Annotated in this window: 49 protein-coding genes (1 of these 49 running past the window's edge); 16 read left to right on the top strand and 33 right to left on the bottom strand. The window is 40.5% G+C overall.

The genetic code is table 11. The features are described from left to right. From H5200_RS11820 to H5200_RS11755, 14 genes are all read right to left on the bottom strand, one after another. Positions 1–1,570, bottom strand: partial view of a ligand-binding sensor domain-containing diguanylate cyclase gene (locus tag H5200_RS11820; protein WP_182739779.1) — the 5' portion only. 1,517 nt of this gene lie to the left of the window's left edge; only the first 1,570 of its 3,087 coding nucleotides appear in the window; the start codon lies at positions 1,568–1,570; its stop codon lies off the left edge, out of view. A 29-nt stretch (positions 1,571–1,599) separates the two neighbouring features. After that, complete coding sequence (locus tag H5200_RS11815; protein WP_182761547.1) at positions 1,600–2,085, bottom strand: phosphatidylglycerophosphatase A; 486 nt, start codon at positions 2,083–2,085, stop codon at positions 1,600–1,602. Then, positions 2,082–3,056: a thiamine-phosphate kinase gene (gene thiL, locus H5200_RS11810; protein ID WP_182739780.1), complete on the bottom strand. Its 975-nt coding sequence runs from the start codon at positions 3,054–3,056 to the stop codon at positions 2,082–2,084. Before thiL ends, H5200_RS11815 begins: the two co-directional genes overlap by 4 nt. Positions 3,057–3,100: 44 nt before the next feature. After that, positions 3,101–3,511 (bottom strand): transcription antitermination factor NusB, encoded by a 411-nt coding sequence (nusB, locus tag H5200_RS11805; protein WP_145241131.1) that lies wholly within the window; start codon positions 3,509–3,511, stop codon positions 3,101–3,103. A 15-nt stretch (positions 3,512–3,526) separates the two neighbouring features. After that, positions 3,527–3,991 carry a 6,7-dimethyl-8-ribityllumazine synthase gene (gene ribE / locus H5200_RS11800; RefSeq protein WP_145241133.1) on the bottom strand — a complete coding sequence of 155 codons (465 nt, stop codon included), beginning with the start codon at positions 3,989–3,991 and terminating at the stop codon, positions 3,527–3,529. Between the two features lie 101 nt (positions 3,992–4,092). Then, entirely contained in the window at positions 4,093–5,205 is a 1,113-nt protein-coding gene (gene ribBA / locus H5200_RS11795) for a bifunctional 3,4-dihydroxy-2-butanone-4-phosphate synthase/GTP cyclohydrolase II (protein WP_145241135.1), read from the bottom strand. 29 nt (positions 5,206–5,234) lie between these two features. Beyond that, a complete protein-coding gene (locus H5200_RS11790) occupies positions 5,235–5,888 on the bottom strand; it encodes a riboflavin synthase (protein WP_182761546.1) in 654 nt (217 codons plus the stop codon). Between the two features lie 12 nt (positions 5,889–5,900). After that, complete coding sequence (ribD, locus tag H5200_RS11785; protein ID WP_182761545.1) at positions 5,901–7,043, bottom strand: bifunctional diaminohydroxyphosphoribosylaminopyrimidine deaminase/5-amino-6-(5-phosphoribosylamino)uracil reductase RibD; 1,143 nt, start codon at positions 7,041–7,043, stop codon at positions 5,901–5,903. 1 nt (position 7,044) lies between these two features. Further along, positions 7,045–7,494: a transcriptional regulator NrdR gene (nrdR, locus tag H5200_RS11780; RefSeq protein ID WP_016708083.1), complete on the bottom strand. Its 450-nt coding sequence runs from the start codon at positions 7,492–7,494 to the stop codon at positions 7,045–7,047. Between the two features lie 102 nt (positions 7,495–7,596). Then, complete coding sequence (gene glyA / locus H5200_RS11775) at positions 7,597–8,853, bottom strand: serine hydroxymethyltransferase (protein ID WP_145241140.1); 1,257 nt, start codon at positions 8,851–8,853, stop codon at positions 7,597–7,599. Positions 8,854–9,588: 735 nt separating this feature from the next. Continuing rightward, the gene (thrC, locus tag H5200_RS11770; RefSeq protein ID WP_182761544.1) at positions 9,589–10,872 is read right to left on the bottom strand and encodes a threonine synthase; all 1,284 of its coding nucleotides are present in this window, start codon (positions 10,870–10,872) and stop codon (positions 9,589–9,591) included. Positions 10,873–10,890: 18 nt separating this feature from the next. Next, positions 10,891–11,817 carry a homoserine kinase gene (gene thrB, locus H5200_RS11765; protein ID WP_182718313.1) on the bottom strand — a complete coding sequence of 309 codons (927 nt, stop codon included), beginning with the start codon at positions 11,815–11,817 and terminating at the stop codon, positions 10,891–10,893. Positions 11,818–11,826: 9 nt separating this feature from the next. Beyond that, positions 11,827–14,244, bottom strand: coding sequence for a bifunctional aspartate kinase/homoserine dehydrogenase I (gene thrA / locus H5200_RS11760; RefSeq protein WP_182761543.1), 2,418 nt, complete (start codon positions 14,242–14,244; stop codon positions 11,827–11,829). Between the two features lie 230 nt (positions 14,245–14,474). Beyond that, positions 14,475–14,840 carry a response regulator gene (locus H5200_RS11755; protein ID WP_179959161.1) on the bottom strand — a complete coding sequence of 122 codons (366 nt, stop codon included), beginning with the start codon at positions 14,838–14,840 and terminating at the stop codon, positions 14,475–14,477. Between the two features lie 281 nt (positions 14,841–15,121). Between H5200_RS11755 and H5200_RS11750 the strand changes: the two genes are divergently transcribed. Both H5200_RS11750 and rdgC read left to right on the top strand, forming a co-directional pair. Further along, positions 15,122–16,885, top strand: a complete 1,764-nt coding sequence (locus tag H5200_RS11750) for a HAMP domain-containing sensor histidine kinase (RefSeq protein WP_182761542.1) — start codon at positions 15,122–15,124, stop codon at positions 16,883–16,885. A gap of 121 nt (positions 16,886–17,006) precedes the next feature. Continuing rightward, positions 17,007–17,918, top strand: coding sequence for a recombination-associated protein RdgC (rdgC, locus tag H5200_RS11745; protein ID WP_145241151.1), 912 nt, complete (start codon positions 17,007–17,009; stop codon positions 17,916–17,918). 66 nt (positions 17,919–17,984) lie between these two features. Here rdgC and H5200_RS11740 read toward each other — a convergent pair whose 3' ends face one another. Further along, a complete protein-coding gene (locus tag H5200_RS11740; RefSeq protein ID WP_149981203.1) occupies positions 17,985–18,824 on the bottom strand; it encodes an HDOD domain-containing protein in 840 nt (279 codons plus the stop codon). A 283-nt stretch (positions 18,825–19,107) separates the two neighbouring features. On the opposite strand from H5200_RS11740, the gene H5200_RS11735 reads away from it, so the two are divergent. Next, on the top strand, positions 19,108–20,808 hold the full coding sequence (locus H5200_RS11735) for a dipeptidyl-peptidase 3 family protein (protein WP_182739785.1): 1,701 nt from the start codon (positions 19,108–19,110) through the stop codon (positions 20,806–20,808). Between the two features lie 67 nt (positions 20,809–20,875). Here H5200_RS11735 and H5200_RS11730 read toward each other — a convergent pair whose 3' ends face one another. Together H5200_RS11730 and H5200_RS11725 are read right to left on the bottom strand one after the other, a co-directional pair. Beyond that, a complete protein-coding gene (locus H5200_RS11730; RefSeq protein WP_182761541.1) occupies positions 20,876–21,619 on the bottom strand; it encodes an ABC transporter substrate-binding protein in 744 nt (247 codons plus the stop codon). Positions 21,620–21,754: 135 nt separating this feature from the next. After that, positions 21,755–22,150 carry an HIT domain-containing protein gene (locus H5200_RS11725; RefSeq protein ID WP_182718309.1) on the bottom strand — a complete coding sequence of 132 codons (396 nt, stop codon included), beginning with the start codon at positions 22,148–22,150 and terminating at the stop codon, positions 21,755–21,757. 116 nt (positions 22,151–22,266) lie between these two features. Between H5200_RS11725 and H5200_RS11720 the strand changes: the two genes are divergently transcribed. Beyond that, entirely contained in the window at positions 22,267–24,492 is a 2,226-nt protein-coding gene (locus tag H5200_RS11720) for a S9 family peptidase (RefSeq protein ID WP_182761540.1), read from the top strand. 188 nt (positions 24,493–24,680) lie between these two features. Further along, positions 24,681–26,318 carry a methyl-accepting chemotaxis protein gene (locus tag H5200_RS11715; protein ID WP_182718307.1) on the top strand — a complete coding sequence of 546 codons (1,638 nt, stop codon included), beginning with the start codon at positions 24,681–24,683 and terminating at the stop codon, positions 26,316–26,318. Positions 26,319–26,388: 70 nt separating this feature from the next. Here the strand turns inward: H5200_RS11715 and H5200_RS11710 are convergent, their stop codons facing one another. The 3 genes from H5200_RS11710 to H5200_RS11700 form a co-directional block, all read right to left on the bottom strand. Continuing rightward, the gene (locus H5200_RS11710) at positions 26,389–27,912 is read right to left on the bottom strand and encodes a leucyl aminopeptidase family protein (RefSeq protein WP_182718306.1); all 1,524 of its coding nucleotides are present in this window, start codon (positions 27,910–27,912) and stop codon (positions 26,389–26,391) included. Positions 27,913–28,087: 175 nt separating this feature from the next. Then, on the bottom strand, positions 28,088–29,140 hold the full coding sequence (dinB, locus tag H5200_RS11705) for a DNA polymerase IV (protein ID WP_182718305.1): 1,053 nt from the start codon (positions 29,138–29,140) through the stop codon (positions 28,088–28,090). A gap of 66 nt (positions 29,141–29,206) precedes the next feature. Continuing rightward, positions 29,207–29,410 carry a hypothetical protein gene (locus H5200_RS11700; RefSeq protein WP_259398497.1) on the bottom strand — a complete coding sequence of 68 codons (204 nt, stop codon included), beginning with the start codon at positions 29,408–29,410 and terminating at the stop codon, positions 29,207–29,209. 146 nt (positions 29,411–29,556) lie between these two features. Between H5200_RS11700 and H5200_RS11695 the strand changes: the two genes are divergently transcribed. From H5200_RS11695 to H5200_RS11685, 3 genes are all read left to right on the top strand, one after another. Next, complete coding sequence (locus H5200_RS11695; RefSeq protein ID WP_182718304.1) at positions 29,557–29,988, top strand: thioesterase family protein; 432 nt, start codon at positions 29,557–29,559, stop codon at positions 29,986–29,988. 15 nt (positions 29,989–30,003) lie between these two features. Continuing rightward, entirely contained in the window at positions 30,004–31,056 is a 1,053-nt protein-coding gene (locus tag H5200_RS11690) for an aldo/keto reductase (protein ID WP_149981211.1), read from the top strand. Positions 31,057–31,265: 209 nt separating this feature from the next. After that, positions 31,266–32,207, top strand: coding sequence for an ABC transporter substrate-binding protein (locus H5200_RS11685; RefSeq protein ID WP_182761539.1), 942 nt, complete (start codon positions 31,266–31,268; stop codon positions 32,205–32,207). On the opposite strand, the gene H5200_RS11680 is transcribed toward H5200_RS11685, so the two are convergent. The 3 genes from H5200_RS11680 to H5200_RS11670 all read right to left on the bottom strand — a co-directional run bounded on the left by H5200_RS11680 (position 32,146) and on the right by H5200_RS11670 (position 36,602). Then, a complete protein-coding gene (locus H5200_RS11680) occupies positions 32,146–32,742 on the bottom strand; it encodes a fumarylacetoacetate hydrolase family protein (protein WP_182761538.1) in 597 nt (198 codons plus the stop codon). The genes H5200_RS11685 and H5200_RS11680 overlap by 62 nt on opposite strands. A 121-nt stretch (positions 32,743–32,863) precedes the next feature. After that, complete coding sequence (locus H5200_RS11675; RefSeq protein WP_182761537.1) at positions 32,864–35,371, bottom strand: exo 1,3/1,4-beta-D-glucan glucohydrolase; 2,508 nt, start codon at positions 35,369–35,371, stop codon at positions 32,864–32,866. A gap of 16 nt (positions 35,372–35,387) precedes the next feature. After that, positions 35,388–36,602, bottom strand: a complete 1,215-nt coding sequence (locus H5200_RS11670) for a sugar MFS transporter (protein ID WP_259399204.1) — start codon at positions 36,600–36,602, stop codon at positions 35,388–35,390. A 291-nt stretch (positions 36,603–36,893) separates the two neighbouring features. Between H5200_RS11670 and H5200_RS11665 the strand changes: the two genes are divergently transcribed. From H5200_RS11665 to H5200_RS11655, 3 genes are read left to right on the top strand one after another with little or no spacing between them, the layout of a single operon-like run. Further along, positions 36,894–38,228 carry a GH1 family beta-glucosidase gene (locus H5200_RS11665; RefSeq protein ID WP_310736232.1) on the top strand — a complete coding sequence of 445 codons (1,335 nt, stop codon included), beginning with the start codon at positions 36,894–36,896 and terminating at the stop codon, positions 38,226–38,228. A 20-nt stretch (positions 38,229–38,248) separates the two neighbouring features. Then, the gene (locus H5200_RS11660; RefSeq protein WP_182761534.1) at positions 38,249–39,580 is read left to right on the top strand and encodes a glycoside-pentoside-hexuronide (GPH):cation symporter; all 1,332 of its coding nucleotides are present in this window, start codon (positions 38,249–38,251) and stop codon (positions 39,578–39,580) included. An 11-nt stretch (positions 39,581–39,591) separates the two neighbouring features. Beyond that, a complete protein-coding gene (locus H5200_RS11655; protein ID WP_182718297.1) occupies positions 39,592–40,596 on the top strand; it encodes a LacI family DNA-binding transcriptional regulator in 1,005 nt (334 codons plus the stop codon). Here the strand turns inward: H5200_RS11655 and H5200_RS11650 are convergent. The 5 genes from H5200_RS11650 to H5200_RS11630 are packed head-to-tail and all read right to left on the bottom strand — an operon-like array spanning position 40,583 to position 46,113. Further along, positions 40,583–42,544, bottom strand: a complete 1,962-nt coding sequence (locus H5200_RS11650) for a hybrid sensor histidine kinase/response regulator (protein WP_182718296.1) — start codon at positions 42,542–42,544, stop codon at positions 40,583–40,585. The two genes, H5200_RS11655 and H5200_RS11650, sit on opposite strands and share 14 nt — an antisense overlap. 19 nt (positions 42,545–42,563) lie before the next feature. Further along, a complete protein-coding gene (locus H5200_RS11645; protein WP_145241192.1) occupies positions 42,564–43,025 on the bottom strand; it encodes a response regulator in 462 nt (153 codons plus the stop codon). Further along, positions 43,026–44,510 (bottom strand): ATP-binding protein, encoded by a 1,485-nt coding sequence (locus tag H5200_RS11640; RefSeq protein WP_149981220.1) that lies wholly within the window; start codon positions 44,508–44,510, stop codon positions 43,026–43,028. A gap of 21 nt (positions 44,511–44,531) precedes the next feature. Next, positions 44,532–44,741, bottom strand: coding sequence for a histidine kinase (locus tag H5200_RS11635; protein ID WP_145241196.1), 210 nt, complete (start codon positions 44,739–44,741; stop codon positions 44,532–44,534). 31 nt (positions 44,742–44,772) lie between these two features. Further along, positions 44,773–46,113: a sigma-54 dependent transcriptional regulator gene (locus H5200_RS11630; RefSeq protein WP_145241198.1), complete on the bottom strand. Its 1,341-nt coding sequence runs from the start codon at positions 46,111–46,113 to the stop codon at positions 44,773–44,775. A 153-nt stretch (positions 46,114–46,266) separates the two neighbouring features. Here H5200_RS11630 and H5200_RS11625 point away from each other — a divergent pair, with 153 nt between their 5' ends. Next, positions 46,267–46,788 (top strand): NUDIX hydrolase, encoded by a 522-nt coding sequence (locus tag H5200_RS11625; RefSeq protein WP_182761533.1) that lies wholly within the window; start codon positions 46,267–46,269, stop codon positions 46,786–46,788. 48 nt (positions 46,789–46,836) lie between these two features. On the opposite strand, the gene H5200_RS11620 is transcribed toward H5200_RS11625, so the two are convergent. After that, the gene (locus tag H5200_RS11620; RefSeq protein ID WP_182761532.1) at positions 46,837–47,868 is read right to left on the bottom strand and encodes a nitronate monooxygenase family protein; all 1,032 of its coding nucleotides are present in this window, start codon (positions 47,866–47,868) and stop codon (positions 46,837–46,839) included. 190 nt (positions 47,869–48,058) lie between these two features. On the opposite strand from H5200_RS11620, the gene H5200_RS11615 reads away from it, so the two are divergent. Beyond that, positions 48,059–49,435 carry an NAD-dependent succinate-semialdehyde dehydrogenase gene (locus H5200_RS11615; RefSeq protein ID WP_182718293.1) on the top strand — a complete coding sequence of 459 codons (1,377 nt, stop codon included), beginning with the start codon at positions 48,059–48,061 and terminating at the stop codon, positions 49,433–49,435. An 87-nt stretch (positions 49,436–49,522) separates the two neighbouring features. On the opposite strand, the gene H5200_RS11610 is transcribed toward H5200_RS11615, so the two are convergent. The 3 genes from H5200_RS11610 to H5200_RS11600 form a co-directional block, all read right to left on the bottom strand. Beyond that, the gene (locus H5200_RS11610; protein ID WP_182718292.1) at positions 49,523–50,611 is read right to left on the bottom strand and encodes an endonuclease/exonuclease/phosphatase family protein; all 1,089 of its coding nucleotides are present in this window, start codon (positions 50,609–50,611) and stop codon (positions 49,523–49,525) included. A gap of 14 nt (positions 50,612–50,625) precedes the next feature. Continuing rightward, positions 50,626–50,958, bottom strand: a complete 333-nt coding sequence (locus H5200_RS11605) for a hypothetical protein (protein ID WP_182761531.1) — start codon at positions 50,956–50,958, stop codon at positions 50,626–50,628. A gap of 101 nt (positions 50,959–51,059) precedes the next feature. Continuing rightward, positions 51,060–51,479 (bottom strand): hypothetical protein, encoded by a 420-nt coding sequence (locus H5200_RS11600; RefSeq protein WP_145241209.1) that lies wholly within the window; start codon positions 51,477–51,479, stop codon positions 51,060–51,062. Between the two features lie 400 nt (positions 51,480–51,879). On the opposite strand from H5200_RS11600, the gene H5200_RS11595 reads away from it, so the two are divergent. The 3 genes from H5200_RS11595 to H5200_RS11585 all read left to right on the top strand — a co-directional run bounded on the left by H5200_RS11595 (position 51,880) and on the right by H5200_RS11585 (position 56,507). After that, a complete protein-coding gene (locus H5200_RS11595; RefSeq protein WP_182761530.1) occupies positions 51,880–53,460 on the top strand; it encodes an ATP-binding cassette domain-containing protein in 1,581 nt (526 codons plus the stop codon). A 69-nt stretch (positions 53,461–53,529) separates the two neighbouring features. Then, on the top strand, positions 53,530–54,387 hold the full coding sequence (rhlP, locus tag H5200_RS11590) for a rhombotarget lipoprotein (protein ID WP_182761529.1): 858 nt from the start codon (positions 53,530–53,532) through the stop codon (positions 54,385–54,387). Positions 54,388–54,452: 65 nt separating this feature from the next. After that, complete coding sequence (locus tag H5200_RS11585) at positions 54,453–56,507, top strand: TonB-dependent receptor (protein WP_182739795.1); 2,055 nt, start codon at positions 54,453–54,455, stop codon at positions 56,505–56,507. Between the two features lie 25 nt (positions 56,508–56,532). Here the strand turns inward: H5200_RS11585 and H5200_RS11580 are convergent, their stop codons facing one another. Beyond that, entirely contained in the window at positions 56,533–57,486 is a 954-nt protein-coding gene (locus H5200_RS11580; protein WP_259399203.1) for a type II toxin-antitoxin system HipA family toxin, read from the bottom strand. Positions 57,487–57,671 lie beyond the last annotated feature (185 nt).

The following is a 57,671-nucleotide window of genomic DNA, read 5'->3' as shown; positions in this document are numbered from 1 at the left end:
TTAATGAGCCGATTAATATACCAACTCCATCAATGTTTAAGATGCTTGTAACATAAGCACTTTCAAGACTCGTTTGATCGCCAATTTTTTCAATACCACGATCAGTAAAGTAGTAAGCGCCTTTGCTAGTGCCAATTAAACCAAAATTAGCTTCATCAACGACATAAGTAATAAACTTACTGCCTAAAAATGCGTTATAAGCAAATGGGGTTAAACCACCGTAACTAAGCCGATACATACCCCGGCCAGTACCAAGCCAAAAGCCTCCTTTGCTGGAGCGACTAATCGCAAACACCGGGTTATCTTTTAAAGCGCGTCCAGGGACAGTGAACAAGGTGTTGTTTTCATAAATATACACACCACGTCCAGTGGCGATATATAAACGTGAGCCATCAAACTGTAAATCATGCACGGCTGCACGTCCGTATTGATTACTTGGGATTTGATTGATAAAGTTTTTATCTAAATCAAAGTAGCCTACACCACTGCGGTTAGCGACCCACAATCTCCCATCGGGCGCTTGGCTAATGGCCATAACCGCTTCGGTCATTTGTGATATAGCTGAGTGACGTTCTATTCGGCCTTCGTGCGCAAGCCATAATCCTTCACTAAAACTCGCAAGCCAAATATTATTATCATTATCGCGATATAAATCAGCAAACCAAATACTTTGGTCAAGTTGGCTCGGTTCAACCCATTGCCAATCGCCGGAGTTGTCTCGAAACAGTAAGCGCCCATAGGTCGAAATCCACAGTGCTCCATTTGAGTCACTCATAAATTTATAAACCGCTGAGTTATTCGCATTGGGCAGTGGAAAGGGCCTTAACTCGTCATCTAAATCTAAAAAGTAAGCACCGAGCTCTGACGCTAAATATAAGTTGCCTTCCAGCCATGCTAAATCATGAATAATCGTTTGTGCTAAACGCTCAGGTATAGATACCTTAGCAGTTAGTTCTAAGCGTAATTTTGCAAAATCAGAGGAGGAATTAGTTAACCGTAGCAAGTATCGTTCATTCACCAGCCAGATCCCTTCTGGCGATAATGCCAGCTGACTGACAGTACCAACAATCTGCTTTACTGAACTGGCACTCATTACAGGGACTAGTAAGTCATGCACTGCGCTGACATTGATCTGATTGCGAGATACAAAGTACAGGCCATTCGCTGCTATCCAAATACTGCCTTTCGCATCTTCGATAACATCGCGTACAGGGCCTTTTACACTAAACTCTTGCGCTGCCATAGTGGTGGGATCGATGACCACAATACCATCTTTAGTACCAATCCATAAATAGCCTTCGCTATCGACTAGTAATTTATTAATGCCGTTACTGGGTAAGAAATTACTATTTAAGGTGTTGTAATTAGTGAATGTATTGCCATCAAAGCGACTGAGGCCAAACTGAGTTCCCAGCCACATATAGCCTTGCTTATCTTGCACGACACTTTTAAGTGACTGCGATGGTAAGCCATTTTGCATATTCCATTGTTTTACAACATAGTCGGTAATTGACGCCTTACTTGGCATACTGCAGAACAGCACAATAATAACCAATAAAAATCGCATCATAACGTCAATACCTCGTTGCAAAACTAAGGTTAAAAGGGCAAATAACCCATTTTAAACAATGCCTGAACACAAATTAAAGAAAATATACCAGCTAAAACATCATCCGCCATAATACCTACACCACCATGAACCCGCTTATCAAGAAAGCGAATAGGACCTGGTTTAGCGATATCAAAAAAACGAAATAACAAAAAACCCACTAACAAAGACTGCCAACTTAATGCAGCTCCGATCATGGTAATGTAAAATCCGGCAACTTCATCCCATACAATCGCGGGATGATCATGTACTCCCAGATCATCAGCGGTTTTGCCACATGCCCATATACCAATAATACTAATAACTACCGCAAATACAATTTGTAACCACAGCGGGAAATACATAGTAGTAAAAATAAACGGTAGCGCAGCAAAGGTACCAAACGTACCCGGCGCTTTAGGCGCTAACCCTAAACCAAAGCCCAAACCAAAAAATTGATGAGGGCGCTTTAAATTAAATAATGCAGGTTTATTCAAACCGACTCCTTGGTGAAGTGTTCAAAACCAGCATCATCATATGCTAATTTTTCGCCATCGAGCATCAGCTCAACCTCGCCTTCACCACTTTTTATTTGTCCAATGCAGGCTGCATCTACACCATACTGGCGCAATTTCATTTCCAGCATACTTTTATTGCTATCAGGTACCGTAAATAACAACTCATAGTCATCGCCATAATTGAGGATAAACGGCAGTTGTTGATCTCGTTCTAAAGTAGCACGCAATGCATCCGAGGTTGGTATTTTATTCACATCAATACAAGCGCTAACTTGCGACAGAGCTAAAATATGCCCAAGATCTGCCAATAGACCATCTGAGATATCAATCGCTGATGATGCTAAACCGCGTAATACTTGCCCCGCAGCAACACGCGGAGTTGGGTAATCAAATCGTTGATTAACGTACCTTAAGTGCTCTGGAGCAATCTTAATCTCTTGCTTACGAGCTTCAATCGCAAGCCCGGCATCACCTAGCGGCCCTGTAACATAAACCCAGTCACCTACTTTAGCACCGCTTCGGCGCAGTGCTTTACCTGCAGGCACTGTACCTTTAGCACAAATAGTAATTGTTAACGGCCCTTGCGTGGTATCGCCACCAATGATTTGCACATTAAAATACTCTGCGATTTCATGCATGCCTTCGGTGAATTCTTCCAGCCACTCAACATCAATATTTGGCAACGTTAAAGCAACCGAAACCCACGTAGGCTCAGCCCCCATAGCAGCTAAATCACTTAAGTTTACGGCAAGAGCACGATGGCCTAATGCACGCGGATCGATGTCATCAAAAAAGTGTACGCCTGCTACCAGTGTATCGGTGGTAATCGCTAACTGACAATTTTCAGGAACAGTAACCAATGCACAATCGTCACCAATCCCTAAATTAACATCGCGACGAATTATGCCACGACCTTTAAAGTAGCGATTTATTAATTCAAATTCCTTCATACACAAAAAAGCCGGCCTATGCCGGCTCTCCTTTTACGGTCGCATTACTTACGTAAATGCTTTACCGCTTTATCAAGTACACCATTAACAAATTTATGGCTGTCTTCAGCGCCAAATATCTTAGCAAGCTCAATACCTTCGTTGATAGCAACTTTATAAGGTACATCTTCACGGAATTTCAGCTCATAGCTGCTTAAACGTAAAATAGCGCGTTCAACTTGGTCTAACTCGTTAAATGGACGAGTTAAATGTGGCGATACTGCTTCGTCTAGTTGCTTATGATTTATAGCAACACCACGCGAAAGATCTTTAAAGTATTCAACATCAATTTTAGTCACATCGTTTTCGATCAACATTTGTTGTTCGATATCGGCAATGGCATTGCCACTTAATTGCCAAGAATAAACGGCTTGAAGTGCTAAGATACGTGCTTTACGTCTTGCTGCTGGTTTCACAAAAATTCCTTAAACTTAAATTTTATCTAACACATTAACCATTTCAAGTGCGCCTAAAGCAGCTTCGCCGCCTTTGTTGCCCATTTTAGTGCCAGCGCGTTCAATCGCTTGCTCAATGCTTTCAGTGGTTAATACGCCAAATGCAATCGGGATATCATACTCAAGCGACACTTGCGCTAAGCCTTTATTTGATTCGCCAGCGACAAGATCAAAATGTGGTGTACCACCTCTGATCACAACGCCTAAAGCGATGATTGCATCATACTCTTTTTTTGCTGCAACGCGTTTCGCCGCTAAAGGTAATTCTACCGCACCTGGTACATAAACTACGGTAATATCATCATCAGATACACCACCAGTACGTTTTAATTCATCAACAGCACCAGCTAATAGGCTGCTACCAATAAAGTCATTAAAACGAGAAATAACGATAGCGAATTTCTTGCCAGGAGCGTATTTATTACCTTCAATAATTTTCATTCGATAACCCTAAAAAATAAGTTCAAGCGGTTGCGATTGCGCAAAAATTGCTGCGCATCATACCATATAAATAAAATAATAGCCTAGTTTAAGCGTTGTGCTTATTGTGGCTCTACGTAGTCAACCACTTCTAAGTGAAAGCCCGATAACGCATGGTACTTTTTAGGTAAGCTCATCAAACGCATTTTTTCAATGCCCAAGTCAGCTAAAATTTGTGACCCTACGCCTACGGTGCGTGAAGTACCTTGGAATTTACGATGCGCTACCGTCTCACCAGCATCTTCTGCAGCAAACGCTTTGACTGTCGCTTCTAGTTCTTCGGTGCATTCTTGCTTACCTAGAATAACTAACACACCTTGATGCTTTGCAATATAAGCCATGGCATCTGACAAGCCCCAGCTTCTATCGGCACTGCGATCAGATAACAAAATATCATTGAAGGTACTTTTTAAATGAACCCGTACTAAGGTTGGTTCATTCGTTTTAACCTCACCATTTAACAGCGCATAATGTAACTGGCCGTCAATGGTATCTTTATAAGTAACTAAGTCAAACTCACCATGTACGGTTGGCAACTTACATTTTGCCACTTGCTCAATAGTGGTTTCATTCATGTTACGGTATTCAATTAAATCAGCAATAGTGCCAATTTTGATATTATGTTGCTCAGCAAATACTTCTAAATCAGGACGACGCGCCATGGTGCCATCAGCATTAAGAATTTCCACAATTACTGATGAAGGCTCTAAGCCGGCTAAGCGGGCTAAATCACAACCGGCTTCAGTGTGACCGGCACGCGTTAATACGCCACCTGGTTGTGCCATAATAGGAAAGATATGCCCAGGTTGAACGATATCACTTGGTACAGCACCTTTGGCAATCGCAGCTTGCACAGTACGAGCGCGATCAGCAGCAGAAATCCCCGTAGTCACACCTTTCGAGGCTTCAATCGACATCGTAAAGTTAGTCGAAAATGCCGCACCATTGTTTTTTACCATTAATGGTAAATCAAGTTGCTCACAGCGCTCTTGAGTCATTGTTAGGCAAATTAAGCCACGACCATGAGTGGCCATAAAATTGATCGCTTCAGCACTAATGTGCTCGGCTGCGATAATTAAATCGCCTTCATTTTCTCTGTCTTCATCATCCATTAAAATAACCATTTTACCGGCTTTAATGTCATCAATAATTTCTTGTGCGCTGTGTAAATTCATAATCTGCTCGTGTAAGTTGTGGAGTGCGTTTATTTAATAAAACCGGCTTGGGCGAGTAAACTCATCGATATATCTGAACTAGCTGGCTGCTCTGCCCCTTTGATCAAACGCTCTAAATAACGCGCGATTTGATCTACTTCTAAGTTCACTTGCGTGCCTACTTTAAAATCAGCAATAGTTGTTTGCTCACTAGTGTGCGGCACAATTGTCAGTTTAAATTTATTATCTGCTACTGCATTTACTGTTAGGCTAATACCATCAATGCATACCGAGCCTTTATAAGGAATATATTTCATTAGTTGTACATCGGTGCTTAACCAGTACTCAACGGCACGCGCATTAGGCGTAATTGCGGTAATAGTCGCGATGCCATCAACATGCCCTGAAACTAAGTGACCACCTAAACGAGATACTGGCTGCATGGCTTTCTCAAGGTTTACAGTTTGCCCTTGTTTATAGTGAGAAAATCCCGTTAAACTGATCGTCTCATTTGATAAGTCAGCGCTAAATCCATCACTGTGCTTGGCCACAACCGTTAAGCAAACCCCATTAGTTGCAATGCTATCGCCTAAATTTACATCGGCCATATCAAGGTTATTACTTTTAATGCGGATAGCTAAATCGCCTTGCTTTTGTTGTAACTCGCTAATAGTGCCCGTCGCTTCGATGATCCCAGTAAACATAGTGGTTACTCTTTAATTATTTGGTTTAGATGAGGCTTTGCGTGGTGTCGCCGTGATACGAATATCGTCACCGATACACACACACTCATTAATTGATAAATTAACAACGTCCTGCATACTTGTCAGCTCTGTAAAGTTTAGTAAGCTTTTGCCGTCATTCCCTAACAACTTCGGCGCCAGATAAACAATATATTCATCAATTAAATTACATTCAGTCATTTGGCCCGCTAAGGTTGCCCCCGCCTCTAACCAAATATGATTAAACTGTTGCTGCGCTAAAAGTTTCATAGCAGCCTCTAAATCAACTTTATTATTTTTTTCTGGTACTACAATATGGCTTACGTAATGAGGCCATTGCTGCGATTTATCAAGTTCAGTGGTAAGAATAATTACTTCACTGGCAATGCTAAATAATGCTAGCTCAGGTGTTAAACGACTTTGTGAATCAATAATAATACGTACAGGTTGGCGTACAGGTAATTGCGTTGGTAACGGCTCTGGCAGCTCATCAACACGAACATTGAGTTTTGCATTATCAACTAATACAGTGTCCGCGCCGGTTAAAATAGCGCAGCTTTGTGCGCGCTGTAGTTGCACATCTTGGCGAGCCTTAGGGCCCGTTATCCATTTACTTTGACCGTTTTTAAGTGCCGTTTTACCATCAAGGCTTGCGGCCATTTTGCAGGTAATAAATGGCATACCTTGCTCCATGCGCTTTAAAAAGCCACGGTTTAACAGCCTTGCTTGTTGTTCTAACAAACCTGACGCAACCTCAATGCCCGCGTCCGCTAAAATAGCTAAACCTTTACCGGCCACCTGCGGGTTTGGATCAACCATAGCAGCAATTACTTTTACCACGCCAGCAGCTTTTAAACCTTCGGCACACGGCGGTGTGCGACCAAAATGGCTACAAGGTTCAAGCGTGACATAAGCAGTTGCACCAAAGGCTTGGCTACCCGCCATTGCTAATGCATTCACTTCAGCATGGCCTTGGCCGGCAACTTGATGAAAACCTTCACCAACAATAACGTCATTTTTTACTAATACACAGCCAACGTTTGGGTTTGGGGTGGTAGTAAAGCATCCTTGTTTGGCAAGCTCAATCGCTCGGGTCATATAAGAGAAATCTTGTTCGCTAAACTGATATTGGTTCATATCACTCTCCCAAACGGGCAATTTCTTCACCAAATTCACGAATATCTTCGAATGAACGGTATACCGATGCAAATCTGACGTAAGCGACTTTATCGAGTTTTTTCAGCGCTTCCATAATGCATTCGCCAATCAGGTGACTGGAAATCTCACGCTCGCCGGTGGCACGTAATTGCGATTTAATAATATTGACCACTTCATCAACTTGCTCGGTACTGACGGGGCGTTTTTCTAATGCACGGTGTAGACCATTAAGGAGTTTATCTTCATTGAAAGGTTCACGGCTACCGTCTTGTTTGATCACCCGAGGCATTACAAGTTCTGCGCCTTCAAAGGTAGTAAAGCGTTCATGACATTCATTGCATTCACGGCGTCGCCTTACTTGGTGGCCACCTCCCACTAAACGCGAGTCAATCACTTTGGTATCTTTTGCGGTGCAAAATGGACAATGCATAGGTATCAGCTTCCGTTAAAAACAAAAAAGGCCGCTTTTAGGCGGCCTTTATAATAGCAAAAAACTAAGCTATTGTGATCTAAATTACTGTTTGTAACTCAATTAAGCGTAAACAGGTAATTTTTTACAGATTGCTTTAACTTTCTCTTTTACTTGTGCTTGTACTGACTCATCGTTGATGTTGTCTAGTACGTCACAGATCCAGCCAGCAAGCTCTTTAGACTCTGCTTCTTTAAAACCACGGCGTGTGATTGCCGGTGAACCAATACGTAAACCAGACGTTACAAACGGTGAACGTGGGTCATTTGGTACTGAGTTTTTATTTACGGTGATATTAGCATTACCTAAAGCCGCATCTGCGTCTTTACCAGTGATGTCTTTATCAATTAGATCAAGTAAGAACAAGTGGTTTTCTGTTTTATCAGATACGATCTTATAACCGCGCTCTTGCATTACTGCAACCATAGCTTTAGCATTTTTCACAACTTGAGTTTGGTATACTTTAAACTCTGGTTGTAATGCTTCTTTAAATGCCACTGCTTTGGCAGCGATAATGTGACATAAAGGACCACCTTGACCACCAGGGAATACTGCACTGTTAAGCTTTTTATAAATAGCTTCGTCGCCACAAGCAGAAATAATCAAACCACCACGAGGGCCAGCTAATGTCTTATGCGTAGTTGTAGTAACAACGTGTGCATGTGGTACTGGGCTTGGGTAAACACCAGCAGCAATAAGGCCTGCAACGTGAGCCATATCAACAAACAAGTAAGCGCCTACTTTGTCAGCGATTTCACGGAATTTAGCCCAATCAACAATACCTGAGTATGCTGAGAAACCACCGATGATCATTTTTGGTTTGTGCTCAAGTGCAAGTGCTTCAACTTGTGCGTAATCAATCTCGCCAGTCGCTTCGTCAAGTCCGTATTGGATTGCGTTATAAAGCTTACCAGAGAAGCTTACATGTGAACCATGCGTTAAGTGACCACCATGAGCTAAGCTCATACCTAACACTGTATCGCCAGCATCTAATAAAGCTAAGAACACAGCAGCATTTGCTTGTGAACCTGCGTGAGGCTGAACGTTAGCATAATCTGAGCCAAACAATTCGTTTGCACGGTCAATCGCTAGTTGTTCAACCACGTCAACATGCTCACAACCACCGTAGTAACGCTTGCCCGGATAACCTTCAGCATATTTGTTTGTTAGCTGTGAACCCTGCGCTTCTAGTACGCGTGGGCTACAGTAGTTCTCAGATGCGATAAGCTCGATGTGTTCTTCTTGGCGAGCAGTCTCTTTAGTGATTGCTTCAAATAACTCTGGATCGAAATCCGAAATATTCATGCTACGTTCTAACATGGGGGCTCCTAGGGCAACGTGTATGGTATTTTGAAGGCTGAATTATACGCTGAAAACGTCAATTTGCCTATGGTGTAAAGATGAACATATTTAAACAGGGATTGAATTTAATTCACAGTGTTTTTGTAATGATATTTTTTTATTAAAGCATCAGAAATTTTAATGAATAAAAGCAAATAACATTTACATTATTTATACCTTAATCTGTTGCATTCGCGATTGTTTACACTATTATGATACCAATGTAATCATGGATGATGAACTAATTTACTATGCTAGCTAAACCTATCTACGAATCAATTCCTTATTGTTATGTCATTGTTGGCGGACTTTGCATTTTACTTTTCAGCACTGTTTTACCAACAGCCATTGGTATTTTTTTATTCTTCAATGGTGCCAACATTTGGCGATTACGCTCAAATTCACGGCGTAAAGATCATAAAGTAAATCGCATTAAAGTTAACAAACACTTTTATTATTATGAATTTAAACCATTTATTTTATTTATGTGCGGATTACTCCTAATCCATTGGGTAGCGAATGAATTAGTTATACTTGCAGGGATTATGATCTGCCTTATAGCCATTTTAATTTTTTGTTTACGAGTTCTAAACCGCCGTTCACGTTCAATAGTTTAATTTTCCATTACTGCTATTAAGTACAATTTAAAGCAATAAAAAACGACATTGCTTTCACATATGCCGTTTATTTTTAGTTTTACTGAGCGGGTAAAAACTAACCTAGTTTAGCTAATAATATTTCACGCAGGATATCGTAATCATCTGCGATATCTTCGGCTAAGCATGGTTTAGCTAATGCATCAGCTAGTGGTTTTGGCATTTCAAGTTCAATATTTAAAATCTCTTCAACACTTTCTTTAAACTTAGCCGGATGCGCTGTTGCCAGAAAAATACCAGCAGAATCAGTTGCTAAGTTAGCTTTTAGGCCCTGATAAGCAATCGCTGTATGTGGTTCAGCAACATAGCCTGTTTGATGAATTTTTTTCATCACTGCTTGGGTATCATTTTCATCAACACTAGTTGAATAAAAATCATCATAACTAAACCATTTGTTATCAAGCATGGTTTGTACACGTGGCCAATTATTAGGTTTACTCACATCCATGGCATTAGACAATGACTCGATTGTGGCATTAGGCGCCCAGTTTTTATCAAGGATAAAGCGCGGTACAGTGTCATTTTGATTGGTTGTAGCGCTAAGTTTAGCGACCGGTAAACCAATCACCGCACCGATCATCGCCGCACATACATTACCAAAGTTACCACTAGGTATTGAGATATGTGCTTTGGCGCGCTGCTCTTTTGGTAATTGCGCTATTGCTTCAAAGTAATAACATACTTGTGCAACAAGGCGACTTATATTGATAGAATTAGCTGAATTTAAACCTAAGCGAGATTTAACTTCATCATCTAAAAAGGCATTTTTAACCATCGCTTGGCAATCATCAAAGCTACCATCTACAGCGTAGCAATGGATATTATTACCCAAAGTAGTAAACAATTTTTGCTGTGCTAATGAGATTTTACCTTTTGGATACAGGATAACCACATCAATATTTGGCTTGTTATAGAACGCATGCGCAACAGCTGCCCCAGTGTCCCCTGAGGTTGCTGTGAGTATTGTGGTTTTTTCACCTTGGCTAAATTGTGCCAAGCACTCAGCCATAAAGCGACCGCCAAAGTCTTTGAATGCAAGCGTTGGCCCATGGAACAACTCTAAACAATAAATATTGTCTTCAACTTCAACTAATTTAACCGGAAAGTTAAAGGCATTTTGCACCATTTGTGCAACCGTATCAGCAGGTAATTCATCACCAATCAAATGCGATAAAATCTTACTGCTACGAGTAACAAAGTCCATATCGAGTAAACTATCAACATCAGCTAAAGGCGCGAGCGATTCAGGGAGAAATACTCCTTGATTACGTCCTAAACCTGTTTTAACCGCTTCAACAAACGACACTTTTTGAGAATCATCTTTTAAATTATGTAATTGCATTATTAGTTCCTTAAATTCTTATAGCTGACGCGTGCCGGCGTTATCGAGTTTACAAATGTGGCAGAAGCCTTGCTCATTAATATAGTTTTGTTCAAGCCACTGTGCGCATTGCTGTGCAGCTTCAAGCGTTTTGCACACGGTAAATAATGTAGGACCAGCACCTGAGATACTGACAATCTCAGCACCAAACTCTGGCAGCGCCGCTTTAGCTTCACTAAAACCATTGATCAGTGGCGCACGATGCGGCTCCGCTATTTCATCACTCATGATAGAGAGTGCTTCATCAAATCGGCTAGTTAACAATAAAGTACTAAACGCTGATAAGCGCTGCGCAAATTCAACGCTCGCATGCATACTTAGCTGTTTTGGTAACACTGAACGCGCTTTGGCGGTATTAAGTGAAAAACCAGGAAAAGCCGCTACGTAATACCAACGCTCATCAACCGGTAAAGCAATTGATTTATTTGGAATTAAATCACCAGTAAGCTGCAAACCACCCAAGTAACACGGAGTGATATTGTCGTAATGACGACCGCCACTGACAATCGCTTCAAAATCAGCCATTAATTCAATTAACTGCACTTGGCTCAGTGCAGTACCTGCAAACTGATCCAGCGCCGCAAATGTGGCTACTACAGAGCAAGCACTTGAACCAAGACCCGAGCCAATTGGTAAGTTCTTTTTTAATTCCAGTTTAACGCTTGGCATTGTTGGCGCTACATGTTCACGAAAATGCACTAAACACTGATACGCTAAATTTTCACTGGCATCGCTTGGTAGTTTATCTGCGTAATCGCCAGAGCATATAAATTCGTCAAGCTCGCTAGGACTTACCGCAACAACATCACCTAATAACGTGCCATCAATAGGAGCAAGCGCAGCACCTAAGGCATCAAAACCAACTGCAAAATTACCGATTGAGGCTGGAGCATATACTTCGATCATTATACTCTCCTAGCGCGATAACGTTTTTAAAATGTCAGCAAATACCCCGGCCGCAGTCACTGCTGAGCCGGCACCATAACCACGAATAACAAATGGACGTGGTTGATAGTATGCACTCAAAATTGCTAAGGCATTTTCGCCATCACGAATAACAGCCAGAGCATGCTTTTCATCTACCGCTTCAATACCTACTTTGCAGTGGCCTTGTTTGATAGTACCGACATAACGCAACACTTTGCCTTCACTTGCGGCACTTTGAATACGGTCATTAAACGCAGCATCTAAACTTGGCAATTTAGCCATAAATTCGTCAACGTTATCACCTTGGGCAAAACCCGGAGGAAGCACTGATTCAACTTCGATATCGCTCAACTCTAATTTCATACCTGCTTCGCGGGCAATAATTAATAACTTACGCGCGACATCAGTGCCCGATAAATCATCACGTGGATCTGGCTCAGTAAAACCACTTTCTTTGGCTTTAATGGTTGCCTCAGACAGTGATAAACCATCTTGCAATGCGCCAAACATATATGACAATGAACCGGATAAAATTCCGCTAAATTCAAGTAACTCATCGCCAGCACCAAACAGTGACTGTAAGTTATCGATTACAGGAAGACCTGCACCGACATTTGTTTCGTATAAAAACTTACGATTATTTTTTTGCGTTGCTGTAATTAAATCTTGGTAATAAGCATATGAACTTGTATTGGCTTTTTTATTTGCAGCCACAACGTGGAAACCGGCATTCAAAAAGTCTACATACTGAGCCGCTAAAGCATCTGAAGACGTACAATCAACCAGCACTGGATTGATTAAATGATTTTGCCTAACAAATTGTTCAACCAGTTTGAGGTCAAACGGTTGTTCTGATGCTGCCAACTTTTGCTGCCAATCGTCAAAAGCAATTCCTTCGCTATCAAGATGTAATTGACGTGAATTAGCAACACCATATAAGTTTAGTTTGATATTACGTTTTTCAAGCCATGCTTGCTGACGCTCTAACTGCTTAATAAGTTCTTGGCCAACTAAACCACAGCCTAATAAAAATACATCAATTGATGGGATATGAGTGAAGAAATTTTCGTGACACACTTTTACAGCATCATTACACAGCTCGCCGTCAATCACTGCTGAAATTGCACTTTCAGTTGAATCCTGGGCAATAGCGACAATGTTAACTTGTGCTTGGGCGAGTGATGCGAAAAATTTAGCAGCTAAGCCTTTATGAGCGCGCATATTATCACCCACTAAAGTAACGATTGCTAAATTACGCTGCACTTGTACAGGTTCAATTAGTCCCGCCTGTGATTCAAGCTCAAACGCAGTTTGCAATGCCTCAAGAGCCAATGGCAAATCTGATTCATGGACACAGAAGCTGATACTAAATTCACATGACGATTGAGTGATCAGTACAATCGAAACATTATCGTGAGCAAGGGCATTAAAAACTTTTGATGCCATGCCTACTTTACCTTTCATGCCGGGGCCTGAAACCGTTAGCATCGCAAGATTTTGTAAACTAGATAACGCTTTTACCGGCTCCGATGACACATTATCATTACTGATCAGTGATCCTTGTGCATCCGGATTATGGGTATTTTTAATTTCACACGGCACGCCAGCTTTAGCGCACGGTAGAATTGTTTTAGGATGGAGAACTTTGGCACCAAAGTAAGAAAGCTCCATCGCTTCTTTATATGATAAAAAATCAACTTTAGTGGCTTTTTTGATATAACGCGGATCAGCACTGTACACACCATCAACGTCAGTCCAAATTTGACATACTTGCGCTTCTAAACACGCTGCTGCAATTGCGGCTGAATAATCTGAGCCATTACGTCCCAGTGTAGTTAGCTGGCCTTGTTCGTTGCTAGCTGTAAAGCCAGGCATAATATAAATAGTCGCAGGATTAGCTTTTAAAGCCGTTTGAAAACGAATTTTACTCGCCACTAGATCAGCTTCCGCATCAATATGACCATTAGTTGATACAATGCAATCGGTTGCTTCGAGGTAGTGGGCGTTATGTGAGCTTAATAAACACTGCATCAGTGATACACTGATGCGCTCACCAAAACTAATAACATAAGCACGCACTTGATCTGGACAACATTGGATGAGTTTGACACCCGCTAGCTTATTTTGCAGTTCGTTTAAATCAGGCCAGTTTTGAACACTACCATATTCAGCTTCTACGGCTGCTTTTAAGCTTTGGCAACGCTCAATTAATGCGTGCCACTGTGTATCATAATCAAGTCCTTGTTCAGCAGCGCTTGCCAGTGCAACCAATGAATCGGTCATGCCACCTGGAGCGGATAGCACCAATAACATTTCGTCTTTTAATTGTGCTTTAACTAACTGTGCTACCTGTTGTAGGCAGGCAAAGTCAGCAAGTGACGACCCACCAAATTTTAATACTCGCATTTTTTATGTTTCCTCATCCCATAAAACGAAAAAAGGCCTGTGTTCGTTGTGAACACAGGCCTTTAAATTTGTTGCACCGACCTATGCCACTATCCAGTAAGAATGGTGGTTGTAATAATAATGGTCAATGCGTGATTATTTGTTTTCATAGCCCTTAGACTGCCTTAAACAGGCCTATTCTGTCAACCCCAAATAAAAAGATAAATTATGCTTTTTGATTATAAAGAAATCTAATGAATGCCGAATTTATGCAGTATTTCATTTAATCTTGTTTTATCTATCGGCTTATCAACGAAGGCTATAGCTCCCAACTTAGCGACACGTTGTTTCATTTCAAGTTGAATATCTGCCGAGATAACCAGCACAAAGCATTCAATCTTTTGTGCTTTAATACTCTCAAGAACTTGTACTCCATCGACTTCGGGCATAGTTAAGTCAAGACACAGTAAATCGAAGTTATGTATATGCATTAACTCCAACGCTTCACGGCCATTTTTTGCTTGCATAATATCTGCTGCGATACACTCATTTAAACAGCGTATAACTTGTTTGCGTGCTACTGTTGAATCATCACACACCAGTACGGAAAAATTCATAATATAGACAACTAAAATACGTATAATAGATTACTGAGTAGACAACAAATCACTCAGTAAATAATAATGTTATAATACTGTTGTGATTTTATAACACAAAAATTTAACAGCGATAAGCTTAAGTTTTTGCTGAAAAAAGAAAATTAACAATGTTTGTACTGTTAAATAAGATTATTTTATTTATTTTTAAACATTTATTAGCTAACTTTAGTACTGAGTGTACTCGTTGCTAGGGTATTAATTAAGCTTTGTGAAAAAAATAAAGGAGCTATAGGCCACCGATGCTACAAAAAAGCCTATCAAAAAAGCTACTTACCAGCGTGTTATCCGTCTACTTTTTATTAACTTTTGTAGTCACGTGCGGGCAAGTTATTGCAGAATATGTAAACACGAAAGATTATATACGTGACGAACTGACGACCTTACAAAAAACATTTAGTCGTAGTTTAACCCGTGCTATTTGGGAGCTAAACACTAAACAAACCATCACCACAGCAGAAGGCTTATTAGCAATTCCAATGATTGAAGGTATTATTGTGCGTGACGATAGCGGCGAAATAATCTCACAATTAGGTCGCTCACTCGATATTCGCGAGCTATACAGCCAACAATTAGTACAAGAAGAAGCCATTATCGAAGATACTCCATCTGGCTTATTCGGTTATACCTTTCCATTGATCTTTGAATTTTCTGGCCGCGCCACCCAAGTTGGTGATGTCACGCTATTTTCGAGCCGAGAAGTGGTATTTAGTCGCATTATGATCTCAATTTATTTTTTAATTGGCAATGCGATGATCAAAACTACATTTTTAATCATCTTATTCTTAATGGCATTTAGAAAACTACTCACAGAACCTCTAGCACAACTAACAGAGCAAATTGAAGATCTTCAATTAGATGACCTCGAAGGTCAACATATCGAAATTGAAACAACTGAGCACAACGAATTAAAAGTAATGGAGCAATCATTCAATAAGTTGATCGATAAAGTTGTGCAATACCGCAAAGAGCTTGAACAAACTCAAAAAGCATTAATAATAAGTAACGAAAAGCTCGATCAGCAAAATCTACAACTTGAACAAGAAGTGGCACGTAAAACATCAAATTTAAGTCAAGCTATGATGGATTTACAGCAACAAAAATACGAGTTGGAAAAACAAAAACTAACGCTCACCGAAGAAGTTGATTTGCGTCGCCATACTGAACAAGAGCTGCTCACCAAACAAACTGAAATGCAACGCTATGTTGATGAACTCAATATGGCGCAAGAGCGTTTAGTCAGCTCAGAAAAAATGGCTGCTTTAGGTGGTTTAGTCGCCGGTATTACCCACGATATAAATACCCCGGTCGGTATTGGAGTTACAGCCTCATCCTTTTTGCAAGAGCGCCTAATACAAATTGAAAATGCTTACAAAGATAAAACACTCTCGCCTAAAGCACTTGAAGAGTTTATCAATGATGCCAAACAAAGTACTAGCCTATTAACCACTAACCTAGACCGTGCTTCAGAGCTGGTTGCCAGCTTTAAGCAAATTGCGGTTGATCAAGCCAGTGAAGCCGTGCGCACCATCAACCTAAAAGAATACCTTGGTGAAATTATTCGTTCGTTACACCCTAAGATAAAAAATACCAGCCATCATATAAATTTAGATTGCCCGGTAGACTTAACCTTAAATCTACCTGCTGGTGCTATCAGTCAAATATTTACCAACTTGATTATGAATTCATTGATCCACGGCTTTGATGGTATCAGCAATGGCATTATAGACATTGCTATTAAAGATGAAGATGACCAAGTAATTATCGACTTTAAAGATAATGGTAATGGCGTTACCGAACAGCAACTTGAAAAACTATTTGACCCATTTTTTACGACTAAACGCGATCAAGGCGGCAGTGGTCTGGGCACACACATTACTTTCAATTTGGTTAAGCAAACCTTGAGCGGCGAAATCGATGCGACAAGCTCACCGGGGAACGGCTTGCATTATCATATTAGTTTCCCTAAAGACATGCCAAAACCTTTGTCGATATTTAATAACTAATGCGCCGAGACTGTTTGCCTAACACTTTGCTTAATTGCTAAACGTTTGGCCAATCAGTCATTTGCGCATCAGCTTTTTATTGTTATGATTGGGCAAATTTACCGAATGGATCAATCTCCCTATGTGGTTTAGTAACCTTATTTGTTACCGCTTTAAGCAAGACGTGTCGTACACCCAAGAAGACTTTGAGAAAGCCTTAGAGCAAGATTTATTTCGCCCTTGCGGTAGTCAAGATTTAAGTACATTTGGCTGGACCAAAGCCTTTGGTAAACATGGTGATACCCTTTCTCATTTCTCACAAAAGAGTATTTTGGTTTGTGCTAAACGTGAAGAAAAAGTACTTCCTGCATCCGTTATCAACGACATGGTTGCTGAAAAAATAGAACTTATCGAAGCCGAAGAAAATCGCCCTGTTAAGAAAAAAGAAAAAGACGAGCTCAAAGAAAATATCCTCCATAGCTTATTACCGCAAGCCTTTAAAAAGTCGAGTTTACAGTTTGCCTTTATTGACCAAGAAAATGGCTGGGTAGTCGTTAACAGTGGTAGTTTTAATAAAGCAGAAGAGTTACTGGCACTACTGCGCAAATCATTGGGTACATTGCCGGTAGTTCCTGCATTTGCAAACTATGATTTAGATGTGTTTTTAACGGACTGGTTAACTAACTTCAGTACACCTGAAGGCTTTGCTATAGGCTCTGACGCAGAGCTTGAAGAAGCAGACGATAGCGGTGCTCAAGTTAAGCTTAAAGGCCATGATTTAGCTTGTGATGAAGTTAAATCGCACCTTGAAAGCGGTAAACGCGTAACTAAACTTGCACTAGATTGGCAAGAGCGCCTGAAGTTCATGCTGCAAAATGATGGCTCTATTAAGCGCTTAAGCTACTCTGAAACATTAAAAGAAGAAAACGCCGACATCCCTAAAGAAGATATGTTAGTCAAACTTGATGCTGACTTTATTCTCGCTTCTGAAGAAATTAAGCTAATGCTAGAAGAACTTACGGCTGGTTTAGGTGACGTTGAAGATTTAGCCTAAATTTTGACTAAGTTTTAAATACTAAAAAAGCGCCCTATTGGCGCTTTTTTTAACTGACGACTTAGCTTAATTAAATACTGATTTCACATCATCAAGCATATCGTTGTATTCATCACTTGAGAAAATATCCAGTGATGGGATCACACCTTTATCAATGTAAGTTTGTAATGCCGCTGACTTATCTGAAACTTGTAAAATACCTTCCATAATCGCACCGATACGAATGAAATCAACATAGCTAATATGTTCTGGACGATAGTTAGGATTGGCCCAGCTTTCTGCTACTTCAACAAATTCATCAGTAAACTCCCAAGCGCGCATGATGGCTCCCCCTACTTTACCGCTAAGCTTTTGAATCGCATGCGCTAAAAAGCTTGGATTGGCAAATACTTCTGGGTGACGTTCCGCTTCCGTCAAAATAGGCAATACACCAATGTTATAAACCAATGATGCGAGTGTAATGGTGTCACGATTCAATGAGGTCTGCTTGTTTTTCTTAAGGAAAAACTCCATCACAGTAATTGAGTGACATGCTACTTTTAAAGTTTTCTGCCACGCCTTATCCATATAACCTTTGATCAGCTCATTATTTGAAACAAATAGTTGCTCCATCGCCATTGCTGTTGCGATATTTTTGATCTGACGCAGACCAATTCTCGTTACCGCTTGATTTATATTAGAAACTTTAACTGTGCGCCCCATAAAAGCACTATTTGCGACTTTTATCATCCGTGCTGCTAATGCCGGATCATGAGAGATCACATCAGCCATTTGCGCTAAATTTACATCTGGATTATCGGCAGCTTGACGTACACGAACCGCAACCTCAGGCAAGGTTGGTAAAACTAACGTGTCATTATTAATACGATCAACCAAAATGGTCAGTAGTGCGTTTTCTGTTGACATAAATGTGCCATCCTTTTGTATTGATTTTTTAATACATCCAAACCATGGAATGTTTATTTCTTATAGATACAGTATTGTCTAAGTTACCGCTAAAGTTAAGGAAATTATAGAAATTATGTTAGTTTATTTTTCTACTACAGTTTATATCCCTTCGCTTAGACCATCACAACACAGGAAACTTGCTATTTGCGCATAAGATTTGCTTTAATGCTGGCATAACAAGGAAGCGAAATACCCTCTCAAGGGTATCTATAATTAAACTTACTTTTTAACAGGCAATATAATGACTCTCAATAAAATTAGCCAAGCACTTATTCTTACCGGTGCCGTTTTTCTTAGTGCATGTTCAGATCAAGCCAGCGCACCTAAAGCGTCAAATGCTGCTGCAGCCCCTACAAAGCAAGTACAAGATAGCGGCCCACAACTTATTAACGCTGACACTAGTCGCCTTGATATCTATACCGATTTTAGTTTAACCACTGATTTATCACATTTAAGCGACAACCAAAAAGCGTTAATAGCAAAACTTATTGATGCGTCTAAAATTATGGATGATCTATTCTGGCGCCAAGCATTTGGTGAAGATAAAGCGGCATTTTTAGCCAAAATCAATGATCCTAAAGTACAAAAATTTGCCGATATTAACTATGGACCATGGGATAGATTAAATGGCGATCAAGTCTTTTTGTCAGGCTATGAAGATAAAACAGCCGGAGCTCAATTTTATCCAGCCGATATCTCTAAAGAAGAGCTAAACAAGGCTGACGTAGCAGATAAAAATGGTCTGTATTCAGTCATTAAGCGAGATGAACAAGGCAAGCTGTATAGCGTTGCCTATTCGGTTGAATATGCTAAAGCGCTTGAAAAAGCAGCTAACTTATTACGTGAGGCGAGCAAGCTTGCCGATGATAAAGAGTTTGCTAGTTACCTGAACTTACGTGCAGATGCACTACAAAACGATGATTATCAAGCATCAGACTTTGCTTGGATGGACATGAAGAACAACCCCATCGATATCGTTATTGGTCCAATCGAAACCTATGAAGATCAATTGTTCGGCTCTCGCGCAGCCTTTGAATCGTATGTCTTAGTGAAAGATTTAGCATGGTCAGAGCGCCTTGCTAAATTTGCAGCATTTTTACCAGAGCTACAAAAAGGCCTCCCTGTTGATGCCAAATACAAACAAGAAGTGCCTGGCTCTGATGCGGACTTAAATGCATATGATGTTGTTTACTACGCAGGTCATTCTAATGCTGGCAGTAAAACTATTGCCATTAACTTACCAAATGACGAACAAGTACAACTTGAAAAAGGCACTCGCCGTTTACAACTGAAAAATGCTATGCGCGCTAAGTTTGATAAAATATTGGTGCCAATCGCTGAGCAGTTAATTGTTCCTGAGCAACGTAAACACATTACTTTCGATGCATTTTTTGCCAATACCATGTTCCACGAAGTCGCTCATGGTTTAGGGATAAAAAATACTATCACAGATAAAGGCACTGTTCGTCAGTCTTTACAAGAACATGCCAGTGCTTTAGAAGAAGGCAAAGCCGATATCTTAGGCTTGTACATGGTTGAGCAGTTACTCAAAAAAGGTGAGATCACAGAGGGAACACTTGAAGATTATTACATCACTTTTATGGCCGGTATTTTCCGCTCAGTGCGTTTTGGCGCATCAAGTGCCCATGGTAAAGCAAATATGATCCGCTTTAACTTTTTCGCAGAAGAAGGTGCATTCTCTAAAAATGAGCAAGGCCTTTACAGCGTAAATATGGAAAAAATGGGCCAAGCAATGGCCAAGCTATCTGGTTTGATCTTAACCTTACAAGGTGATGGTGATTATGAGAAAGTTGATCAACTGATTGCCACACATGGTGATATCAAAGTGGAACTTGCTAAAGATTTAGAAAAACTAAGCCAAGCTAATATCCCTGTAGATGTCACCTTTAAACAAGGTAAGAAAGAGTTAGGTTTAGAGTAATATAATTAATACTAAAAAGGCGTTTTAGGGGCTCACCTAAAACGCCTTTTTTAATTCAATATTGCTATTACGGGAATGCTAAACCATATTTTTCACTCATTTTTTTTACTTCACCATTAGCAATCATATTATTTAATTCTTTATCGAATAAGGTAATAAACTCATTTAAATTACGTTTTTTTGAAAAACCAAAGTAGCCTTTATTAACAATTAATGGCGGCTGTAACTGTTTCACTTGATTGGCTAAACTTAACTGCTTAATAACGGGCTGTGCGGCTCTTGGATGAGTCACTATAATATCGACACGGTCATGAATTAATTGCAAAAAACTGGCTTCAACATTGCCCACTTCAGAAATTTCTAACTGACTTTTATATCGCTCAAAATCGTCACTATAGTTCCAACCTCGGGTTAACCCTATCGATAACTCTTTTAATGTCTCTAAATTATTATGCCACTGAAATTCATTACTATTTTTGACATAAAAAACCAGCGGGTCTTGATAGAAAGCAGCCTCACTATAAACCATATACTGCTCTCTAATAGCCGACTTATAAGGACCTATAAATGCATCAGCCTTACCAAGCTCAACCATTTTTAGCGCCCGTTTAAAAGGCAAAATATCAATTTTAATTTGGCAACCTAAACGCAGGCAAATTTCACCTGCGATGTCGGCGCCTAAGCCTTCTATTTGACCTTGTTCATTTTTTTCAAGTACCGACGGAAAGGTGGTACCAACAAAGTAAAATGTATTTGCAGCACTGTGATGCGAAAATACACTTAGCAAGGTAAACAATACAAAAGCTTTCATCAGTTAGTTTGCAATCCCTATATACTGAGTGTAATAAACAGCCACGATTTAGTGACCCTAAGCATAGTCTATTTTTACCCAACGAAAAATCATAATACTGTGATCAAACTCTATTATGTAAACACTCAACCACGATTAAAAATGTGTTTTTAAACGTGCCAATTGCTCTTCACTATAAGGCACTGCGGGATATTTACCCCATACTGGCGCAGGCCATGCGACATCGGTTTTATAGCGAGCAATATGATGAATATGTAACTGTGGAACCATGTTACCAAGCGCTGCGACATTAAGTTTATCTGGGTTAAGTACCTCTTTGAGTAGCCGACTTAACTTCGCTGACTCTTGCATTAGCAATACCTGTTCAGACTCGCTTAGATCAATGCTCTCTTTTAAATTAGCTTTACGAGGCACTAAAATAAACCACGGGTATTGACTATCATTCATAAGTAACACTTTGCATAATGGCCAATCGGCCAGTTCAATACAATCACGTACAAGTTCTGGAGCTAAAGAGAATTCAACGGTCATTTTTATTCCTTACAAATTAAGTGCATTACATTTTCGCTACTTTATAGCATTTAGTTGCAGTTGCCCACGCTTGGCTTTACCATCGTTGCAGTTTTTATTCGAGCGAAGGTAAACACGTGTTAAAAAAAATTAAACACCTCTCATACTTGCTACCTTTGGTGGCAACAGCCATCACAGTGCAAGCGAAGCCTCTTACTTTAGAACGTATTTTTGATGATCCAAGTTTAGCGGGTAAAGCACCTGTACAGCTTAAGTTTTCACCAGACGGTAGCCGAGTTACCTACCTGCAAGGTAAAAGCGACGATTACAACCGTTATGATTTGTGGGAATATAATTTAAAAGATAACAAAAATCGTATTTTAGTCGACTCTGCCAAACTTTTTTCAGGCCCTGAAAACCTCTCTGACGAAGAAAAAGCACGCCGTGAGCGCCAACGTATTTTTGGTAAAGGTATTTTAGAATACAAATGGTCTAAAGACGGTAAAGCCTTGTTATTTCCACTTAATGGTGACCTCTATTATTACGAGCTAGGAGCAGGAAAAAGCCGTAAACTGACCGATACTGAGGCATTTGAAACCGACGCACGCTTTTCACCAAAAGGAAACTTTGTCTCGTTTGTCCGTGAACAAAATCTTTATGCGCTAAATCTTAAATCAGGTAAAGAAATTCAGCTGAGTAAAGATGGCGGCGGTGTGATCAAAAACGCCATGGCGGAGTTTGTCGCGCAAGAAGAAATGGGCCGAATGACAGGTTATTGGTGGTCTGGTGATGAATCAAAAATAGCCTTCACTCGCATTGACGAAAGCCCAGTTAAAGAAGCTATCCGCAATGAAATTTACGCTGATGAAGTGAAACTGTTTAACCAACGCTACCCATTTACCGGCACTAATAATGTAAAAATTCAACTTGGTGTGGTTAAGCTCGATAATCAAAAAACTGATTGGGTTGATTTAGGTAAAGACGAAGACATTTACATTGCCCGTGCAAAATGGTTAGAAGATGACAAAACCCTATCATATCAGTGGCAAAACCGCTCACAGCACAACTTAGAATTGCGCTTTTATAACAGCGAAACAACAGAGCAAAAAGTCGCCTTAACAGAAACTAGTGATACCTGGATCAACTTACATTTTGATCTACAGTTTTTGAAAGACAAAAAACATTTTGTTTGGGCCTCTGAGCGCAATGGCTTTAAGCATTTATATCTATATCGTACCAATGGTAAGTTAGTGCGTCAGATCACCGATGGTGACTGGGTGGTTGATAGCTTAAAAGGTATTGATGAGAAAAAAGGCATTGTCTACTTTGCCGGACGCAAAGACACGCCTTTGGAAAGCCAGCTATACAGTGTTCCACTGTTTAAAAAGGGCGATATTAAACGTATCACTGAGCAAGGTGCTTATCACAATGTGGTAATGGCAAAAGACAGTAAAACTTTTATTGATAACAGTTCATCGGTCAACAAGCCAAACTCAGCTGCACTGCGTAAAGTAAACGGTGAATTTGTTACTTGGTTAGAACAAAATAAACTTGATGAAAACCATCCTCTGACCCCTTATCTTGCTGATCTAGCTGAGCCTGAATATGGCACTTTGACTGCTGATGATGGTCAAGTGATGCACTATCGTTTATTTAAACCTGCAACGGTAAATGATGGTAAAAAGCACCCTGTTCTTGTCAATGTCTATGGCGGCCCACACGCACAACGCGTAACCAATAGTTGGCGCAGCAAGAACTTATATTTCCAATATATGGCACAACAAGGTTATGTAGTGTTCCAATTAGATAACCGTGGTTCGTATAATCGTGGTAAAAAGTTTGAAGATGCCATTTACAAACATTTAGGTGTGGTTGAAGTGGCTGATCAAATCAAAGGCGTCGAATTTTTACGTACGCTTGATTATGTTGACCCACAACGTATTGGTATTTATGGTCACAGTTACGGTGGCTATATGGCATTAATGACCATGTTTAAAGCTGGTGATTATTTTCAAGCAGGCGTATCTGGAGCGCCAGTGACTGATTGGGCACTGTATGATACTCACTATACCGAGCGTTATTTAGGACATCCTGATACAAATGCGAAAGGCTATGCAGACAGTGCGGTATTTCCATACGCAGATGGCTTAAAAGGGCCATTAATGATCTACCATGGTATGGCCGACGATAACGTATTGTTTACCCATGCCACTAAGTTATTCAAACAATTGCAAGATAACGAAAAGCAATTTGAAATGATGACTTACCCAGGCTCAAAACACAGCTTACGTGGTAAGAGTGTGCAAACACATTTACATCAAACAATCACTAACTTCTTTAATCGTCATTTTGATGTAGAGTAAGTCAGTATTGACTCCCCAAGTTAGACTAAAGGCTGATTGAAAAATCGGCCTTTTTTTTGACTTAATGATAATCCTATTTATTTAAAATAATTTAGACCAAAACAAGGGACAGTTAACTAGATTTTAAAGTAATATTTACTACGCTTAATATATGCGCGCCTACTGCGAGCACTTCTAAAGGATTTTTTATGTCGTACCTACGCCGTTTTACTATTTTTCAGCGCTTAGCTATCTTGGTAAGTTTGGTCGTTGTTGGTTTACTTTTTTTAAGTATTACCAGTTTAACTCAGCAATATAGTTCACTCAAAGCAGGCCAATATACGAAAACAAAAAATCTGGTTGAAGCTGCTTATAGTGTTATTACCCATTATCATTCATTACAACAAAGCGGCGAGCTCACCGAGCAACAAGCCCAACAAGGTGCACTAACTACGATAGCTAGTATTCGCTATGACAATGACAATTACTTCTGGATCAATGATTTTCAGCCAGCCATGGTTATGCACCCTTTTAAACCAGAGTTAAACGGTAAATCACTCAGCAACAGTAAAGACCCCGATGGCGTACCGTTATTTGTTGAAATGGTTAAAATAGTTAAGCAAAGTGGTGAAGGTTTTATCCCTTACAAATGGCCTAAACCAGGCAAAGATCAGCCAGTTGATAAAATAGCCTATGTGAAAGGTTTTACCCCATGGCAATGGATAGTCGGTTCAGGTGTTTATATTGATACTATTGATGAGGCTTTTGCCAGCTTACGGAATTTAGTTATTCTCAATGCCGCAGTGATTATTTTGCTATTAATTAGTTTAAGTTACTTAATCGCCAGAAGTATTTTATTACCAACTCGGCTTGCTGCAAATATGATGAAAAGTATCTCTCAAGGTGAAGGGGATTTAACCCAAACCTTAGATGAAAATGGTAATGATGAGGTATCACGGTTATCTCGCCACTTTAATTTATTTACTACCAAAATGCGTGAGTCACTTAAACAAGTGGCAAATAATGCCAATGATGTTAACCAGCATGCCCAAACAGTGGATGATGCGAGTAAAACCAATCATTCTTTTATTGAACTGCAAAACGATAGCTCAACGCAAGTCGCTGCAGCAATGGAGCAAATGACCCACCAAATTCATGATGTAAGTCGCAATGCCGAAGCGGCTGAACAAGCCGCTAACCAAGCTGCGGTGAATGCATCTGAAGGTAAAGAAGTCGTTGCTAAAACAATTCAAGCCATAGAAACACTGTCCAAAAATATTGAGATTGTGAGTCAAGTTACCGCTGATTTAGCTCAAGAAAGTAATAATATAGGATCGGTACTAGACGTGATCCGCGGTATTGCGGAGCAAACCAATTTACTGGCACTCAATGCTGCAATCGAAGCGGCACGTGCTGGCGAACAAGGCCGGGGGTTTGCCGTTGTAGCTGATGAAGTACGCACTCTTGCAAGTCGCACAGGCAAGAGTACAGACGAAATTCAGGCGATGATAGCCAAATTACAAAAAGGCGCAAAGGCGGCCGTAGAGGCGGTAACCGCTAGCCAACAATTATCCACCAGCACAGTACAACAAGCCGGATCTGCCAATACCTCATTAACTGAAATTGAACGTCTGGTGTCAGTGATCACCGATATGAATGGTCAAATAGCCCGTGCGACTGAGCAACAATCAAGTGCTGCGGATGAAGTCAATTTGCGAATTAATGAACTATCGCAATCAACCGAACAGTCTCTGGCCAATACATCACAACTTTCTGGTGCGAGCGATAATCTTAAACACAGTAGCCAACAGCTAACTGATGTGGTTAATCGCTTTAAATTAGATTAATTAACAAAAACAAATTACAAAAAAGCCCCGTCATTTTATATGACGGGGCTGTTGTATTTAATACTGCTTATTATAAGCAGTAACGAGCAAATAAACTGCTTAGGCCTGCTGCAGTTGGTTTACCGTGCTGCCAATCACCACCTTCAACACCACTACCGGCAATATCCATATGCACATAAGGTAAAGGCTGTGCTGACTCACAACCATGCTTATCAAGGCCACCAACAATAGCTAAAAATGCCATAGGGAACTGATGACCACGTGCGGTAACTGCTGATGCTGCATTGTTACTTGATAATACGTCATCAGCTAAAGTACGCGGTTTAATAAAATCATAGTCTTCGCGACGGCTGCGAGAAACTTCTGCACCATCAGCCCATAAGTCACCACTGTCAGCCAGCTTACGAGAAATATTAGCCGCACGTGCAGGGCCATTTTCAACGTATGCACTGTAAGGTCCCATTGCACGAGCTGCATGTCCGGTTAAGGTTGCGACCGTAAAGATTTCAGGATTAACTTCTCCTTTTGCTAAATCTTTCATCTCGCTGAGTAAATCCCCCATAGCTAAGCGCCCTTCTGCATCCGTATTACCGATGCGAACACGTACGCCCTCACGGCTAGTAATAATTTCATCTGGTACAAAACAATCAGAACCAATTGAGTTACGAACTACCGCTAAGTATGCAATAACTTTAACGCCTTGTGGTTGAAAGTCTGCCACTGATTTCATAAAACCAGCAACAGAGGCTGCGCCGCCTTTATCACGGCTCATACCGGCCATATGCCCGCCCACTTTCAAATCGGCACCACCGGTGTCATATACTAAGCCTTTACCGACAAACATTAAGGTACGTGTTACTTCGCCCTCTGGTACATATTCAAGTTTTACAACCCGAGGGTGATGACGCTCAACCGCATATGAAGCGCGAGCTACGGTACTCATCATCGGGTACTCTTTATCAATCGTGGCAATATCTGCAATCACTGCAACATTGACCTTGCTGCCTTTAAATAAATCCACACAGTAATCAGCAAAACGTGGTGGCGCCATACGCTCAGGCTCAGTGCCACATAAATCACGAGCAGCATACTGCCCTGCGGCAATGGCATTCACTGCTTTAATTGTTTGCTCATTAGCACCAAACAAGGCTATTTGAGTGATCGGTTCAATGCTTTCGCCATGAAACTCGCGCGCCTCAAGCGGCTGCCACAACGCTTGGCAAGCACCAAGATAAGCAACTTCTAAGGCATACTGATAACGGCTATCTTGGCTTGCTTGTGGTAAGTAAATAGCAGGTTTTGTACTGCCTGATGCTTTAGCTTCATTAATAGCCAATTTAGCTGCATCAAAATAACGACGTACATCGTCATAATCACGATTTAATGGACCTGTCGGCGCTAAAATCACCCGTTTAGAATCAACAACAAGCAGCGTGACTTGCTTACCAATACGTGCATCAACCGCCATTTGCGCTTTAATAGCTTGGCTTAGATTCGGATCGTCTAACTCAGAAAAATTATCGGCAATAATAATAAGCGCATCATGTTTTGCGTTATCTAATTGCGGGGCTGCAACTGCGTGAGGATATGCCATAAAAAAAGGTCCTGTTGTCAAAAAACGTAGGAGCTTATTATCATTGATTTAAATAGCTATTGCCAGCAATGTACGACGAGCTAACATAACGCTGGCAACTTGGAGTTACAGTGTAAAATAAAGCAGTTACTCACTGCCCACTTATCGTTGATTGAAGCAAATAGCGCGCAGTATCTTAGTCTAATATACTCAGCTGTACATGTTGCTGCGGTTCATTTTTAACACCGACCCCTACACCGAGTAACCGCACTGGCTGCTGCAAGCCACGTTGATATGCTTTGCTCAGCAGCTCAGCCAAGATAGTTTCATCAAGTCGGTGGCAAGTTTGATCGGCCGATGTCACCACAAAATTAGCAAACTTCACTTTGACACTGAGTTTATTTATACGTTGCTCTAATTGCTGTTTTGTTAATCGACGTTGAAGCTCAGCCAATAATATTGGCAATTGATCTAAACACGCTTGTAAGCTGGTTTTATTATATTCGTAGGTATGCTCAACACTGAGCGATTTACGGGTACGTTCTGTGGATACTTTACCAATATGTAAACCGGCACATTTTTGATACAGCGAGACCCCAAAGTTACCAACGTGTTGCTGCATCCAATTAACCCCTTTAGCGCGCACATCAGCACCGGTGTATAAGCCTTTTAAATTGAGTTTTTCAAGGGTAACCTTACCGACCCCGGGTATTTTACCCAAAGGTAATTGCGCTAAAAAGTCATCCACTTGCTCAGGCAATACTACAAATTGACCATTCGGTTTATTTTCATCACTGGCAATTTTGGCAATAAATTTTATCGGCGCAATTCCAGCCGAAGCAGTTAAACCGGTGGCTGCAAAAATATCGGCGCGGATCTGCTCTGCCATTAAGGTCGCACTACCATGGCATGCATTACTGTCAGTCACATCAAGGTAAGCTTCATCTAAAGAAAGAGGCTCTATAAGATCGGTATAGTGCTTAAATACAGCACGAATTTGCGAAGAGGCTTGTTTATAAACTTGCATACGCCCTGGTACAATCACTAAATCTGGGCATAATTGTTTAGCACGGTAGTTAGACATCGCAGATCGCACACCGTATTCGCGGGCGATGTAATTTGCTGTAGAGAGCACTCCACGGCGACTATTGCCACCAATTGCCAAAGGTACATTAGCAAGCGCGGGGTTATCGCGCATTTCGACCGCTGCGTAAAAGCAATCCATGTCAATATGAATAAACTTTTTCATTCCTCAAACCAAGTACTGTACAAATGAACAGTTATTATTCATTAAGTTTGATTTATTAGCAAGTCATCAGCTCGATGATTCTTGCTGTGAAGATTTTTTACGATTAAATAACCTCGCACCGAATAACCAAAAAGCACCTTCTAAAATAAAACCAACTACGATTAGTATCACCATCCCAGAAGCATTGCCCATCGCATAACAAACTAATGCTAAACAGATCACCACCAGTAGCGCTAAGCGTTTCATTATTTTTGCTGTCACTGTATTCATAATTAGCTCCTTTAAATCAGATTAAAGTATTCATTTACGTAACCGTGAACTACTAAAACTAGCACATTTTCACTGTTTTCCTAATTATCTTGAGCTAAACAGCACCAATTGCTAATCTACGTTTTTACTTTAAAGAGCTGTCGAATATGCAATCATTCATAGAACAACATCCTATCCATACAGCAATTAATGTTGCTTGGGGAGAAATGGATGCCTTACAACATGTCAATAATGTGGTGTATTTTCGTTATTTTGAAACTGCTCGAATTGATTTTTTTAATCAAATAAATTTACTCGAAGATTTACAAACAACAGGTATTGGTCCTGTGATCAGTGAAAATAACGCGCGTTATAAACGCCCTGTCACATTTCCTGATACAGTGTTGGTAGGCGTTACCATCAGTGATATTCAAAAAGACCGTTTTATGATGCACTACAGAGTATTTAGCCAAGCGCAAAATGCCTTGACTACATTAGGGTCATCGCAAGTGGTGATGTTTAATTTTAAAACGGGTAAGAAAGCACAATTAAGTGAGCCATTATTGGCTGCATTACATAAGTACAGCCGAGAATCATAAAAGTAAGGAATCATTATGCGTTACAACCCACTTGGTAGCAGTGGTCTCAATGTGTCTCGTGTATGCTTAGGCAGCATGACGTGGGGCGTACAAAATAATCAAGCAGATGCTGATGAGCAAATTGCTTATGCCTTAGAGCATGGCGTAAACTTCATTGATACTGCAGAAATGTATGCCATCCCTCCCACTCCAGATACGTACGGAAAAACAGAGCAAATTATCGGTAATTGGTTAGCGCGTAATCCAAGTAAGCGAGACGATATTGTGCTCGCCACTAAAATTGCTGGCAATGGCCTAGCTTGGATACGCGATGGCGGCGATATTACTCGTCAAGCAGTCGTTCATGCAGTTGACGAGTCATTAAAACGCCTACAAACCGATGTAATTGATTTATACCAACTACATTGGCCGAATCGTCAATCACCGCACTTTAGCAAACAATGGCCAGGTATGATCCGTTTTAGTGACGCCAATACAGAGCAACACACAGCGGGTATGCTCGATATTCTTGAAGGTTTAAACGACTGTGTTAAAGCTGGTAAAATTAAACATTGTGGTCTCTCTGACGACACGCCATGGGGTATTAGCCAATTTTTACGATTAAGTGAACAACACAATTTACCGCGCATGGTCTCTATTCAAAATGAATTTAGTTTATTACACGCTAAAGATTGGCCTTATCTAATAGAGCAATGTATTCACGAAGATATTGCTTATTTACCTTGGTCACCCTTAGCAGGCGGTATGTTAAGTGGAAAATATTTAAATGGCGCACGTCCCGATGGTAGCCGCTGGACACTGGTGCAGCGTAATGGTTTATTCCGTGACACAGCACAATCGCAACAAGCAATCAGCCACTATGTTGAAATTGCCCAGCAATACCAAATAACCCCAGCACAATTAGCGCTTGCATGGTGTGACCAAGTTGATGGTGTTACTTCTTCAATTATTGGTGCAACCAGCTTAGTACAACTAAAAGATGACATTGCCGCGTTCAACATCGAATTAAGCGAACAAGCTTTAACTGATATTGGTAATGTATTTAAGCAATACCCAATGCCATTTTAATCAATAAAGCCCAATCATTATCAATGCTTGGGCTTTCCACCAGATTAAAACACTTGAAAAACAACCTACTCACAAATAGTGAATCAAAAAAACACCACTACAGCATTAAAAAATTAACTTAATGCAATAATTTACCATCCTTTAGTAGCGCAAAATATTAGTTATTGTATACTCGATTTAAATTGTTAGCGGATAAAGTAAATATAGCTATGCGTATTGTCTATTACTTCGTTACATTATTCTCTTTTTTTTCAAGCACCTATGTACTTGCTAATAATACCGATGAAGTAACTCACATAACTTGGCTCCAAAGTGATGCGGCGCCTTTTCATCTGGCTAAAACAGCGCAAACTCCAGATGGAGGCTTATGTGATTACTTAGTCGAACAGCTCATCATTGAGTTACCCGATATAGAGCATACCCGCGAAATGTTGCCGCAAAAACGTATAGGCAAGTACCTCGATGAAGGTCAACAAGCATGTTACCCTTGTATGATCCACCGTAAAGTTAACACCCCCCGAGTGATCTATTCGGTGCCAACAACGGTGTACCCACCATTTGCTATCATTGCCTCAGCTAAAACAGCGAAAGTAATTAGCCAACAACACAGTTCACCGATAAATTTAGTTAAACTACTGACAGATAATAAATTTATTTTTGGCCAATCCGCTGCGCGTAAATTTACTCCAGAGTTAAATACCATCGCTCGAAATACTAAAAGCGACCAACATACATCATTAAGTTGGAACAGTGAAAACGAAAGCAGCTCGGTGATCAATCGGCTCAATCATGGGTATATTGATTACACTATCGACTATCCTTTTTTAGCCGATTACTACAACCGCTTCAGCGAATTTGATAATGTAGTAACCTTACCTATTGCCGATCACGCCGATAAGCTGGTTTTAGGTGCGATTGGCTGCTCAACCAATGCCCCTAATAATTTTGCTAATAATGCCTTAAAAAAAATAAATCGAGTGCTAACAAATAGCATACTGCCGTCTGCAAAGTACCAGCAAACACAGCGTGTATTGCTTGAAAATACCTTTGCGGATTTTGATCAACAATATCAACAACAGATATTAAAACTTACTCAGCCAACCACTCTTGCTGAACCAATAAGTCTGAGCCCAAGTGTAACTGAGCAATAAATGTACTTCCTGCGTTCACAGCTCCTACTCCTGCAGGTGTGCCAGTCATAATAATATCGCCATCAATTAAAGTCATAAACTCACTAACTTGGGCTGAAATAACCGCGGGTTTATAAAGCATTAACTCTACGCCGCCTTGTTGTCGCACCTTATTATCTATCAGTAAGGTTAAACTTAAATGCTCAATAGCTTGTTCGTCTATTTGTACAAACTCACTAAACAATGCAGAGCCATCAAAGGCTTTCGCGCGTTCCCACGGTAAACCGCTGGCTTTTAATTTACTCTGTAAATCTCGCTTAGTTAAATCCAGTCCCACCGCCACAGCAGCTAAACAGCCATTGTTAACTTGAAAACAAATTTCAGTCTCAAAATGTAATTGCTCATCCTTATGAGTACACATTAAGGTATTTGTTATCGCGCTTGGCGGCTTTAAAAACACCACCATTTCGTCTGCCACTTGATTACCAAGCTCAGTAATATGCGCAGCATAGTTACGACCAATACAAATGACTTTTGATGGATTCACTGGTTTCATTTCGATCTTTCCTATTCAATAAAAAGCAGCCTAGACTACTTTTTATGACGTTTATTGGCAATTAATTTCGTATTGCTATTTATCTAGATCGATGTCAGTGGTGTTAAGCCTAACAAAGGCATTACTGGCATGAAATAACCTCAGTAGATACATGCTCGCTGGTGATGTTGAGTTTCGCAATCGATACCTGCCATGGCGCAGCTGTACTTAACTGCCAAGGTGAGAATACTTGCCCTAAATTAACACCTTGCTGTGAAAAACACCGTAAATCAATGCTTAAAGTCTGCCATTCATTGGTTGCATTTAGCTGCTTAGCAATATCCAATTTACCTTGGCAATCATCACCACATTGCATACCAAGCCAAAGCGGGGCATCGGCACTTTGCTCAACCTTAATTTGCATTTGTAACTGCCCTGCTTTTTCAACAAACGAACGTAAATCAGATGGGAATGCCGCACTTAAACGCACTGCTGCTAGTTCATCGCCGCTGAAGGTAATTGCACGCGCATCTTCTTGAACTTCTTTATCAAAGGTTTTAACGCTAACAGCTCCGATTGATTCGCGACTACTTGCCATCACTTTTTGCTGCTCACCACTTTGTAAATGCAGACTCCATGGCGCTTTAACCGCGCGCTCAAACAAGACTAAATCATCAAGCTGTTGTGACGTTCCCATTTGTTCAACAAGATCATCTTGTAAGGTGTTTTTATCTGAATAAGTTAAGCCAAAACCATACGGTAATAATGGCGAATAATCTTTATCACCACGATTTTCGTTATCAACTGGGTTATTCGGCCAAGAAAACGACAGCTTGCCTTTAAAATCATGATTTACTGAGCCATCTACATTTGCAAATAACACATCGCTAATTGCATCCCCTTCGCTACCTGGCAACCACGTCGCAACAAACGCATCACTGGCATTAAGCTCTGCGTTTACCCACATTGGGCGGCCGCTAATAAATAACGATACAACGGGAATACCGGCTTGCTTGAATTTTCGCAGTAGCGCTAAATCCGTTTTATTACCCCGCTGATATTCAAGATTATCTAAATCCCCATTGCCTTCTGCGTAAGGTTGCTCACCAAATACTACAATAGCGACATCTGGACGAGTATTGAACTCACCGTTTAAGTCATACTGAACTTGCCCGCCCGCTTGCTTAACAGTGTGTTCAATACCATCCAAAATCGACGTGCCACCTGGAAAATCGCTATTCTGATTCCCCGTACCTTGCCAAGTAATGCTCCAACCGCCAGATTGCATACCGATATTATCAGCACCTAGACCGGCTACTAACACATTTGCTTTTGGCGAAAGCGGCAGTAACTGTTGTTTGTTTTTTAGGAGTACTAAAGATTCGCGAACTGCTTGTTTTGCGATTTTACGATGTTCAGCACTACCAATGACCTCTGTTTTTCCTGAAAGTGGACGATTTGCAGGACTTGCTTTATCAAATAAACCCGCACGCATTTTTACTCTCAGAATACGCGTTACCGCATCATCAATTCGTGATTGCGCAATTGTGCCATTGTTAACTTGTGCGATAAGGTTTTCATAAAGTGGCTTCCATGCATCAGTAGGCACCATGTATACATCAAGGCCGGCATTAGCGGCTTGTGCACAGTTTCCATTGGTACAACCAGGAATTTGTCCATGACCATTCCAATCACCCACAACAAAGCCATCAAAACCCATTTTGCCTTTTAGCACATCAGTTAAGAGATATTTACTGCCATGGATTTTTTCGCCATGCCAGCTATTAAACGACGCCATAACTGTTTGTGCTCCAGCACCTAAGCCTCCCACATAACCTTGCGCATGAATGGTAAATAACTCTGCTTCGCTGGTAATATTATTACCTTGGTCATCACCGCCTTGTGTACCACCATCACCAATAAAATGCTTAACCGTACTGATCACCCGTTTATCTGATAAAAAGTCTTGATCAACTGCGCCTTGTAAGCCTTTTACTATTGCGGCTGAGTAATCTCTAACAATTTGTGGATCTTCTGAATACCCTTCATAAGTGCGGCCCCAGCGGTCATCTCGTACCACAGCAACGGTAGGTGCAAACACCCAATCAATACCGGTTACCATCACTTCTTGGGCGGTCGCTGCAGCAATTTTTTCAATCAACTGTGGATTGTTAGCCGCACCTAAACCGATATTGTGCGGAAATAACGTCGCACCAATAACATTATTATGACCATGAACTGCATCGGTTCCCCACATAGTTGGGATACGGCTACCATCAAGGGAATCATCTACTGATGCTTGGTACATTTTTTCGGCTAGTCCAATCCAATCAGCAGCCGTGGCATGTTTATTATTATTAGGAAAAGCCCCACCGCCATTAAGGTAAGAACCAAAACCATATTGACGCATATCTTCCACTGTAATATCGCGAATTTCAGGTTGGATCATCTGGGCTATTTTTTGTTCTAAGCTCATTGAGCCGAGCAAGTCAGCAATTTTTTGCTCCATATTGGCATCGTCTTTAACACCGCTTTTGATCATCGGCCAAATCTCATTGGTCGCTGCTGTTTGTTCTGATTGCGAACAGCCATTCATCGCCATTGCTGCAATCATCATTACCAATAGAGTACGTGGTTTTGTTATTGTCATGTTGTCCACCTAGTTATCAATGACGAGTTGAGGTTGTTACTTTTGAGCCAAATAGCGCAAAGTAAGTAATATATAAATAACAGCCGATAGGCAGTAATAGTGCTAATTGCACACCAAAATTGTCAGCTAAGACGCCTTGTAATAATGGAATAATTGCACCACCGACAATGGCTAAGCATAAAATACCTGAACCCTGAGAGGTATATTTGCCAAGGCCTTGAAGGGCTAAACTGAAGATGGTTGGGAACATAATTGAGTTACATAGTCCGACCAACAAAATAGCCCACATTGCTAATGCCCCTTGTCCTGTCATCGCCATTAACACCAGTACCACGGCAAGTAATGCATGACATGCCAATACCTTACCTGCATTGAGTTTTTGCATGATGGCAGCACCAATAAAGCGTCCTATCATGGCGCCCGCGAAGTAATAACTAATATAATGTGCGGCTTGCTGCTCAGTAAAACCCGCAATATGGTCTAAGGTTAAAAAGCCTACTAAAAAGCTGCCGATTGCGACTTCAGCACCGACATAAACAAAAATGCCAATGGCTCCTAAAATTAAATGGCGATACTGCCAAACACTACCTAAATCAATAAAGTTCTCAACATATTGATTTTCACTCTCAGCATCAGCTGCTTTGCCAAGTTTAGGTAATTTTAAAAAAGCAAAAATCACCGCAAGTACCAGCAAGCTTGCTGAAAGCATTAAATAAGGAAGTTTAACTTGCTCTGCGGTTGCTTGGCTGACTTCGGTTAGAATAAGCCAGCCACCAAAGATTGGCGCAACCGCAGTACCTAACGAATTAAATGCTTGGGTCATGGTTAAACGCGACGACGCTGTTTTTGCTGCGCCAAGTACACTTACGTATGGATTGGCTGACACTTGTAAGATGGTAATACCCGAAGCCAGTACAAATAGCGCCAATAAAAATAGCTCATAAACATGCGCTACGGCTGCGGGATAGAATAATGCACAACCAACCGCTGCTACCACTAAGCCCACCACAATGCCAAATTGATAACCTATTTTACTCACCAACTTACCAGCGGGTATCGACATCACAAAATAAGCCCCAAAGAAACAAAATTGGATTAGCATCGCTTGGGTATAATTGAGTGAAAACATCCCTTTTAAATAGGGGATCAGAATATCGTTTAGACACGTAATAAACCCCCACATAAAAAATAAGGTGGTCAACGACGTTAAAGCAAACGTTTGTTTGCCCATTGGTTGTAGGCTATGTTCATTCGTTGCCAAATTGTGTGTGACGTTTGCCATATTAAACTCTCTAATTATTTTAATTATCAGTTCGTTACGTTTATTAAAGTACTTTTTCATTACTTAAAAAAAGCAAATAATAGTTGCAACATAAAATGTAAGCGCTTACATTTATATCATATAAATCAAAATTAGCAATTTATTTACAAACATTCTGCAAGCGCTTCCATTTTTAATGACTATGCTGTGCTTAATGTAAAAGTAATTGCCAAAACTGAATGTTAAAGGATGCACCTAATCGTGTTTAAAACTATTTCTCTACCGCCTAGCTCTGCGCTACTTAAACCTCAGTTTACCTTTGGTGTAGCCACAGCCTCATTTCAAATTGAGGGAGCTCGCAGCGCTCGCCTGACATCTATTTGGGATACTTTTTGCAACCAACCAGGCGCCATCGCAGACAATAGCAATGGCGATACAGCCTGTAACCATGTTGAACTATGGCAACAAGATATCGCAATGATTGCTGACTTAGCCGTTGATGCGTACCGATTATCAATTTCATGGCCGCGCGTATTGCATCAAGATGGCAGTATTAATCAGCAAGGCATTGGCTTTTATCGTGATTTATTAACGGCTTTAAAAGCACGCAATATCAAGACCTATGTCACCTTATATCACTGGGATCTACCCCAACACTTGGAAGATAACGGTGGCTGGTTAAACCGTGACACCGCCTATGCATTTGCTCACTATACTGATTTAGTTACCAAGCAGTTGACAGGTTTAGTTGACTCTTATGCGACTTTAAATGAACCTTTTTGCAGTGCCTATTTAGGCTATGAAGTGGGTGTGCATGCACCCGGTATTAAAAGCCAACAAGCAGGTCGTCAGGCGGCTCATCATTTATTGTTAGCCCATGGTCTTGCCATGCAAGTACTGCGCGCCAATTGCCCTAATATAGAAGCTGGTATTGTACTTAACTTCAGCCCAGCTTATCCACTGACAGAAAACGATACACAAGCAGCATTATTAGCCGATCAATATCACAATCAGTGGTATATCAAAGCAGTTTTAGAAGGTCTGTATCCGGCGCTTTTAAATAGCCTCAGTAGTGAAGTGCAACCCCATATAGCTGCTGATGATATGGCGATAATCAGTCAAAAAATCGACTTTATTGGCGTTAATTACTATACCCGCATACACTACAAAAACACTGATGATAACTGGTTTGCCGAAGCACAAATCAACAACATAGCTGTAACTGACATGGGCTGGGAAGTCTATCCACAAGGTTTAACTGAATTGTTAGTATCATTAAATGAGCTATACCAACTACCTAAAGTTTATGTAACTGAAAATGGTGCGGCCATGGCAGATACACTACAAGATGGCCAAGTACTCGATACAGAGCGCGTTAGTTATTATCATACCCACCTCAATGCAGTGCATGACGCAGTTGAACAAGGGGTTGATATACAGGGTTATTTTGCATGGAGCTTAATGGATAACTTTGAATGGGCATACGGCTATGAAAAACGCTTTGGTCTCGTTTATGTTGATTATGAAAACCAGCAACGCATACTAAAAGAGAGCGCGATACAATATCGCGCATTGCTCACACAGCGCAAAAAATAATAACAACATGAGTGCCAATTATGCTAACTAGAAAAGAAAAAATAGCCTATGGCTTAGGTGATACTGCAAGTAACATCATTTTTCAAACCGTGATGCTATTTTTAACTTTTTTCTATACCGATATATTTGGTATTTCTCCGGCCATCGTTGGTACTCTGTTCCTAGTGGTGCGAGTTATTGATGCAATCACCGATCCGTTAATGGGGGCGCTCACCGATGCAACCCGAACCAAATATGGTAGTTACCGGCCTTACCTATTGTGGCTCGCGATCCCGTTTGGGCTGGTTAGTGTAATTACTTTTACCACACCAGATTTAAACGCGACAGGAAAAGTCATCTACGCGTTTGTCACCTATACGCTATTAATGCTGGTTTATACCGCAATTAATATTCCTTATTCAGCTTTGGGTGGAGTACTAAGTCACGATCCGAGTGAACGCGTATCCATTCAATCTTATCGTTTTGTATTTGGTATGCTCGGTGGCTTACTCGTCAGTGCTTGCACATTGCCATTAGTAAGCTGGTTTGGTAAAGGCGATAATGCTCTTGGCTATCAGCTTACTATGATACTGATGAGCTGTTTCGGTGTGATATTATTTTTGTTCTGCTTTCGCTTTACTAAAGAACGCGTGGTTGCACCACAGCAACAAACCCTTAGCCTCAAAGCACAAATGGCAACGTTGTGGCAAAACGGTCCTTTTAAAATACTCTGTGGTGCTGCCATTATGCTGCTCACGAGTATGGTGCTGCGTACGACTTTAGCAATTTATTACGTAAAATATGTTCTTGGTGAAGCCGACTTAGTTACGCAATTTGTTACCTTGGGAATGATCGGTAATATCCTTGGCTGCGCCTGCGCACAACCACTGAGTAAACGGGTTGATAAAAAAGCAGCATATATATATCTCCAATACATCTCTGCGGCCATAAGCTGTTTTGCATTTTTCTTATCTGACGACCAATTAGTGCTCGCGTTTGCAGTCTATTTTTTATGGTGTTTTTTCACCCAAATGGCAACTCCATTGTTATGGGCAAAAATGGCAGATACAATTGACTACGGACAATGGCAAAATGGCCATCGGCTAACTGGCTTGGTCTATGCAAGCGTGGTGTTCTTTATTAAACTAGGCCTGGCACTGGGCGGAGCTATTGCTGGTTGGTTACTGGCTTACTATGGCTATCAAGCTAACACTGAGCTTAATGAAGCAACTAAAGCCGGTATTTTAACCTCGTTTACACTGTTTCCTGCAATTGGTAGTGTACTTGTCGCGTTGATCATGAAAAGGTATATTCTTGATAATAATACCTTAGAGAAAATAAACGCTGATTTAGCCCAAAGAAGTAGTACTTAACAAGGAATATCATGGCGACCATTTATGAGGTGTCAAAACTTGCTGGGGTCTCATTAGCGACCGTTTCAAGGGTAATGAATAATAATACTAATGTCAGTGATGCAACGCGAAAAAAGGTAACCGTTGCGATGACACAGCTTGGTTACCGGCCTAATTCCATTGCACAATCTCTCGCATCTAATTGCTCGAATAGCGTAGGCTTGCTCGTTTCTGAGCTACACGGGCCATTTTATGGACCGATGATGAGCGACATTGAAAATGCGTTTCGTAATCAAGGTAAACACGTCATTATTACCGCAGGCCACAGTGATGCCGATCGTGAACAGCAAGGGATTGAGTTTTTAATTAGTCGCAATTGTGATGGCTTGATTTTACATGTTGAAGCCATCAGCGACGACTACTTGATAGAACTGAGTAAAGGCAGCACCCCCTTTGTACTGATCAACCGTTTGATCCCAGAGCTTGCCGATCGGTGTATCGTTTTAAATAATATCAAAGGTGGATATTTAGCAACCAAGTATGTCCTTGAGCAAGGCCATCGTGACATAGCTTACATTAGCGGGCCACTTTGGAAAAAAGATGCTCAGGATCGCTTAACCGGCCATAAACAGGCTCTCGCTGAATTTGACTTAGAATTTAATGAACAATTGCTTTATCAAGGCGATTTTATGGAAACCAGCGGCTCGGCAGGTTTTAAGTTATTCCATGAAAGTAACCACGCTTTTACAGCTTTAATTTGTGCTAATGATGAAATGGCCATTGGTGCAATGGCCACAGCCCGAGAATATAGCATTAAGCTTCCCGAACAATTGTCGATCATGGGTTATGACAACGTATTTTTTACCCGTCATATTTACCCGCCACTAACGACTATTAACTACCCAATTAATGATATAGGAAAAATGGCAGCAAAGTGGATTTTAAGCAAAGTTTACGGTAAGGGTGAATTACCGTTACAAACATTATTTGAGCCAGAACTGATCGTCCGTCAATCAATTATTACTAACCCTCAATAAGTTGGGTTAGTAATGCTAAATTAATCGGTTTAAGTAATACTTGCTCTATCTCAAGGAGTTCAATTTGCTTCGGTTCTGGCTGTATACCACTGACGATTACTCGCTTTAAATCTGGATAATACTGCTTTGTATAACGAGCTAAATCCAAGCCACTGCCATCAGGCAAATGCATATCTAATAACACTTTATCAAATTGAGAGTCATTTTTTAGAATTGCTAAAGTATGCTCATAACTAGTTGCAACAACGGTTTCAACCCCTAAACTTTCCAGTAATAACTGGGTGATTTGCGCCGCATCTGCATCATCTTCAACCAATAAAAAACGCGCACAACTTTTTACTCGCGCTGGTTGCGCTAATTTATCAACGGGCTTATTAGCCGCCATAGAGTAATTAGTTAAGCACTGATAAAGTAAGCTTGAATCAACAGGTTTGCCTATCACATCGTTAAAGCCCAGCGCCAATAACTCGCTATGTATACCTTTCATCGTGGCAGCAGTAAGCGCGATTACCGCCCCCTTAAAACCCATTTTTCTAAGTTCAATCGTGGTTTCTTTGCCCCCCATCACCGGCATATGAATATCTAAAAATATAATGTCGTACGGATCACCTTGCTGTTGTGCTTTAGTTACTTTATCAAGTGCTTGCTTACCGTGTTCAGCATAATCAACCTTTGCACCAGCAGAAGAGATCATATGCCCAACTAACACCCGTAAATCTCGTAAATCATCAACCACCAATACTCGGCCACTGACTTTACAAGGGGCCATTTTTTGCTGCATATTAGGTGTCAAATCGAGCTTCAATACACTGCGCTCTACATATTGAATATTGCCCGGATACACTGAAATAGTAAATTCAGATCCATGACCAATAGCAGACTCTAATGTGATCCCGCCCTGCATACGACTCAACAATTCAGAGCAAATAGCTAAACCTAACCCCGCGCCACCAACTGAGCGCGATTCTACATCGGCTATTTGTTCAAATGGTTTGAATATAAGTGCTTGTTTCTCAGGGGCAATACCCATTCCAGAATCTTTAATACTAAAAAACAGCATTTCACGGCCATCAATAACTTTTGTCCATGCGTGAACAATGATATCGCCTTGCTCGGTGAACTTAATCGCATTATTGATGATATTAATTAAAATTTGCCGAAACCGTGTCGCATCAATACTAATTACAAGAGGCAAAGGTTGTAATGACTCAAAACGCAGCGACAGCCCTTTATCCAGCGCAGATACTCGCATTAAGGTAAACACATCAGCCATTAAACTATCAAGGTTGACATCACTGCAGCTGAGCTCCAGTTTATCGGCAGCTATTTTTGATAAATCGAGAACATCATTTAACAAGCTAAGTAGATGCTTACCATTACGATAAATAACCCCTAACTCATTATTGGCATGATTGTTAAATTCACTTTGCATAAGCAACTCGGTATAGCCCAAGATTGACGATAACGGGGTGCGTAGCTCATGGCTTAAATGTGCTAAAAAGCGGTCTTTAGAACGATTCTCAGCCTCTGCTTTAAGTCGTTCAAGGCGTTCATCTTCAACATCGCGTCGGGCTAATGCGTAGCGAATAGAGCGGGCAAAGCGACTTGAGCTCATTTCACTTTTTACGAGGTAATCAACAGCTCCTGCATCCAAAGCGGCTAAATCAAGGGCGTCGTTTGATTGCCCGGTGAGCATAATGATAGGGCCATTAAAACCATTTTCTACAGCTTGTTTTAATACTGCTAAGCCGTCTGAAGCCCCTAAGCGGTAATCAAGCAGGCAAATATCATGATGATTTTTACTCAGCACCTTAACTGCCTGCTTGGGATCACTGATCCACTCTATATCAAATGTATGCGAACTCAGCTGCTCTAGATAATCACAGGTTAAAATATAATCATCTTCATCGTCTTCAACAAGTAACAGTCTGGTTGCCTTATCTAACATAGCGTCTCCAGTTTTTTATTTAGTCATTAAACGTACTAGGTAACTCTACAAACTCCACCCAGTACTTACCTAACGTTTTCATTAGTTCAACTAAGCCATCAAACGTAACTGGTTTAGTAATGTATGAAGCCGCGCCTAAATCGTAACCCTTAACCATGTCTTCCTCTTGCTTAGACGTGGTTAAAATAACTACAGGAATACCTTTTAAGTTTGAATTGCCTTTAATCGCTTGCAACGCTTCGCGTCCATCCATGCGTGGCATATTCAAATCCAATAAAATCAACCCAGGTCGTGGCGATGAGTTTTTGTCTTCAAACTTACCTTTACGCTCTAGGTACTCCAAAAGCTCCACACCATCTTCAACAAAGTATAACTCGTTTAATACACGGCTTTCAGCGAGTGCGTCTTGCGTTAATAAACGATCATCTTCATCATCATCAGCCATTAAAATGGTGATTGGCTTTACTTTAGAAAATGGCATTTAAGCCTCTCCTTGCAATGTGAAAAGCTCGCTTTCCACAGGTAGTTTTATGATGAAGGTTGCTCCCTCACCGGTTTCACTTTGTGCCGCTATCGTACCGCCGTGACGCTCTACAATACGTCGGCACACGGATAAACCAATCCCAGTGCCTTTATATTGCGAACGCCCATGCAGACGTTGAAACGGAACAAAAATTTTGTCGGTATATTCTGGCGCAAAACCAATACCGTTATCTTTAACTGTAATGATTTGCCATTCCAGCTCTGTATTATAATCATCATTAAATTCAGTCTGATGCTGATACTCAATAGTGATAATTGGTGCCACATCTGGACGTCTAAATTTCACCGCATTTGAAATCAAATTCAAAAATAGCTGCTGCATTTGGCTCAGATCTGCTTGTATTACTGGCATTTCGCCCACGTTGACCTGCGCATTTGACTCTTTAATCGCAATTTCTAAATCGCTTAGCACATCATCAAGTACTTGCTTTAAATCCGTATCGGCAAAGTCTTTACCACGTGTTGTCACTCGCGAAAACTCTAACAAGTCATTAATTAAATTAGACATTCTTTGCGCTGCATTTTTCATACGCGCGATATAATCAATGCCTTTTTCACCCAATTCGTCTTTAAACATGGTTTCTAAGCGATCACTAAATGCTTGAATTTTGCGCAGTGGCTCTTGCAAATCATGACTCGCTACAAAGGCAAACTCTTCAAGCTCACGGTTACTGCGACTTAGTTCATCAGAGTACAAGGTCAGCTCTTGTGTACGCTCGGTCACTTTACTAGCCAGTGTTTCGTTTTGATATTCAAGTTCCTGCTGATATTTTGCCGCTGTATGTAAGTTAATACGCGTGAGCATAAACATACCAAGGATCAATAAAGCACTGGTTACGGCAGTAATTGCAAAAGTGAGTTTGGCTTCTTTTTTAATTTGCCCTAACTTTCGAAACTGCACAGCTTTAAAAGCAGACTCCGCATCTTGAATTTCATCAGCGAGCTCTCTAATTTGCTCGTAAAGCTTACGGCCTTGATGCGTCTCTAGTAAATAATGAGCACGGCGTTCTTTATCTGCTAATGCTAAATCAACGGTTCTGGTTAATACCGCAACTTTATCATCAACCAAAAATAGTAATCGCGCTACTTTATCTGCTTGGCCTGCAATTTCAGTACGTAAATTTTTAACCAGTGTAGCTTGTGAGTTGAGCTGCATAATAGCGTCGTTGTAGGGTGCTAAATAATCTTTATCGCCCGTTAATAAGTAACCACGTTGTCCTGATTCTGCCTGCACAATTGAAAGATGAAGCTTCTCAATTGCGGTGTTTAACATATTAGTATCATCTAAACGCTGTTGGGTTTGAGTCAGGCTTTGAATGGTATTCATTGCCAAAATCGCATTCCCCACCACAATACACAGCAGCACCGCGATAAAACTGGCCCAGGTTACCTTGACCTTACCTTGTTGCTTTTGCAGCTTCATTTATAATCCTTTTATATTATCTTATTCAACGACGCCGAGATTCGATATTTGTTCTAAGCTGTCACTGCATTGCTGGCAATTACTTATTATTTTATCAAGTGCTGCCAATGCTTTTTCTTTTGGCATATCATTTTCTAGCACTAATTTAATCAATTCTGCATTCATCGATATACGATTCAGTGGTCCGCGTGCATCATGAATCAACTTATTGATTTTATCGTTATTAGCCATGCTACCCCTTTATTGATTACTTGAGTTTAATTTAGCTATATTCGCCAATACCACCATAGGCATTTAGACGGTTGTATAAAGTTTTAGTACTTATACCTAGCATTTGCGCTGCAAGCGTTTTATTACCTTGTACTTTATCCAACGTAGCGTGGATCAGCTCTTTTTCAACTTCTTCAATAGTTTGCCCTGCAGTCACTTGATTTGCTTGAGTTTGCTTATTCACTCGTGAAAATGGTGACTCTAAGTTATCTGGCAAAGTAATCGCTTTACCTTTTGGATCACTCATAATAAAAGCACGATGAATGCCGTGGCGCAGTTCTCGAACATTGCCTGGCCAATCATAGCTTTCAAGTAACTTTAATTGTGCAGTTTGCCATTGAAAGTCGGTATTGTTTTCTTCATTTAATTGATTTAAAAAAGCATTGGCTAATAAGGCAATATCTTCTTTTCTTTCACGCAGTGGTGGAATATCAATAGGAAATACCGCTAACCGAAAGTAGATATCTTCACGAATAACATTATTTTGCGCTAAATCTTCTAATGAACGGTTAGTCGCAGAAATCACTCGGCAATCTACCGCACTTTCTTTACTGCCACCTACTCGGGTTACTTTTTTAGTTTCTAACACGCGCAATAGATTAGGCTGCATATCTATTGGCATTTCAGTCACTTCGTCTAGAAATAATGTTCCGCCGGTTGCTTGCTCAAATACACCGTCTTTACGGGCAATAGCACCAGTAAAAGCCCCTTTCTCATGGCCAAATAATTCGCTACCAATAAGTTCTTTCGATAACGCACCGCAGTTAGTAGCCACCAAAGGTCCTGTACATGCGCTAGCATTGTGAATCGCTTGTGCGACAACTTCTTTACCAGCACCACTTTCACCCATTAACATTACGTTGGCGTTGGTGTTAGCAACGCGCTCAATCATGGTATACAAATGCTGCATTTGCGGCGATTCACCTATTAAGGTGCCAAAATGCTTTTTAATACTTGGCTCGGCTTTTTTCTTAGCCGTGGTTTTTTTAGGGTTGAGAAGGCGCTCAATATCTTCGCGCTGCAAGGGCTTAACTAGATGACCAACGTTAGGCTCACACATTTCAGCCAACTTACCTTTGACTGAAGGATGACCTGAAATAAGGGTTATTTTTGGTTTTTGACCAATACTTTTAAGGTGCTCAACCAAGTGTAAACCACTTCCATCAGGCAGCATAAAGTCTAACAATACATGGTCAAAGGTATTATTTACAAACCACTGCTCAGCCTCTGCTAAATTAGCAGCAGTATTAATGTTATGTCCTAAAAACTCTACGATATGACAAACGACATCACTAAACTCGCTATCATCATCAACTAACAGTATGTTTAACATGATAAATCCCTATGCTTATTATCATTGCCCAGCCCCACATCTTAACTGCCTTATTCTACAAAATCGATGCTTAACTGGAAATTTACGCTATCTAAATAGATTTAGATCTTTTTTGAGATATAATTTTTAAATTAAATTTTAAGGAACATTCTGATGCGCTTACTTAAAAGCACCGTTCATCCCAGTGTGAGTGCCAGCGAGCCACGTCAATTTACTCGCCTAACGAGCCGTGCTATTGCCTTAAAAGGCACTGATATTTTATTAATGTACACTGCCCGCTATGAAGATTTCAGCTTGCCTGGCGGCGGCATTGATGAAGGTGAAAGCATAGAGCAAGGATTAATCCGCGAGCTACAAGAAGAAACTGGCGCACAAAACATCAAAGTACTCGGTGAGTTTGGCCTTTATGAAGAATACCGCCCTTGGTATAAAGATGATTATGCAGTGATCCATATAAAGTCTTACTGCTATTTTTGTAGTCTTGATACGCAATTAGGGCAAGCGCAACTAGAACATTATGAGCAACAAAATGGCATGGTTGCTAAATGGGTTAATATTTATGATGCCATTGCTCATAATGAGCGAACGCTAGCAAACAGCGATAAGCAAGGGCTATCAATCATTCGCGAAACCTATTTACTAAAAGAGATTGCCAAACATATTACTAATTATTGATAACTATCACCCAGTAATAAGTTAGGGCTTTGATTCAATTTAAACCAATCACTTTTTCATAAGTAAATAGGTGATATCTTCTGCCGACATACCTACACGAGGGACATGCTTTTGGCCACACCACAGTGGTGAAAAATCATCGTGCCCTGCTTTTTCAGCGCTTGCTCTAAGTGCCGTTATCGCGGTACTGGCATGAGGGAATTCAGGCACACCTATAGCCAAAGCGCCTAACTCATCCATTACACGATTTTGAATGCCTCGTGCCGCCCGACCAGAAAATAACGTAGTAAGCGCAGTATTATCCGTTTTCTGATTTAAAATTGCTTGCTTATGAAGCGCTGAAGTTTGTGCCTCGCAACATAATAAGTAAGCACTCCCGACTTGCACAGCGGCTGCACCTAAAGCTTGCATTTGCTCTACATCATCAGCGGTTGCAATACCGCCTGCGGCAACAATAGGTAAAGAAAGACGTGCCACACAGTTTTGAACTAATTGCACAGTTGATTGCTGCAGACTTAAATCCATTGATAAAAAATGCCCTCGATGGCCTCCTGCTTCTAAACCCTGCGCAATAATAGCATCAGCGCCATTTTCACTCAGCCAAATAGCTTCATCTAAAGTGGTAGCGGTTGAAATCACTTTAGTGCCCCAGCTTTTGATTTGCGCCATAATCGTTTGCTCAGGTAAACCAAAGTGAAAACTTACCACCGCGGGTTTATAAGGGGCAATAATATCAACAACCGATTGACTAATAGGTTGACGAGAAGCCCCTGCAGTTAAGCTTTCAGCATCAATACCATACTCATCAAAATAAGGCGCTAGCAAATTATGCCATTGCTGCTTTTGTTGGCTGGTGTAATCACCGACCGTATGACAAAAAAAGTTAAGGTTATAGGGATTACTGGTCGCTTGAGTCAGTTTATCAAGCTCGCTCACTAACTGTTGTTTTGAGAGCATTGCACAGGGTAATGATCCTAAACCACCTGCGTTACTCACCGCAGCAGCTAAACGAAAATCTTGCACACCCGCCATCGGCGCTTGAATAAGCGCTAAATGCGTATTAAAAAAAGATAACGCCACAACATACTCCTTGTAACTTTTTCAGCCACCAGAACTTTTTACCGATACAAAAATAATAGCTGAGTAAAAATAATAATGAAAAAATTAAAAGCTGTTTTATAGCAACAACTTAAAATAATTAAATAGTTTAGCGCAGAGTTGGCGTTAGCTTTGCACTCCTTTACTCAATATTATTTGTAAGGAGATGAAAATGACTAACACAGTAACGACAATTAATCCTGCCACTGAACAAACTATTGCAGACTATACATTGCTTAACCTAGAGCAAGCAAAAAATGAGATAGATAAAAGTCATGAGGCTTTCTTAGAGTGGCGCCATATTTCATTGACCGATCGTGCTAAGTATTTAAACAAACTTGCACATGTATTCGAGCAACAAAAAGAGTCACTAGCAACATTGATGACTCAAGAAATGGGCAAATTATACAATCAAGGTCTACAAGAAGTAGAGCTTTGTGCAGCTATATGTCGTTACAGCGCCGAACATGGCCAAACGATATTAGCGGATGAAGAACGCCCTATGGAAAACGGTCGCGCTATAATTACATATCAACCGACAGGTGTGTTACTAGGCATACAACCTTGGAACTTTCCTCTCTACCAAGTAATTCGTTATGCCGTGACTAACATTATGGCTGGTAATACGGCAGTACTTAAACATGCTAGTAACGTGTTTGGTATGGCTGAAAAAATTGAAGAAATGTTCTCCGATGCAGGTTTCCCTAGTCATGTATTTAAAAATTTACTGATTGACGGTAAAACAGCCAGCGAGCTTATTAGCCATAAAGCAATCCGTGGTGTTACCTTTACTGGCAGTGATGGCACTGGTAAAAAAGTGGCTGAGCAAGCAGGTAAACACGTGAAGAAGACTGTCCTAGAGCTTGGTAGTAACGACGCTTACTTAGTACTTGATGATGCAGATTTAGAGCTGGCAATTAAAACCTGCCTGCAAGGACGGATGATCAATAATGGTCAGACTTGTGTATCTGCAAAACGTTTTGTGGTTGTTGAAGCCTTATACGATGAGTTTAAAAAAGGCATAACAGAGCAATTTAACGCCTTAATAGTTGGCGATCCTATGGATGAAAACACCGATCTTGGCCCAATGGCACGCGAGGATTTAAGAGACAAAATTCATAAACAAGTAATGCAATCAGTTGAGGCTGGTGCGTCTATTGTGACTGGTGGCGAAATACCTAAGCAAACGGGTTATTTCTATCCAGCCACATTACTTGAGAATCTCTCTCCCGGCATGCCGGCCTATGACGATGAATTATTTGGCCCGGTCGCTTCACTCATCAAAGCCAAAGATAACGAAGATGCGATGCGCATTGCCAACGACTCTCGCTATGGTCTAGGTGGCGGCATACTTTGTAAAGATGAAAAGAAAGCCATTGAGCTTGCTAAAAAGCATTTTGATACCGGTATGGTTAACATAAATGGTTATGGGCTGGCCCAGCCAAACTTACCATTTGGTGGTGTTAAAGACAGTGGTTATGGTCGTGAGCACGGCGGTTTTGGTATGAGAGAGTTTGTTAATATTAAAGCGATTATGATTAATAACTAACTACTCCTAATAAAAAATACTCTAAAGGGCCTTAATTGGCCCTTTTTTTATGACTAAATAAGTTAAGTGTACAATAACTGTTATTCGCTATATTTTACTTACTTCATCATTAAAGGTAGGCACTTCTCGGCTAGAAGTATTCTCCATTTGCAATTCATTAACCGCCTTTTGAATGTCCATGTCGTCATCTAGTTGCTGGTTACTATTACCAGGTTTGTGCACTAACTCAGTTAAAAGAGCAAAATGGTCCGAGCCATATTTTTCTAGCCGTTTTATACGTTTAACAGTAAAGCCATGGCTATGGAATAAGTGGTCAAGCGGCCAGCGCATAAAGAAATACCCAGCATGAAAGGTATTAAAAAAACCTCGGCCTTTGCGTGGATCTAAAAAGTCACTGATTTCCATAAATAAACGGGTACTTCTTGACCAAGCAACGTCATTTAAATCGCCGGCAACAATTGTTGGACGTTTGTTGTTCTTTAAAGCCTTAGCAAGCAAAATAAGTTCGGTATCTCGTGGCCTAGAGGTATCTTCTTCAGTAGGACTTGGAGGAGCAGGATGAATAAAATGACCTTGTACTTCAAGACCTTCTGCAGTCTCAAATAGAACGTGAATTGAGGGAATATCGTTTTCTACAAGCTCACATACTTGTTGTTTTTTTATCTTATATTTACTGTATAAATGCATGCCGTAGCGATTATCTTTCGGGCAAAATATTTTGTATGGATAATCTTCTTCAATGGCTGCAAGTTGCTGTTGCCATTTAGTATCTGACTCAAGCGTAATAAGTAAATCTGGCTGGTGTTCATGGACTAAATCTATTAAGTCTTGGTAGCGAGTGTTCGACATCAACACATTAGCCGACATAATACGAATACTATGCCCACTGCCTGCGGGACTTTGCGCCACTTCTTTTTTAGCAAGCCAAGTATAAGGATATATCCATTTACCTTGAATAAGCAAAATTACAGTTGCCATGATTAGCGACGATACAACCAAAGGCGATAGTCCACTTAATGCAAAATAAACACCTAAAAGCAACCCAGCCAATGCAAGATAAAAAACCTGTAAACGAACAAAGTCGCAACTACGAATTAAATAATGCTGGCTGAAAGACATAGGTAAAAGTGTCACAACTAATAACACACTTAATATACTTACCAGCACAATTAGCATTCAATAACCCTTTATTAATAACGACTTAAAATTGACAAAATTTCGCGAGTATCATGCACCATATGAATGATGGTATCGTCTATTTCAATCGTAATACGACCATCACGGTCTATCGGTTTTACTACTCGACCATGGCGATAGATATCGTAATCTAATCTGTCACCTTTGTTGTACTTTTTTTGCCAACCAGGAGGCAATTGACCACCATTATCAACTTTTTTTTGTAATCCTGGCGGTAAACTCCCTTTACCTTTATTTTTGTCTTTGTCATGGTTATCATTTTTTGCAAAAGCTGCGCCGCTGCAAAGTACTAAGCCAAGCAAAGCAGTAGATAGAAGTGCTTTCATATTTTACTCCCTATTTAGTTCATTTAAAGAATAGCAATAATTCATGAACTCGTTATGAAGTAAATTAAATAACCGACATCAAGTTGTGACTTGGTAAAAATTTAGTGACGAGTAACAATAGAGAGAATCTCTCGAGTGTCATGCACTAAATGAATTAGCTGATCATCAACTTCCAGTAAAATTATCCCCTTTCGGTCATGACGCTCAACAACTCGACCACGGCGGTAAATATCTCTATCAAGGCGATCGCCACGATGATATTTTTTATACCAACCCGGCGGTAAGCCATGCCCGTAGCCTACTTTCTTGTATAAACCCGGCGGCAACTTTTTATAATCTGCTGACTTATGGTGTTTTTTATAATATTTTTTATGGTACTTTTTACTGTGCTTTTTATGCTCATGATGATGCTCATGGCGATGTTCATAACGATCATGTTCGCGCTCGTGCTTAGCATTTGCTGCAAACGGTAATAGGCTCAAACCAAGTACAGCCAAAGACAGGGGGATTAATTTATTCATAGCTACTTCCTAGCATAATCTGTGTGAATAACTAAAGCCTAACAAGTCAGCCTGAATGAAAGATGAAATGAATTGTAAACTTTGTAAAGATAGTAAGTGCTTACAGTTACGTGTTTTAACAAACAATTAGTTAGCTATATTAAAGAAAATAAAATGCTGTAAAACAATAAATAATAAAAACTGGCTGACAGCTCACAACATATTCGTATATTATTAACTCACTGACCTTACTGGAGTTTGCGCATTAATGAATAACTAACACCTGTTGAAATTCGTTTTATTTTTTGAATTTACAGGGTTAGTGGGCGCAAAATTCGTCATATATCTTGCTATCGACTTAACGATACCTAGTTAATTTTAATTGCTTTGCGCGCCATGCCCTGAACACTCCAGAGGCATTATGCATACATTACACATCCACAATTTAAGCTATCAACACCCAGATGGCCAAACTCAATTTAAACAACTTAGTTTTTCAATAAATGAAAAGCTCACCGCGATCATTGGTGCTAATGGCAGCGGTAAATCAATATTGTTGAGTATATTGGCAAACCAACAACAACCTAGTTCGGGACATGTTGAATTTAGTGGTACTCGCGTGCTTATTTCACAGCAACAATTAAGTGAGCAGCACCTTCAAACATCGTCATCCACGATTGCACAACTATTAGGAGTTGATAAAAAGTTAGCCGCCCTTAATCGTATTGAACAAGGAAGCTGCCATGAGGCTGACTTTAACCTAATCGATGATGATTGGTTATGCGAGCAATATTACAAACAACAACTTTTAGCCCTTGCTATTGATACCTCATTAAACCAGCCAATTAAGCATTTAAGCGGCGGTCAACAGCGGCGTTTGATGCTATTTTGCGCGTTGCAAACAAAGCCTGATTTACTGATTTTAGATGAGCCAAGTAACCATTTAGACCAATCAGCAAAGCAATGGCTAATTGACCAATTACATGCGTTTAAAGGGCAAGTAATTGTAGTAAGTCATGACCGCCAATTACTTAATCAATGCGATGCTATTATTGAGCTTAGCAGTCAAGGTGTTCATTATGAAACGGGGAATTATGAGCATTTCAATGAGCAAAAAACACGACAACAAACTTCGCTTACAAAGCAAATTAATAACCTTGACAAGGAGCGACAAAAACACCTTCAGCAAACCCAGCTTAATCGTGAAAAAGCCCAACAAAGAGCAGCACAAGGTAATAAAAAACGTAACACCACCAGCCAACCAAAAGTGATGTTAGACTTTAAGAAAAACAGTGCCCAAGCAAGTAAAGGCGCTTCTGAACGGCTAGCCTCTGTCAAACGCGAAGCCCTAACCGAAAAACGCCAAACACTTCAACAGCAGTTACCAAATAGTAAAGCTAAAACAGTAAAGTTTACGCAACCGACTAGCAATAAACGCCTACTATTTATTGAAAAACTTACTTTGCCATTTTCAAGCGCTAATAAAGCAATCACCCTGCAAATTTTTAGTGGTGATAAGTTACACCTAAAAGGATCCAATGGCAGCGGTAAGTCAACATTACTCCGGATGATTAATGACTCGGCAAATTCACCAGTATCAACAGCGCTTCAATTAAATAGTAAAGTGCTTTATATAGATCAACACAGCTCTTTTTTAGGAGCAACAGACACTTTATGCAATGCATTAGAAAAACACTGTCAGCTAAAACAACAAACAGTACGCCATTTGCTTGCGAATATTGGCTTTAAGGGAGAGAATATTTATCGGCCAATTAGCCAATTAAGCGGCGGCGAGAAAATGCAATTAGCCATGCTTATAGCGGCGCAAAATGCGCAGCACTCTTTATTGTTACTCGATGAACCCGATAACCACTTGGACTTGGCTAACAAGCAACATCTTGCGCAAAATCTGGCTGATTTTACTGGCAGCTTTATATTGGTGAGCCACGATGAGGAGTTTATTAAGCAATCTAATGTACTAACTAACATTATCTTAAAATAGCACAGCGAGAACTTTTTCATCGTTTCAGGTTCAAACTCATCGGATCACTTAATTATAAAAAGGAATAATATGAAAACTCTACAATTGGTTTTGGTGATTGTAATTACTTCGTTAGCTGGCTGCAGTAGTATGCTCAGCCAAAATACGAATCAAAAAACTCGCTCAAGTAGTCTCGTGGATTTTCTATACCCTGATGAACAAAGCCGTCAGGCTCATCAACCAAGCATACCAACGCTTAACTTACCCGCAACTGTAGGTATCGCATTTATTCCTAACCAATATGACTCTGGCATTCGCAGTAACGACGAAATTGCCTTGCTTGAGAAAGTAAAAAAACAGTTTATGCAATATGACTACATTGACCGTATTGAAGTTATTCCTAGTAGTTATTTGAAAGGAGGTCAAGGATTTACCACTCTTGAGCAAGTATCTAGATTATATGACGTTGATATTATTGCGCTGGTATCATATGACCAAGTATCACAAACTCTCGAAAATAATGCTGCATTCTTATATTTAACAATTGTGGGGTTATACGTTATTCCTGGCAACGAAAACACCGTACAAACTTTTGTTGATACAGCTGTTTTCGATGTGAAAAGTAGAAAAATGCTGTTTCGAGCTCCGGGAGTTAACAAAGTAGAGCAACGCAGTACAGCCGTCGGTATTGATGAAACCTTAAACGAGCAGTCGCAAGGTAGTTTTAACTTAGCTGTTGATGACATGATCACAAACTTAGATGCTGAACTTGGTTCATTTAAAACCCGTGTCAAAGAAGACAAAATAGCCAATGTTAATCATAAAGACGGCAGCAGTGGTGGCAGTTTATATTTCTTATTAATGTTACTAACTGCTATGTTAATTTTAAAACAACACGAGCAAATAACTAAACAGCTCTACATTAAACTAACAAGCGTTTATCGCTAAAGCTTTAGAATTCCTAAAAAAGGTTATATCCTGCCCTTTTGAAATATCTTAGATAAAGGGCTTTCATGCTTTCTCGATTATTACCTCTGGCGCTGATCACACCTACAGCCTTTAATTCTTTCGCCGCGCAAAACGACATTGAACGCATTACCACTACAGCATCTCGTGCTGAGGTACGCGCCGATCCTCTACCTTTAGTAATAAGCAGTATCACTAAAGCGCAGTTAGATTTAATCGCACCGACCCATATCGAGCAAGTATTAAAGCAAGTTGCAGGTGCCAATGTACAACATGGTAACGGTCAAGAATATTTGCCCGCACTGCGCTCTCCGGTGCTTTCTGGCGCTGGCGCCTGTGGCGGTATTTTAACAGCCGAAGATGGCATCCCCCTGCGTGCGGCAGGCTTTTGCAATATTAACGAATTGTTTGAAGCGCACACCGAAATGGCGCAACGTATTGAAGTTTTAAAAGGCCCAGGCTCTGCCCTTTACGGCTCAAATGCTGTGCATGGCGTAATTAATGTGATCACCCCTGATACCACTTATGATGAACATTTGCTCGGCGTTGATTTAGGCTCTTACGGTTACAACCGGTTCAAACTGCGCAGCGGAAAAGATTTAGGCAATCAAGGATTTGGTATTAATGCCAGTATCACTCGCGATACCGGATACCGTGATGACGAAAGCGTAGACCAAGAAAAGCTCAATCTGCGCCATCGCTATACAAGTGATGATCTATCCGTCACTACAGGATTGAGCTATACCCACTTAGATCAAAAAACTGCCGGATTTATTGAAGGCTTTGAAAGCTATAAAAACGATGAAATAGCCCAGCAAAACTTTGATCCTGATGCATTTAGAAAAGCCCGCTCATTTCGGCTTTGGTCAAAAACACAATGGCAAACAGCAAAAGATACGCTAACCATTACCCCGTATGTGCGCAATCAAAGTATGACCTTCTTTAAGCATTTTTTACCGGGCACACCGCTTGAAGAAAACAGCCAAAATGGCGTTGGCGTGCAATCACTTTGGCAGCATGCGTATTCAAACGAATTAACTGTTAATTTAGGGCTAGACAGCGAATACACCCGTGCAGATTTTTTGCAATATCAAGACGAGCCAACTCAAGGTTCAGCATTTTTAGTAGCAACTGTGCCACAAGGTAAGCATTACGATTACGATGTAACCAGCACCCTACTCGCCCCTTTTATTAGCCTTGATTGGCAATGGCAGCAACTCGCTATCAGTTTAGGCGCACGCTTTGAGCAGCTTGATTACGACTACACCAATAATATGCTGGCTGGTCGCACTGACGAGAATGGCAGCGAATGTGGATTTGGCGGTTGTCGTTACTCGCGCCCGCCAAGTAGTAAGAATACCTTTACAAATACATCGCCTAAACTTGGCTTGAGTTATCAATTAAGTGCTGATAATTATTTATATGCAAACCTATCTCGCGGTTACCGTGCGCCGCAAGCGGCTGAACTTTATCAGCTACAGCGCGAACAACAAGTGGCTGATCTCGAATCTGAAACAGCAGACAATCTAGAAGTGGGCCTCAAAGGGCAATATCAACAACTGCATTATGTATTCTCAGCGTATGCGATGAATAAACAAAACGTGATTTTTCGCGACAGCGACTTTTTTACCATTAATGATGGGCAAACTCAGCACCGTGGTATTGAACTGGAGCTGGATTATCAACTTACTCAGTCGATTCAACTTGCCCTAGCAGCAAGCCATGCAATACACACATACGACTATGACCAAGTTTTATCTGAAGTAAACATTAACGGTAACGACATAGACACAGCACCGCGTAATATCGCCAACCTACAAGCTAACTGGCAAGTCACCAATAACACCTTAATTGCTATTGAGTGGCATCATGTCAGTGACTATTTCACCGATCCTGAAAACCAACACAGTTACGCAGGCCATGACTTACTAAATTTACGCGCAGCATGGCAACTGACTGAACAATTGAAACTAACCGCGCGCATTAACAATCTATTTGATACCGCCTATGCAGAGCGTGCCGATTACACCAGCTTTACTGGCGACCGTTATTTTCCTGGGCGACCACGTAATATAATGTTCTCAGCAAGTTACGCTTGGTAAATATTGAATTAAGTGATTTCTGCTATTACTCAAACTTTTTCTTTTTATCATGGCGATATGATTTTGAGTTGTAAGTTGCAGTCATCACTTTATCAACTCCAGCTAAAATCGACTCTTTTAAACCACTTAAGAGCAAGACTTCTTGTGACCTTGAAACATACTCTATAACCCCTTGAGCTAACGATTCAACAATCTCTTGCGCATTCCTAATTACGATATGACCTTGATTAGCCAGCTTAATTAAGTGATCACAGTCTGGAAACTCTTTGCTCTTACAAATATTAAGTGCCATTTTATTATTGATGGTTGGATAAATTAATGTATGAGTAATATCAAAAGGTGGAGAAACAAAAATATTGCTCATATCTGGCGTGTACTGCAGCGCAAAATTTTTAAGATGGGCGTCACCGTTACCAATTAAACAACTGAAAACGATGTACTTATACATTTTTTCAACTTCGAGCATATTATTCGTGTACAAATAGGTTGCTTTCAGTAGGGTTTCGTAACTTCCCCGATATTTTTCATCGGGATCTGAAGAGCGCTTCATCAAAGTTGTAAAGTCTTCATAACCTAGCAACTGAGTGCCACTTTCACCACGATCAAAGCGTTCAATCACAAATGTTTCAAGGTTATCAGATAAATACGTATTTGGCGGTGCTAGACCGCAATATTTAGCTGCTTGCATGCACACATATTCATTAACAGTAAGCAGCTCAAACTCTTCATCAAATGATTTTACGATCAGATCTTTTTGATGAACTGTTCGCTCAACACTTGTAATACTTACTTTGGGTTGCATTCCTGACAAGGTATTCCTGAGATAGTATTTTTCTAATAACTGCGGAAATAAAGGCTGTGCATGCGAATACGTAAGAATATCGTTAAGTGACACGCTATCAACTTGCGGTAATTTAAAGTCACCTTGGTAAGATAACATGCCAATACCATCACTTCCTTGCAAAGCTAATAAGTACATGTCGTTAACTTTGGCGTAACGAGCAAGCCTTTGTGCAATGTATCTACGGTTATGCCCTTCATGTCAACAACAACCGAAAAGTGATCCACTCCACCATTTGAATAATGATCCACTATTTATTAAGGTTTTCCATTAATCCGGCTTGTTTCTTTTCTTTGATCCTATAACTTTCCCCCTTAATTTGA

Source organism: Pseudoalteromonas sp. SG43-7, from assembly GCF_014164295.1.
Lineage (GTDB): Bacteria > Pseudomonadota > Gammaproteobacteria > Enterobacterales > Alteromonadaceae > Pseudoalteromonas > Pseudoalteromonas rhizosphaerae.
The sequence above is the reverse complement of the archived record's forward strand: the minus strand, read 5'-3'. Positions and strand labels throughout refer to the sequence as shown.

What these genes read in the sequence shown, in the direction of transcription:
- H5200_RS11690 (WP_149981211.1), top strand. Translation starts at nt 30,004, where the DNA reads ATGCGTTACAACCCACTTGGTAGCAGTGGTCTCAATGTGTCTCGTGTA.
- H5200_RS11685 (WP_182761539.1), top strand. Translation starts at nt 31,266, where the DNA reads ATGCGTATTGTCTATTACTTCGTTACATTATTCTCTTTTTTTTCAAGC.
- H5200_RS11730 (WP_182761541.1), bottom strand. Translation starts at nt 21,619, where the DNA reads ATGAAAGCTTTTGTATTGTTTACCTTGCTAAGTGTATTTTCGCATCAC.
- H5200_RS11640 (WP_149981220.1), bottom strand. Translation starts at nt 44,510, where the DNA reads ATGAAGCTGCAAAAGCAACAAGGTAAGGTCAAGGTAACCTGGGCCAGT.
- H5200_RS11790 (WP_182761546.1), bottom strand. Translation starts at nt 5,888, where the DNA reads ATGTTTACTGGGATCATCGAAGCGACGGGCACTATTAGCGAGTTACAA.
- ribE (WP_145241133.1), bottom strand. Translation starts at nt 3,991, where the DNA reads ATGAAAATTATTGAAGGTAATAAATACGCTCCTGGCAAGAAATTCGCT.
- thiL (WP_182739780.1), bottom strand. Translation starts at nt 3,056, where the DNA reads ATGAAGGAATTTGAATTAATAAATCGCTACTTTAAAGGTCGTGGCATA.
- H5200_RS11645 (WP_145241192.1), bottom strand. Translation starts at nt 43,025, where the DNA reads ATGCCATTTTCTAAAGTAAAGCCAATCACCATTTTAATGGCTGATGAT.
- H5200_RS11670 (WP_259399204.1), bottom strand. Translation starts at nt 36,602, where the DNA reads ATGGGCAAACAAACGTTTGCTTTAACGTCGTTGACCACCTTATTTTTT.
- H5200_RS11700 (WP_259398497.1), bottom strand. Translation starts at nt 29,410, where the DNA reads ATGAATACAGTGACAGCAAAAATAATGAAACGCTTAGCGCTACTGGTG.
- H5200_RS11615 (WP_182718293.1), top strand. Translation starts at nt 48,059, where the DNA reads ATGACTAACACAGTAACGACAATTAATCCTGCCACTGAACAAACTATT.
- H5200_RS11695 (WP_182718304.1), top strand. Translation starts at nt 29,557, where the DNA reads ATGCAATCATTCATAGAACAACATCCTATCCATACAGCAATTAATGTT.
- thrA (WP_182761543.1), bottom strand. Translation starts at nt 14,244, where the DNA reads ATGCGAGTATTAAAATTTGGTGGGTCGTCACTTGCTGACTTTGCCTGC.
- ribD (WP_182761545.1), bottom strand. Translation starts at nt 7,043, where the DNA reads ATGAACCAATATCAGTTTAGCGAACAAGATTTCTCTTATATGACCCGA.
- H5200_RS11625 (WP_182761533.1), top strand. Translation starts at nt 46,267, where the DNA reads ATGCGCTTACTTAAAAGCACCGTTCATCCCAGTGTGAGTGCCAGCGAG.
- glyA (WP_145241140.1), bottom strand. Translation starts at nt 8,853, where the DNA reads ATGTTAGAACGTAGCATGAATATTTCGGATTTCGATCCAGAGTTATTT.
- H5200_RS11710 (WP_182718306.1), bottom strand. Translation starts at nt 27,912, where the DNA reads ATGGCATATCCTCACGCAGTTGCAGCCCCGCAATTAGATAACGCAAAA.
- H5200_RS11680 (WP_182761538.1), bottom strand. Translation starts at nt 32,742, where the DNA reads ATGAAACCAGTGAATCCATCAAAAGTCATTTGTATTGGTCGTAACTAT.
- ribBA (WP_145241135.1), bottom strand. Translation starts at nt 5,205, where the DNA reads ATGAATTTACACAGCGCACAAGAAATTATTGATGACATTAAAGCCGGT.
- H5200_RS11755 (WP_179959161.1), bottom strand. Translation starts at nt 14,840, where the DNA reads ATGAATTTTTCCGTACTGGTGTGTGATGATTCAACAGTAGCACGCAAA.
- H5200_RS11580 (WP_259399203.1), bottom strand. Translation starts at nt 57,486, where the DNA reads ATGTACTTATTAGCTTTGCAAGGAAGTGATGGTATTGGCATGTTATCT.
- rdgC (WP_145241151.1), top strand. Translation starts at nt 17,007, where the DNA reads ATGTGGTTTAGTAACCTTATTTGTTACCGCTTTAAGCAAGACGTGTCG.
- thrB (WP_182718313.1), bottom strand. Translation starts at nt 11,817, where the DNA reads ATGATCGAAGTATATGCTCCAGCCTCAATCGGTAATTTTGCAGTTGGT.
- H5200_RS11605 (WP_182761531.1), bottom strand. Translation starts at nt 50,958, where the DNA reads ATGAAAGCACTTCTATCTACTGCTTTGCTTGGCTTAGTACTTTGCAGC.
- H5200_RS11725 (WP_182718309.1), bottom strand. Translation starts at nt 22,150, where the DNA reads ATGACCGTTGAATTCTCTTTAGCTCCAGAACTTGTACGTGATTGTATT.
- H5200_RS11715 (WP_182718307.1), top strand. Translation starts at nt 24,681, where the DNA reads ATGTCGTACCTACGCCGTTTTACTATTTTTCAGCGCTTAGCTATCTTG.
- H5200_RS11600 (WP_145241209.1), bottom strand. Translation starts at nt 51,479, where the DNA reads ATGAATAAATTAATCCCCCTGTCTTTGGCTGTACTTGGTTTGAGCCTA.
- H5200_RS11630 (WP_145241198.1), bottom strand. Translation starts at nt 46,113, where the DNA reads ATGTTAAACATACTGTTAGTTGATGATGATAGCGAGTTTAGTGATGTC.
- H5200_RS11650 (WP_182718296.1), bottom strand. Translation starts at nt 42,544, where the DNA reads ATGTTAGATAAGGCAACCAGACTGTTACTTGTTGAAGACGATGAAGAT.
- H5200_RS11675 (WP_182761537.1), bottom strand. Translation starts at nt 35,371, where the DNA reads ATGACAATAACAAAACCACGTACTCTATTGGTAATGATGATTGCAGCA.
- H5200_RS11585 (WP_182739795.1), top strand. Translation starts at nt 54,453, where the DNA reads ATGCTTTCTCGATTATTACCTCTGGCGCTGATCACACCTACAGCCTTT.
- H5200_RS11595 (WP_182761530.1), top strand. Translation starts at nt 51,880, where the DNA reads ATGCATACATTACACATCCACAATTTAAGCTATCAACACCCAGATGGC.
- H5200_RS11750 (WP_182761542.1), top strand. Translation starts at nt 15,122, where the DNA reads ATGCTACAAAAAAGCCTATCAAAAAAGCTACTTACCAGCGTGTTATCC.
- H5200_RS11740 (WP_149981203.1), bottom strand. Translation starts at nt 18,824, where the DNA reads ATGTCAACAGAAAACGCACTACTGACCATTTTGGTTGATCGTATTAAT.
- nrdR (WP_016708083.1), bottom strand. Translation starts at nt 7,494, where the DNA reads ATGCATTGTCCATTTTGCACCGCAAAAGATACCAAAGTGATTGACTCG.
- rhlP (WP_182761529.1), top strand. Translation starts at nt 53,530, where the DNA reads ATGAAAACTCTACAATTGGTTTTGGTGATTGTAATTACTTCGTTAGCT.
- thrC (WP_182761544.1), bottom strand. Translation starts at nt 10,872, where the DNA reads ATGCAATTACATAATTTAAAAGATGATTCTCAAAAAGTGTCGTTTGTT.
- dinB (WP_182718305.1), bottom strand. Translation starts at nt 29,140, where the DNA reads ATGAAAAAGTTTATTCATATTGACATGGATTGCTTTTACGCAGCGGTC.
- H5200_RS11635 (WP_145241196.1), bottom strand. Translation starts at nt 44,741, where the DNA reads ATGGCTAATAACGATAAAATCAATAAGTTGATTCATGATGCACGCGGA.
- H5200_RS11660 (WP_182761534.1), top strand. Translation starts at nt 38,249, where the DNA reads ATGCTAACTAGAAAAGAAAAAATAGCCTATGGCTTAGGTGATACTGCA.
- H5200_RS11735 (WP_182739785.1), top strand. Translation starts at nt 19,108, where the DNA reads ATGACTCTCAATAAAATTAGCCAAGCACTTATTCTTACCGGTGCCGTT.
- H5200_RS11610 (WP_182718292.1), bottom strand. Translation starts at nt 50,611, where the DNA reads ATGCTAATTGTGCTGGTAAGTATATTAAGTGTGTTATTAGTTGTGACA.
- H5200_RS11655 (WP_182718297.1), top strand. Translation starts at nt 39,592, where the DNA reads ATGGCGACCATTTATGAGGTGTCAAAACTTGCTGGGGTCTCATTAGCG.